Raw genomic sequence first — 57,671 nt, 5'->3', positions numbered from 1 at the left:
CGAGAACTGGCAGGTCGGCCAGCGCTGGCATCCGAAGATGACAACGAAGGAAAGAACCCGCCTGTTCAATTCGTGGGAAAAGGCTGTCCAACGGTCCCTTAACTGGATTGATTAAGGCGCTGTTTCGGCCTGAATAAACAGTCCAGAACTTGAAAATACACAATCAATACAAACGGCCGATGAGCGCATCTGCGCATCGGATGGTTTCTTTTAACCTAAATTATTTTCTCGGAGCAGATAATGACTAGCGGTTTTATCGGGGAATTTCTTGGCACGATGATGCTCGTTCTGTTGGGTGATGGTGTGGTAGCCAACGTGCTTCTGGCCAATTCCAAAGGTCAGAATTCCGGTTGGATCGTCATCACCGCAGGCTGGGGCTTTGCCGTCTTGTGTGGTGTGATGGTTGCGGTTGCAGCAGGCAGTGCAGGCCATCTCAATCCGGCTGTGACCCTTGCTTTTTACGCAGCAGGCACATTTCCGGCTGCCGATGTTGCCCCATACATTGCAGCGCAAATGCTCGGCGCCTTTACCGGTGCCGTTCTCGTTTATCTTGCCTATCTGGCTCACTGGCGCCCAACAACCGATCAGGGATTAAAGCTCGGTGTTTTCTGCACAGGCCCGGCGATCCGCAACATTCCGGCCAACTTCATAACAGAAGTGATTGGCACATTTGTTCTGGTCTTTGTGGTCATTGCAATTGGCGCAAAGGCCGTTGGTGCAACGGGCGTTCTTGGACCTCTGATGGTCGGGCTGCTTGTCTGGGCGCTTGGTGTTTCACTGGGTGGACCTACCGGCTATGCAATCAATCCGGCACGCGATCTCGGACCACGTATCGCCCATGCATTGCTGCCTATTCCCGGCAAAGGCGGTTCAGACTGGGCTTATGCCTGGGTGCCGGTGGTAGCGCCAATTGTTGGCGGCTTGATTGCGATTGCCTGCGCCAAAGCAGCAGGCATGATGTAGAAAAAAGACTGGCGCAGCAAGAGCACTGCGCCAGTCACCTATATAGCTTCCGCCGGATAAGGCGTTGCCTTCGCAAGCAAAAGACCCGCGGCAAACAAAACAACAAGCACCGACATGCCAAGCGCTGCCGACCCGCTGAGTGCCGTAACAGTCGCAACCAGAAACGGACCGATAAAGCTTGTTGCCCGACCAGCCAAAGCATAAATGCCAAAATAACGGCCTGATTCCTCCGGCTTAATGCTACGCGCGAACCATGATCGCGAAGACGCCTGAACGGGGCCAAAGGCTGCTCCGATCATCAGCCCGTAAATCAGATAAGCGTGTTCGGCAGGCGTGGCGAATAACCCTTTTGCATCCGTTGGTGCAAACATCAGGAAGCCAAACAAAGTGGATTGATGATCTGTCGATACGATTCCAAGCGAAGCAATCAGCAACAGCACAATAGATCCCAGCACCACGACCTTTGAGCCGAATCGCGTATCAAATTTACTGGCCAGCAGACAGCTGAAAATTGCCATCACATTGAGAATCATGCCGAACAAACCGATTTCAGTGATCGACCAGCCAAACAATACGGCCGCATAACCGGCGCCCAGTGCGAGCAAAGCATTGACGCCATCCTGGTAAATCATCCGTGCAATCAGGAAGCGGACAATTCCCGGACGCTTACGAACCTCCCTCAACGTCGCTTTAAGCTCGGACAGGCCTGAACGCAAAGCACGCCCGAGCGGCTCTCCTTTGGCAACGTCCGGTGTGAAGAAGAACATCGGGAGAATGAAAACCAGATACCAAAGCGCCGCAATCGGCCCGGCGATTCGCCCATCCTCCCCTTTAGCCGGATCAAGCCCGAACAGAGGATCAATACCGATGATCGTTTTTCCGGTCTCAGGCGATGCTGCAAGGCAAAACACAATGAAAATCAAAACAATCATGCCGCCCATATAGCCCAGCCCCCAGGCAATATTGGACACCCGGCCAATATCGTTGCGTGGAACCAGTCGAGGCATCATCGAATCATTGAAAACAATGGAAAACTCGGCCGCAATCATGGCCAGCGCAAAGGCCAGCAAAACCCAGTAGATATTGGCGCCTGGCACTGCAAACCAGAGCAGCGACAGACAAACAATCTGAATGATGGCAAAGAAGGCGATCCACGGCTTGCGTGCACCGGTCCTGTCGGAAACAGCGCCAAGAAAGGGAGACAGGATTGCAACGGCAAGCCCCGCTGCCGCAAAACCATAGCCCCATGCAATCTGACCAGCCTCCGGACTTTCGGCCATTCGCGAGATGAAATAAGGCCCAAAAATGAAAGTGGTAACGACTGTGAAAAATGGCTGAGCCGCCCAGTCGAAAAATATCCAGCCCCACACACCGCGGCGTGAAGAATAGCCGTCTGCTACCATTGCCTGTTCCGTCATATGTTACGCCTGCCCCCCGTAAAGCATTGCGAAGGTACACTGCTAATAGACTCACCACAACAAAGCAAAAAAGGCGACCGAAGCCGCCCTTTTTAATTCTATTCGTAGTTTCACAATTATTGCGTCAGATCCGACATAAGCCCCGCAGCAACAGCCAGACGTGACACGGTCAGATCACCGCCTTCTGTCAGCGCAACCATGCGGCTTCTGATCTGGTCGATGCGTGCTGCATCTTCCGCAAACCATACTGCCGCCGGATCTTTTTCCTTGCCGTGCTTTTTCAGTGCAGCAATCGTAATGCCACGCGCTGCCTGGGTGATCGTATCGCTTGCACGCGACAGTGCCAGACCGTCATAATAATCCGTAACCGGAATTGTCCGCGCGGCTTCTTCGATACGGCCAATGCGGAAGGCTTCCGATACGCCGAAATAGGTCTTGGCGGTTGCAACCAGATCGGCAGAAGCCAGATGTGCGATCAACGCGATGTCCGGCATGATGCCTGCAAGTTGCAGATTGGCCAGACGCTGAGCAAGCTTTTCAGGCGCACCCTTTTCAACAAAGGCTGCCTTGTCTGCCTGCACCGCATCGATCAGGTAATCCGGCATCAGACCATCAAAGCGTGGCTCAAGCGCCGCACGTGCTGTGGTGATGGTGTTCACCAGCTCTGTCAGGTTTGCACGCGTGGTGTCGTTGCGCAGAACCCAGGCGGTCGTTGCAAGCAACATCTCGCCAACCAGGTGATAGAACTGGTTCTGCACATCACCCGTCACCTTGTTATCGAGCGCATCGATCGCGTCATAGATCGCATTGATCTCAAAGCCATCGCGCACCGCCACATAAGCGCGGACAATATCGGCAGGCGACTTGCCCGTCGTATCGGCCAGACGGCTGATGAATGTGATGCCGCCACGATTAATGACATCATTCGCCAGCAAAGTAGCGACGATTTCGCGCTTCAGACGGTGATTGGAAATTTCCTCGGCATAGGTTTTCACCATACGCTTCGGGAAATAGCTAAACAGCAACTCTTCGAAGTACGGCTCATCAGGCAGTTTGCTTGCGACCAGATCATCCGACAGTGACAGCTTGGCATAAGCAAGCAGAACTGCAAGTTCCGGACGCGTCAGCGGCTGTCCTGACTTCTGGCGGTCATTCAGCACTGCATCCGAAGGCAGATACTCGACCTTGCGATCCAGCAGTTTGCGCGCTTCAAGCTCGGCCATGAAGCGAGCCTGATAAGGAAGCTCTGTGAGGCCCTGACGTTCACTCAGCGAAAGCGCGAGTGGCTGCAGATAGTTGTTGCGCAGCACCAGTTCAGACACATCATCGGTCATGCTCACCAGCAGCTTGTTGCGTGCCAGACGCTTAAGCTTGCCCGAACGCATGGCAGCAGCCAGCGCAATCTTGATATTGACCTCAACGTCGGAGCAGTTGACGCCTGCCGAGTTGTCGATGGCATCGGTATTGCCGCGACCGCCGTTGAGCGCATATTCAATGCGTCCGCGTTGCGTGACACCAAGATTGGCACCCTCGCCGATCACCTTCGCCCGAACATCCGAACCCGTGATACGAATGGCATCATTGGCTCGATCACCAACCTGCGCATCCGTTTCGTTGCCTGCTCGAATATAGGTGCCGATACCACCGAACCACAGAAGATCGACCTCCGCTTTCAGGATCGCCGTCATGATTTCCTGCGGCGAAGCGGTAGTTTTGCCAAGGCCAATGGCCTTTGCAGCTTCAGCTGACAGCGTGATCGTCTTCTGGCTGCGGCTATAGACACCGCCACCTGACGAAATCTTCGGGCGATCATAATCCTGCCAGCTTGAACGCGGCAGTTCGAACAGACGCTTGCGCTCTGCATAGCCGTCAGCCGGAACCGGGGTCGGATCGATGAAGATGTCACGATGATCAAAGGCTGCAACCAACCTGATCTGCTCCGACAAAAGCATACCGTTGCCGAATACATCGCCCGACATGTCGCCCACACCGGCAACCGTGAACGGTTCGGTCTGGATATCCTTGTTGAACTCACGGAAATGCCGCTTCACGGCTTCCCATGCACCGCGCGCGGTGATGCCCATGCCCTTGTGGTCGTAACCGGCAGAGCCACCCGATGCGAAAGCATCATCGAGCCAGAAGTCATGTGCCTGGCTGATCGCATTGGCCGTATCGGAAAAAGTTGCCGTGCCCTTGTCGGCAGCGACAACGAAATAAGGATCGTCATTGTCGTGACGCACCACGTCCGCAGGTGGCACAACATCATTGTCATGAATATTGTCAGTGACCGACAGAAGCGTGGAGATGAAAACCTTGTAGGCATCACGACCGGCTTCAAACACAGCATTGCGATCGCCACCGACAGGCAAACGCTTCGGATAGAAGCCGCCTTTGGCACCAACCGGCACAATCACCGCATTCTTGACCTGCTGTGCCTTGACGAGGCCCAAAACTTCCGTGCGGTAATCCTGTGCGCGGTCCGACCAGCGCAGACCACCACGCGCAACAGCGCCAAAGCGCAAATGCACACCTTCCACTTCGGGGCCATAGACGAAAATTTCGCGATATGGGCGCGGATCGGGCAGACCTTCGACAAGCCGTGGATTGAGCTTGAACGCAAAGGTCACACGCGGCTTGCCTTCATCATTTGGCTGGTAAGCATTGGTGCGCAAGGTTGCTTCGATCAGATTGCGGAAGCGGCGCAAAATCTGATCATCATCCGCACTCGGCACACCGAGAAGCGCCGTTTCGATAGCATCAACCAGCTTCTTTTCAGCGGCGTCACGACGCTTGGCCGACGGGTTGAAGCGCAGATCGAACAGCGAATAAAGATCGCTGGCAATTTCCGGATAGCGGTTGAGTGCGGCTGCAATGAAACCTTGCGAATAGGCAATACCTGCCTGCTGCAGATAACGGCCATAAGAGCGCAGGATCATGATCTGACGTGCCGTGAGACGTGCAGTCTGCACCAGCGCGTTATAGCCATCATTGTCGGCAAGACCGTCCCAGACCGTGCGGAACACATCTTCCAGCATCTCGCCATCGTCAGACAGATCAACCGGCGCGCCATAGGCGTTTACGAGCTGCATGTCATGCACGTAAACTGCGGCACCGTCCTCACCCGCTTGCGGAAGGTCAAGGGTCTGTTCGCTGACCACGCGGAAACCCATATTTTCGAGAAGCGGCACACGCTGCGACAGCGCAACCGGCGCGCCATGATGATAAAGCTTGAGCGAAACCGCATCCGGACCATCGGTACGATAGCGATAGAAGTCCACAAAGAGCGGAGCTTCTGCATTAAGGCCTGCGATGCGCTCTGCATCGACAAGCGCTTCAGGAGCGGTGAAGATTTCGCGATAGGATTGCGGGAAGCTCGAAGCCAGAGCAATAGTCTTTGCATCCACGCTGTCCGCGCTTTCACGCACCGCGTCTTCCCAAGTACGAACGATCGAACGCACTTCTTCTTCCAGCGCATCACGATCCACATGCGGCGTGGAACGTTCATGACGGCGGATGACGAACTGAACGCGCGTCAGACCATTTTGCAAAAAGACCGGATGGAACTCAAAACTGTCGCCGCCATAAATCTCGACAAGATAATGGCCGATCTTCTCACGCACGACAGAATCGTAACGGTCACGCGGAATATAGACCAGCACGGTGGCAAAACGGCCAAAACGGTCCAGACGCGGGATCGCACGAACGCGTGGGCGCTCACCAAGTGCCAGAATCAGTTCGGCATTGGCCGTCAGGCTTTCCACATCGATCTGGAACAGCTCATCACGCGGATATTCTTCCAGCACATTGACAAGCGCCTTGCCGGAATGGTCTTCGCGGTTAAAGCCCAGATGCCGGATAACTGCATCTGCCTTTGATCGAATAAATGGAATGCTGGCAACGGAGCTTACATAAGCAACAGAGGTGAACAAACCAACGAGACGAAGCTCACCAATAGCCTCGCCCTTGTCACCAAAGATCTTTACACCGACATAATCAAGATACGATCTGCGATGCACCAGCGACAGCGAATTTGCTTTCGTGACGATCAATGGTTCACTGCTATCAAGGAAGTCGGTGATCTCGCGCGGCGTGGCCTTGTCGTCGTCGTCCTTACGCAGAACGCGGACTTCACTGTCATTGAGAATGCCAAGCGTCTCCTTGACCGGCACGAGCTCACGCTTGTCGCCCTTGCCCTTGAAGGTCAGTTCGCGCATTCCAAGGAAAATAAAACGATCATCACGCAGCCATTCAAGAAACGCGATTGCCTCCGGCATAGCCGGATCAAGGGTCAGTTCCTGAACGCGCTTATAATCGGCGATAGCGTCATCAAGACGCTTGAGCATTGGCTTCCAATCGCTGACAGCAGAACGAACCTGTCCGAGCACACGCTTGATAGCAGCGGTGAGATCAGTCTTGGCCTGCTTGTCGAGGGCTGGAAGATGAATCTGCACAAGGCTGACGCGCTCAACACCCTTGGCAGGTGCAAGCTGCGAAGCTTCGCCTAAAATTGTAAGGCTGTCCTTTTCCCGCTCAATGTCGAGAACCGGGTGAACAACCATGAAAATCTGGCTGACATGATCGTTCAGCTCACCCATAATCGAGTCGAGCAGGAACGGCATATTGTCGTTGACGATGGTAATAACGCTGACGGCGCGACCTTGGCGTTCGATGCTGTTATCGACGCTGATGATGCTTTTACCCTTGCGATAGGATTCGAGCGCTTCGTAGCCATACTGGGCAGACTTATCGAGCGCGGCGGCATCATAGGCCGCAAGATCTTCGGGCGGCGCCCATTCAAAGAGAAGCTGCGAAAAGGCATCAAGCGCCTTCGACTTTCCTCCCTTCTTCTCCTCCTTGCCTGCCTTGGAACCCTTAATTTTGCTCGACCGATCCTGCTTTGCAGTCACGTCGGATACTCCTGTCATGATGGCAATGCGCGCCAAACTAGCAGATTGAACATGCGTTTCGATGACAAATCGCTGAAAACAACCAAAAAAAACAGTGAACGCCAGAAAATTCGTATCTAATCCATTTAATTTGGAACAAAGCTTCGAAAACGCTTTAAGAAATTTCGAAATATGCCGCCCAGCTTTTCCATGGATGGACATGCCAGGTTTACGTAAACGTCATAAAAGCGCAATTCTGCCACAAATGAGCGGCGAATCCGAATCTGTCAGACAGACTTAAAGTTCGATCAAGTGATCATCCAACTCGTTGATCGTGTGCTCGCCCGCAGGAAAATGTTTTTCCAGCAACACCCCCGCCTGCCCAATCGCCAGTACAAAACCGTCTGCAACTTCCAAACGCGAAGCATGATGTATCAGTGTTGCAACGATGCCATTCCACTCTTCCTGCTCAACACGCGCATCAATACCGGCATCAGCAATCACTTCTGCATAATGTTCGGCCATGGAAACGAACAGCAAAATGCCGGTTCGGTGTTCCGTGATATGGACATTGCGCGCCAGAAATTGCTGTAACGCGTTCAAATGTGCGCGCTTATAGCGAATACGGCGCGGCACCAGTAAAATACGGATTGAGGGCACCAGCCAAAGCAAAAACATAGCCGTTGCAAAGGCCGCAAGCACCGCGAGGCCGAACATGGGAAGGCTGATGTCAAACCAGTACCAATGCGCAAGGAACGCCGCGACCACCGAAGCGATCAGAATGCCACAGGTCGCAACAAAACCGGCCGCGAAGAAATAATCATCACTGGCGCGGGCAAGAACTGCGTAGATTTCACCACTTGTATTGGTTTCAGCAGCACGGATCGCCTCGGCAATACGTTTGTGATTCTGATCACTGATAAGGTTTTTAGCGCGCACAAAATTCTCCCTTACCAGCTACCCGAAGCGCCACCGCCCCCGGACGATCCGCCACCGCCGGAAAACCCGCCGCCACCACTGCCACCCGATGACCAGCCGCCACCGCCGCCAGAAAAGCCACCGCCGCCGGAACCGCCACGGGAATTAAAATCCACCACCATACCAAGCCAGCGATATTTTCCGGGGCCAATCTTGCGTCCAAAAATCGGTGTCAAGATCGCCATGCCGAAGCCGCCAAAGAAGATCAATACCCAGAATGTGATGAAAATAACGAACACCCAATCGACATCACCGGAGCCCGAACTCGTCTGAGCATTCCGTTTGGCGCGCGCTTCAAGCTCGGCAGCATCGCCAGACAAAACCGACAGAATGCCATCCACCCCCTGCACGATGCCTTCTGAGTAATTACCGCTGCGGAATTCTGGGATGATTGTACCATTGATGATAACGCTCGAAAGCGCATCCGTCATCGTGCCTTCAAGCCCGTAACCAACCTCAATACGCACCTTGCGATCATTGGGGGCAACCACCAGCAGAATACCGTTATTTTCCTGTTTCTGCCCCAGCGCCCAGGCGCGGAACAAGCGATTGGAATAGCTCTCAATATCCTCGCCATTCAGGCTCGGGACAGTCACCACAACCACCTGATCGGAGGACTTTGCTTCAAAGTCTGCAAGCTTCTGCGTGAGTTGCTGCAACTGAGCGGGATCGATAATCCCCGCTGCATCCACCACGCGCCCCGTCAATGCCTGTGCCGGCTTTGTCGCATCCTGCGCATTCGCGCCAACGGCCACAAAACTCGCAAACAGGAAAAGCAGAACAGCCGCAAGCAATCGCGGCCCATTCAGGCCACGTAAGGCCGCCGCGCGAAAGGGAAGCAAAGCTGCCACGGGTTTCCCGATCAGTTGTTGAAGTTAACCTGAGGTGCGCTCTGGCTTGCAGCATCCGCGCTGAATGTCTGCATTGGCTTAGCATCACGATACCATATCCATGTCCAGATCATCGTCGGCATGGTGCGGATCGACGTATTATAAACGCGCACAGCCTCGATATAATCGCGGCGTGCCACAGCAATACGGTTTTCCGTACCCTCAAGCTGGGATTGAAGCGCCAGGAAGTTCTGGTTGGCCTTAAGGTCCGGATAGCGCTCCACGACGACCATCAGACGCGAAAGCGCACTGGTAAGGTTGGCCTGATTGTCCTGAAACTGCTTGAAGAGTTCAGGATTGTTGAGCGTTTCCGGCGTTATCTGCACCTGTGTCGCCTTGGCGCGCGCATCGATTACCGCCTGAAGAGTTTCTTTTTCATGGGCAGCGTAGCCCTTCACAGTCTCGACCAGATTAGGCACAAGATCGGCACGGCGCTGATACTGGTTCTGCACTTCACTCCACGCAGCTTTGGCCTTTTCATCATTGGTTGGAATGGTGTTGAAACCACAGGCCGACAACAGCGGCACAAGAGCGGCTAGCCCAAGGACAATAAACAAACGACGGAAAGACAAAGAACGGATAGCCATCACAGCCGACATGGTGTTCTCCTGAACAGGGCGCACAAACAGTGCCTGAAGACTTATTTTATATCGCATATGCAGCAGGTCGCAAATACAAACACTATATCAACAGGATAGAGAAAAATCGCTTTTCGTCCAGTTGTTTAATCCAATGTAAGAAGACAAACAAAAAAGCGACGGATTGCTCCGCCGCTTTTTATGTTCGCAAATAGCGAAAAATTATTCGCTTGCAGCTTCTTCAGCAGGAGCGGCAGCGGCGGCTGCAGCTTCAGCAGCTTTTGCAGCAGCTTCTTCTTCAGCCTGCTTGGCAAGAGCGAGACGTTCCTGAGCCTTCTTGCCTGGCAGACCCTTGGTCAGGTTGCTGCGTGCTTCACGCTTTGCAAGACCGGCCTGGTCGAGGAAGCGAAGAACGCGATCGGTTGGCTGTGCGCCCTGTGCAATCCAATGCTGGATACGGTCAGCGTCGAGCTTTACGCGTTCAGCGTCTTTTGCAAGCATTGGGTTCCATGCACCAACGGCTTCGATGAAGCGGCCATCACGCGGGCTGCGAGCATCCGCAACAACAACGTGGTAGTAAGGACGCTTCTTGGAGCCAGCGCGGGCGAGACGGATCTTAAGAGCCATTTTTTCTTTCCTTTAGACAATAATTCTGCCCTTGATGGGCGATAGGTTAAACCGTTTTAGGGTATTTAGTTTCCGCTGTGATTGGCAGCGGCATGCTCATGGTGCCGAATGACTTCCTTCACGATGAAGTTCAGGAATTTTTCGGCAAAATCTGGATCGAGATGGGCATCAACTGCGAGGCCGCGAAGGCGCTCGACCTGACGCTTCTCACGGGCCGGGTCAGCAGCAGCGAGGCCGCGCTCGGCTTTCAGGACACCCACAGCCTTGGTGCAGCGAAAGCGCTCCGCAAGCATGTGGATGAGCGCCGCATCGATATTATCGATGGATGCGCGTAATGCGAGAAGTTCAGCAGGTACAGTGTTCTGTTCGTCAGCCATCTTACTCACTTCTTCTTCGGCAAACCGGGCAGACCACCGCCAAGACCCGGAAGCTTAGGCCCACCTAAACCCGGCAGACCACCACCGGGAAGCCCCGGCAAACCGCCACCCTTGGTAAGACCGGCTGCTTCTGCCTGCTTGGCAAGCGCTTCAAGCTGCTTTGGGTCCATCTTGGAGAGATCAGGCATGCCGCCCATGCCGCCGCCCAGACCACCAAGGCCCATCTTGTTGGCAAGGCCACCCATCATCTGCTTCATCATTCCGCCCTTGCCCTTACCCATGACTTTCATCATGTCGGCCATCTGGCGGTGCATCTTGAGAAGCTTGTTGATGTCGGCAGCACTGGTTCCGGAACCTTTGGCAATGCGCTGCTTGCGGCTGTGCTTGAGAAGGTCGGGATTGGCGCGCTCAGCCTTGGTCATCGAGCCGATAATGGCGAGCTGACGATCAAAGACCTTGTCGTCAAGACCGGCTGCCGCAGCCTTGTCCTTCATTCCGCCCATGCCGGGCATCATGCCCATAATGCTGCCCATACCACCGAGCTTTTTCATCTGGCCCAGCTGATCGGCAAGATCGTTGAGATCGAACTTGCCCGACTGCATCTTCTTGGCCATCGCAGCGGCTTTTTCCGCGTCGATGTTTTCAGCAGCTTTTTCAACGAGCGAAACGATGTCGCCCATGCCAAGAATACGGTCGGCAATACGCTTGGGATAGAACTCCTCAAGCGCATCCATCTTTTCACCGGTGGCGATCAGCTTGATCGGCTTGCCGGTAATGGCGCGCATCGAAAGGGCTGCACCGCCACGGCCATCGCCATCCATACGAGTGAGAACGATACCAGTAATACCCACGCGTTCATCAAAATTGCGCGCGAGATTAACGGCGTCCTGACCGGTGAGGCTGTCTGCCACAAGCAGAATTTCATGTGGATTGGCGGCCTTGCGGATATCCGCCATTTCCACCATCAGCGGCTCATCGATATGCGTGCGACCAGCGGTATCGAGGATAACCACATCATGACCACCGAGCTTTGCAGCCTGCACGGCGCGCTTGGCGATTTCAACCGGCGACTGGCCAGCGATGATTGGCAATGTATCGACAGAGGTCTGGATACCAAGCTGACGAAGCTGTTCCTGTGCTGCCGGACGACGCGTATCAAGCGACGCCATCAACACCTTTTTGCGTTGACGCTCTGTCAGACGCTTGGAGAGCTTACCCGTGGTGGTCGTCTTACCCGACCCCTGAAGACCCACCATCATAATGACGACAGGTGCCGGTGCATTCAGATCAACCGTGACACCTTCTGTGCCCAGCATTTCGATAAGCTCGTCATGAACGATCTTAACGACCATCTGGCCGGGCTTGATGCTTTTGAGAATTTCAGCACCAACCGCCTTCTCACGAACACGGTCGGTGAATGAACGAACCACTTCCAGCGAAACGTCGGCTTCAATCAGCGCACGCCGCACTTCGCGCAGCGCAGCCGTCACGTCGCTTTCAGAAAGAGCGCCGCGTCCAGTCAGGCCGTTCAAAATGGAGCCAAGACGCTCCTGAAGTGATTCAAACATTGTGTTTCCTTGTCCTTTGATCCAGGCAGTTCAAGAACCGACCAAAGCGATACAGCACCCGAGGGCGCATCGCGCTGTCGGATGTGGACCTCCGGGATCTCTTTATACCAAATGGGTCCCGGTCGGTGGCTCGCGTTCTGAAGATCGCGGATAGATTGGGCGAGGCTTTAGGGGCTTCAGCCCGTAATGTCAAGCAAAAGGAGGAAAAAGGCAATGTGTAACCAACAAATTGCACCTTAAAGCAAGTGATTTGGTTCCAATTTACCAAAATTTGAAGAATACGTGAAAAAAGGACTGTAAGCGCGCCGCCGTGCCATAAGCCTTACGCGTCATTGCGGCATGACATTCGGTGTAAAGAATGGCAAATTCGCGCCGAGGTAGAATCAACTCCAAAGGAGAAACGAATGGCATTGTTTGCCAAGGGCCGGATTTGGACGGCAGCAGCAGTTTTTGCAGTGGGTATGATGGCTGGAACCAGCATCGTTGAAGCAGCCCAGTGCGGCAACAATGGTGCCGGCTACAATGCCTGGCTTCAGCAGACGATCAAGGAAGCGCAGTCACGCGGCCTTGGCAAGCGTTCGCTTGATGCTCTGGCCAAGACGAAATATGCGCAGGCAACCATCAATGCCGATCGCAATCAGAAGAGCTTCAAGCTTTCTTTTGATCAGTTTATGCAGAAGCGCGGTGCAAACACCATCATCCAGCGCGGCAGATCGATCAAAAAGCAGAATGCAGCTCTCTTCGCAGCCATTGAAAAGCGTTATGGCGTTCCTGCTGGCCCGTTGATCGCGATCTGGGGCATGGAAACCGGGTTCGGCGCCTATCTCGGCAAGCAGCACACGCTTTCCGCAGTTGCAACGCTTGCTTATGATTGCCGTCGCAGCGACTACTTCACCAACCAGCTTTATGCAGCGCTCAAGCTCATCGACAATCAGGATCTTGATCCGAATGCGGTCGGTGCCATGCATGGCGAAATCGGCCAGACCCAGTTCCTGCCGGTCAACGTGCTGAAATACGGCGTAGACGGTGATGGCAGCGGTCATATCGACATGGCGCGCTCGAAAGCTGACGCCCTTTATTCGACCGCCAACTTCCTCGTCGGTCATGGCTGGAAGCGCGGCGCCGGTTATCAGCCGGGCGAACCAAACTATGGTGCAATTCAAGGCTGGAATGCTGCACAGGTCTACCAGCGTGCCATTGCTGAAATGGGTAAGGCAATCGATAAATAATCATATCTATGGTGAAACAACGCGCTGTTTCGCCATAGTCTGAATAGAGAAAAGCCCCGATTTTCGGGGCTTTTTTTATGCTGCCGTTTCCGGTGCCTTTTCGAGCGAAACTTCTGGTCTTTTGAAGTCACCGGACTGCTGATCCATTACCCACAGCTCGCCGGTCGAAATATCGAACCATACGCCATAAAGGGTGAGCTTGCCCTTCTTCTCAAGAATATCGACACATGGAAATGTGCGCAGATTATTGAGCGAATAGCGGATCGAAATACGCTCAAGCGCTGTCTGACGCTCGCTCTGCGTCATCAGATCATTGCCATTGACCGTTTCCGCCGCAGGCGCAATCAGGCTCATCCATTTACCGATAAAATCACTCGGTGAAAGTGGTGCGCTTTGCGTATCAAGGGCCGCCTTGATGCCGCCGCATCGGCCATGCCCCATGACAACGATGTTCTTCACCTTAAGGCTCTGGACTGCAAATTCGAGTGCAGCAGACGCCGCATGAAATTCACCATCCGGCTCGTAAGGCGGAATAAGATTGGCAACATTCCGAAGAACGAAAATTTCGCCCGGTGCCGTATTGAAAATTGTTTCTGGAGCGGCACGGGAATCGCAGCAGGCAATGACAAGGGTCTGTGGTGCCTGACCTTTTTCAGCGAGTTCTTTATAACGTGCCGTTTCAGACGCGAAATGCTCGCTCATAAAGGTCTGGTAACCGGCGAGGAGTGAATCTGGAATATCAGCCATGGCTTTCCATTATCCCTATCGAAAACACAGAGCAATCAAAATTTGAACCGTTCTATGCACGCAATCCCTTGGTCGGATGGACGAGCCGCCTCATCTGTACCATTGCCATAGGCGTTGCGAGACTGGAGGCATCCGCTTCAAGCATCAATTCATCAGCGCCGCGTTTTGCTGAACGGGCCATGATCTCAAACACCGCCGCCGTTGTGCTTTGCAGAGTTTTTTCTTCTGAAAAGCCCGCAAGCCTGCGCGCGAGAAACACCGCTGATGTCAGATCGCCCAGACCATTGGTCGGCCCATCGACGCATCGATGCTCCGCCATCAGCGCAAGGGTTGGCGTGAGCAGAATATTGCCGATACTGCCACTCATCAATGGAAAAGCCGATGTCACCAGCATGGTTGCTGGCCCCGTATCAAGGGCCGCTTCCATCAATGCTTTGTTGTCTTCAAGTTCAACACCAGTCAGCCATGACAACTCGAAGCGATTGGGCGTTGCAATATCGGCAAGGGGTATCAAGTGATCGCGAATACCGACGGCTGTCGCTTCCGGAACATAAAGCCCCTTCTGATCGCCAATGACCGGATCGCAAAGATAAAGCGCGTTGGGATTGCGCTCCTTCACTTTTTTTACCAGTCCCGCCACAGCTTTCGCCTGTTCGGAATGGCCAAGATAACCGGTGAGGATAGCCCCAACTTCACCAAGCCACGGCGCGCGTTCAAGATCCTGCATCAGTGTTGCAAACTCTTGGGCAGGCGGCACGATACGCCCGGCAGGACCATGGCCGGGATGCCACGGCAACACGACTGTGGGCACGGCCCAGACGGGAAATCCGAGCGTTTCCAAAGCGAAAACGGCAGCGCGGTTTCCAACAGAACCGCGCACGACATGGCTTGAGATGACAAGAACGGTTGTCGCGTCCGAAGGCGCAGAAAGCGTCATGTTAAACCTGGCTTTGCATGAGGTAAGAAATGAGCCAGACGATAATCGCCAGCGTGATGATAAGGCCCAGCCCGCGCCCGACGCGGGTAGCCCAGAGTTCGATTTTGTCATCCTCCGGGGCATCATTGGCAGCAAGATGGCTTGCGGTACGGGCAAACCCGCGCCGAACAATACCTCCAGCGCCGGTTTGCTCGCGCTCCAGACGTTCAAGAATGCGCTGCGCCTCGTCCTGACGCTCGCGTCCCGGACTGCCACCCTCACCTATGCCCGCCTGCTGGCGCTCACCCATAATCTGCCTGCCCTCAAGAAAAGACTCGTATCGTGGACACACTATGCAACATCACGTCCTGATTGCTGTTCTGCAAGCAGAATATTGTCTGATCAATTCAGTTTTACGATCAGCTTACCAAAATTGCCGCCTTCCAGCATGGAAATGAAAGCTTTGGGCGCATTTTCAAGCCCGACCACGATGTCCTCACGGTAGCGCACCTGACCATCTGCAACCCACTTTGCCATGTCGCGCTGGAATGCTGGCCCTTGGTCGGCAAAATCCCGCACGATAAAGCCGCGAATTGTCATGCTTTTGGTGAGAATGTCACGCATGAGCAATGGCAGCCGGTCCGGCCCGTCAAAAGCGCCGTTCTGATTATATTGTGCAATCAGTCCACACACCGGAACACGTGCAAAGGGATTAAGTAGCGGCAGCACAGCATCAAAAACCTTACCGCCGACATTCTCGAAGTAAACATCAATGCCTTTCGGGCAAGCCAACGCCAGCTCCTGCGCAAAATTATCGGAACGATGATCAAGCGCTGCATCAAAGCCGAAATCATCAATCAGTGCTTTGCACTTGTCCGGCCCACCGGCGATACCGACTGCGCGCGCACCTTTAAGCCTGGCAATCTGCCCGACAGCCGACCCCACAGGTCCGGTCGCAGCTGCAACCACAACTGTTTCACCCTCTTTCGGCTGCCCGATCGTCAACAGGCCGGAATAAGCGGTGAAGCCTGGCATGCCCATAACACCGAGCGCCGTCGTGACAGGCACTTGCTTTGGATCGAGTTTACGCAATGTGGATGCCTCGGCAACCGCATAGCTCTGCCAACCGGAATACGAGAGAACGAAATCGCCCGGAACAAAGCCTGCGCTTTTACTTTCTACCACTTCGCCAACGGTTCCACCTTCCATGACAGCACCGATCTCAACGGGCGCTGCATAGGATTTTGCCGCACTCATGCGCCCACGCATATACGGATCAAGCGAGAGATAGCGGATTTTGAGCAACACCTGACCTTCGCCCAACGCAGGAATCTCTGCCGTTTCAAGTCGAAAGTGTTCCGCAGTCGGTCGTCCTTCGGGACGCGATGCAAGGACAATACGATGGTTGGTTTTTGCACTCATAAATCTCACTCCTGATAATCGCTACAACTCTATGCCTTTAATTAGCGCGTAAAAGCGAAAAGTGGATGTCATGACACAAAGATTGCGCAACAAAAGAAAACCCCGCCCATGAAGAAGTCATGGGCGGGGCTTTCTCACTTGAAAACAGAATGAGTTATTTCATCGTCGGGATGACAAACTCTGCACCATCCTTCACGCCGGAAGGCCAACGCGAGGTAACTGTCTTGGTCTTGGTGTAGAAGCGGAATGCATCCGGGCCGTGCTGGTTGAGATCGCCGAAGCCCGAAGCCTTCCAGCCACCAAAGGTGTAGTAGGCAATCGGAACCGGAATCGGCACGTTGATGCCGACCATGCCGACCTGAACACGGCTGGCAAAATCACGCGCTGCATCACCGTCGCGGGTGAAGATGGCAACGCCATTGCCATATTCATGTTCATTTGGCAGAGCGAGCGCTTCTTCGTAGTTCTTGGCGCGAACAACCGAAAGAACCGGGCCGAAGATTTCTTCCTTATAGATGCGCATATCCGGCGTTACATGATCAAACAGACAGCCGCCCATATAGAAGCCGTTCTCATAACCCTGCATCTTGAAGCCACGGCCATCAACGACGAGCTTTGCGCCTTCCTCAACGCCGAGATCGACATAACCACGAATCCGCTCAAGTGCTGCCTTGGTGACCACCGGACCAAAGTCGGCGGAATTGTCCGTTGATGGGCCAATTTTCAGCGCTTCAACGCGTGGAATCAGCTTTTCCATAAGACGGTTTGCAGTGTCTTCACCAACCGGAACCGCAACAGAGATCGCCATGCAGCGTTCGCCTGCTGAACCGTAACCGGCGCCAATCAGCGCATCGACCGTCTGATCGATATCGGCATCCGGCATGATCAGCATGTGGTTCTTGGCACCGCCAAAGCACTGAACGCGCTTGCCGTTTGAGCAGCCACGACCATAGATATATTGCGCAATCGGCGTCGAACCAACGAAACCGATGGCCTGAACATCCTTATCGTCGAGCAGCGCATCGACCGCATCCTTGTCGCCATTGACGACGTTGAAAATACCAGCCGGAAGGCCAGCTTCCATGAACAGTTCAGCAAGACGCATCGGCACACCCGGATCACGTTCCGATGGCTTGAGCACGAAAGCATTGCCGCAGGCAATCGCCGGGCCAGCTTTCCACAGTGGGATCATGGCCGGGAAGTTGAACGGCGTGATACCGGCTACAACACCGAGCGGCTGTCGCATCGAATAGGTGTCGATGCCCGTGCCTGCATTGTCAGTGAATTCGCCTTTGAGCATGTGCGCGGAACCGAGGCAGACTTCCACCACTTCGAGACCGCGCTGAATGTCGCCCTTCGCGTCAGCAATCGTCTTGCCATGTTCGCGTGCCAGCAATTCAGCAAGGCTGTCATATTCTGCTTCAACGAGTTCGAGGAACTTGCGCAGAATGCGCACGCGACGCTGCGGGTTGGTTGCAGCCCATGCTGGTTGCGCTGCCTTGGCATTTTCGACCGCCGCACGCACTTCATCTTTGGTGGCCAGCGCCACAGTACCCTGAACCGTGCCATCCAGCGGCTGATAAATATCAGCCGTGCGACCGCTTTTGCCAGCAACATGCTTGCCGCCGATGAAATGTCCTACAGTGCGCATGAAAACGCCTCCCTTGTGTTTATCCCTTGAGGCGGCAAAAGACCGCCTTCTTAAGGCCTATCCTGACTCTGCAAATTCATGATTGCAAGGCGCTGAAAAGCGTATCCGTTGTGCATTTTTTATAGTACAAAATCATAGGGAGGCAAAATGCCATGAACTGGGATGATATTCGTATTTTTCTCGCCGTTGCACGCTCGGGGCAGATTCTGGGTGCGGCCAAAAGATTGGGCCTTAACCACACCACGGTTGCACGCCGTCTGACCGCTCTTGAAACCGCACTTTCAACGACCCTTCTGACACGCCGCACCAACGGCTCCACACTCACACAGGCAGGCGAAGAATTTCTCTTAGCAGCCGAACGCATGGAAGCAGAGATGCTTTCCGCCCGCGCGCAGGTTGGCAATGCCGATGTTGCCGTGTCCGGCACGGTGCGGATCGGCGCGCCGGATGGCTTTGGGGTCAATTTTCTTGCGCCCCGGCTTGCGCGCCTGACGCAGCAATATCCCGATCTCACCATTCAGCTGGTTCCAGTGCCGCGTTCGTTCTCGCTGTCGCGGCGTGAAGCCGATATCGCGATTACCGTTGAACGACCTGAGCAAGGCAGGCTGATTGCCCGCAGGCTGGTGGATTATACGCTTGGTCTTTATGCCCATCGCAGCTATCTCGAAGAGCATGGGACACCGCAAAGCACGGATGAATTGAGCGGTCACAGACTGATCGGTTATGTTGAAGACCTTGTGGTTAATCCATCACTTGCCTATGCATCGGAGATTTGCCGCGACTGGAAACCAGATTTTGAAGTGTCGAGCGCACTGGGTCAGGTGGAAGCCGTGCGGGCCGGTGCAGGTATCGGCATTCTTCATGCGTTTATCGCACGTGCTGATTCCGATCTCGTGCCGCTGTTTCCTGATCGCACCATCCGCCGCGCCTATTGGCTGACCTATCACGAATCCGCACGCACGCTTCGCCGCGTGACGGCAGTTTCCGCGCTGATTTCAGAACTGGTCGAAAACGAAAAATCGCTTTTTAGCTAACCTTCATATAGACAACCATGGCCCCGACGATCATCGCGGCGGGTACGAACAAGGCATCAAGACCAATAAAATAATGGCCGAGGCCACCGCCAACAGCACCAAGCATCAAGGCCAGCCAAACCGCGACATGCTGCAACCACCGCCACTTCGGTGTTTCACCGCGCAGCGAACAGGCAAGATCGGCAGCAGCATTAAAAAGCGTGCCCGTCACGTAAGTTACACCCAGACGGGCGGCGCCAATCGGTTGCACGGCCGCGTTTTGCGCGCCCATTGCGGCGGCAAGCAGCAGGACCGGCTGGATAAACATTGCGCCTTCGCGCCGCAAGACGCCAACCAACAATAAAATCGCTACCACACTGGCCATCACATAAAGACTACCCGCACGACCGTAAGCGCGAACGACAAGTGTTCCGAAGAAAGCGCCCAGGAAAAACAGGACAATCAGGATAGCGGGAAACCAGATCAAGACCTCGCCCTGCACGCCCGGCTGCCCGGCAATCGCAGTCCCAAGTTGCGTGGTGTTGCCACTCATGAACGATGCAAAGAAACCGCCCAGTTGCAGAAAGGCAATTGCATCAACGAAACCAGCGGATGCAGTCAGAGCCAAGCCAAGCGATAGCTTCGAATTCGGTGTCATTCTTCTTAAGCTTTGAAAGATGCTGGCCGGTCCTTAAAACCGGGCCATTATGATGATTGGTAGAGAGCGCAATCCGACCGCAGTAATCCGAGGTCGTCAGACGCGTTTGACGATCCGCAGGATTATCAGAAGGATGGCAGCGCCGATAAAGGCATTGACGATTGAGGCAACCACGCCGCCGCCAACCGAAAAGCCAAGACGCGGCAGCAGCCAACCCGCAAAAAAGGCGCCGATCACACCCACAATAATATTGCCGATAACACCAAAACCACCACCCTGCACGACCTTGCCTGCCAGCCAGCCGGCAATAAGACCAACGAACAGGAATACAAGAAGACTCATACCATCCATAAGAATTTCTCCCTCTGAGAACGCATCCACGACGCATTTGCGGTGAGTTGACTATGAGTCGGGCTTACTGGCAAGAGGCTTGCATTCTAAGGCGCGAGATGCTGGAAAGCGCTGACGACTTCTTCGTAAACCTTGCGCTTGAACGGCACGATCAATTCCGGCAGTTCCCGCATTGGCTTCCACGCCCATTCCTCAAACTCAGCCGTATGGCCACCGGGCGGCGGATTGATCGCGATTTCGCTCTCATCACCCTCAAAACGATAGGCAAACCATTTCTGGGTCTGTCCGCGATATTTGCCTTTCAGCGCATGCCCAACGAGACGCGCTGGCAGGTCGTAATTGATCCAGTTCGGCGCTTCTTCAAGCAGTGACACAGACTTCATGCCGGTTTCTTCATAAAGCTCACGCAGCGATGCCACAGCTGGGTCTTCGCCCTTGTCAATGCCGCCCTGCGGCATTTGCCAGAGCTGCGTTGCACCATCCATTTCGTCACCCGGAATGACAATGCGTCGCCCGGCCCAGACAAGACCCGCTTTATTGAGCACCATCAACCCAACACAGGGACGATATGGCAGGCTTTCAGGATCGACAGGGCCTTTGTGCTTCGACATGGTATCTCCGTATGCATGCGTTTAAATCAAGTGTTATGCGGCAATTCATAGCGTTTCAATGGCATTGAACTGCGACAAAAAGAAAACGCGGAAGCCTGAACTCCCGCGCTTTATTTCTCCTTCAAGCGTGACTGCTGATTAGTTCAGAACGCTCTTTTTCGGGTCTGGCGGGAAGGCTGCATTGGCAACTTCACCACGCAAAAGCTTCAGCGCGTCATTGAGCTGAACATCGTCCTTAGGCTCAAGCGGCACATAAGCAGCAGATCCCGAACCGGCATCATCTTCTTCATTGCCTTTGATATGGCCTTTCAGTTCGGATTCGCCGCGCACAACATCTTCGCCACGCATTTCAGGCGGCAGCGGCTGTTCAACCTTGATGTCCGGGGTAATACCCTTGCCCTGAATCGACTTGCCGGATGGTGTGTAATAGAGCGCGGTCGTCAAACGCAACGAGCCATTCTCACCAAGCGGAATGATGGTCTGCACAGAACCCTTACCAAAGGACTGCGTACCCAGCACGGTCGCACGGCGATGATCCTGCAACGCACCGGCAACGATTTCGGACGCACTGGCCGAGCCGCCATTGATCAAAACAATCAGTGGCTTGCCGTTTGTAAGATCACCTTTATGGGCATCAAAGCGCGTCACATCCTGCGGATCACGCCCACGGGTCGAAACGATCTCACCCTTGTCAAGGAAGGTGTCAGAAACAGCTACCGCCTGATCAAGCAGACCACCCGGATTAAGCCGCAAGTCAAGCACATAGCCCTTGAGCTTGTCAGCAGGCACTTTTTCCTGAATATCCTTGATCGCTTTCTTGAGATCATCCGACGTCTGTTCGGTAAAGGAAATCACACGCAGATAGCCGACATCGTTTTCGATACGCGAACGAACAGCCTTCACCTTGATCACCGCGCGATCAATCTTAAGCGTGATTGGCTTGTCCGCACCCTGACGGATCAGCGTGAGTTCAATCGGGGAACCGACCTCACCGCGCATCTTTTCAACAGCATCAGCGAGGCTGAGACCACGGACTTCCTGTCCATCGATCTTGCTGATCAGATCACCCGCAAGAACGCCGGCTTTGGAAGCAGGCGTATCATCAATGGGCGCGATGACCTTCACGAGGTCATTATCCATGGTGACTTCGATGCCAAGCCCGCCGAACTCGCCCTTGGTCTGCACGCGCATGTCCTGTGCGGCTTCCGGGTTAAGATAGGAAGAATGCGGATCAAGCGACGTCAACATGCCATTGATCGCGCTTTCCGTCAGCTTCTTGTCATCGGGGGGCGTCACATATTGCTGACGCACGCGCTCGAAAATATCACCGAAGAGAGCCAGGTCCTTATAGACATCGCTGTCTTTCCCCGCTGCCGCAAAGGCCGTGGAAGCAGGCGCGCCCTGAACCATCACCATGGCTGACGCCCCCAGAAGGGCTCCGGCGAACAGCAGCGACAGTTTACGTATCATTTTGTGTCCTTCCAGAAAGCCGCTCGGACCACCACGGGGCCGGATCAACGGGTTTTCCATCTTTTCGAAACTCAATGTAAAGCAATGGCGCGCCATTGCCCACTTCAATGGGTGCAACACTTGCGAGAAGTTTTTCACCCATCGCGCCGACCGGCTCCCCGGCAAGAACAAACTGACCTTGCGCCACGTCGATTCGGCCCATGCCTGCCATCACGATATGATAGCCATTGCCAGCATCAAGGATCAAGAGTTGCCCATAAGATCTGAATGTACCCGCATATAATACTACGCCATCGGAAGGTGACGTAATCGTGGCAGCAGGCAAAGTTTCGACAATCTGCCCCATCATGTTGCCGCCGACACCATCCTTGTCACCAAAATGGCGGATCAACTTGCCAGAAGCAGGCAAAATCAACCTTCCACGCAAGGATGCAAAGTCAAGCTGCGCCTCCAGACGGCCAACATCAGGCGTTGTTTCTCCGGCCTTTTCACGGGCCTTCGCCAGACGCTCGGCCTCGGCCTTGCGGGCTGCATCAGCTGCATCACGCACGCCAGCCATCTGCTTATCCAGTCCGTCGATCAACTCCTTGAGGCTGCCCGCTTTTGCGGCAAGTTCTTCCGAACGCTTGCGCTGCGCATCCATTTCCTGCTCGGATTGGGCCTGCAATTTCTTTTTTTCTTCAAGAAGAAGTGATTGCCGCTTCTGCTCTTCGGCCTGCGCAGTACGCGTGGTTTTCAATTTTTCCTGCTCCTGCTGGATAGAAGCAGTCACGCGCTGCATGTCTTTGAGATCACCCGCAAGTTCCTCCACCTGCCCACGCATTTCCGGCACCACCGCGCCAAGCAAAACAGCACTGCGCACCGATGCCAAAGCATCATCGGGCCGCACGAGGATAGCAGGCGGCGGATTCAGGCCCATGCGCTGCAATGCGGCCAAAACCTCAGACAGAACGTTACGCCGCGCCCGCAAAGAAATGCGAATTCCATCTTCCTGCTCCCGCAGCGCAACCAGTTTATCAGCACTATCAGCAATATCCTGCTGCAATTTCTTGTCCGTCTTGGCAGACTGGATCAATGCCGCCGTTATCGTTACCTGATCTTTTTTGAGGTTTGCAACTTCGCCTTCAAGCTGCTTGAGCTTATCGCCCGTAACCGACAATTCGGTGGTAAGCTGCTCATATTCACTCGCCGCCTTCTCACGCTGCTCTTGCAGCGCTTCCTGTGCGAAAACCTGCGGCATGCCTGCCATAAGAGCAGTCGCAACAAAGCCCACCCGCATGAGTGCAGGCAGCAAAGGCATTTTTGAAAGGCGACAAGAACTCATGATCTGCTATATCAGGAAAAAAGAAGGCCAAAACTAGCCGCAGAGCATTAAGGAATTGTTAGCTATAAGCAATCCGTAAAAATTTCGCCTCGGCCATTGGTCCTATTCGTCATTTCTGGTGAAACTGCGCGCAATTACGGCGCAAGATCAGGGTAACTCTGCACATATTGTTGCATTTCACGCCGATAGCGCCAGACGGCGCGGGCGCGGTGTTTCCAAAGATCGCGGCGTGGCCGCTTCCATGGCTTTTCCGGACCATGGAAATGAACAATGATATCCGGCACAGATTTACTTTCCTCGACATCGCCACCAAGTCGGGCAATGTGGCGCCGCTGCCTGGCAGCCCGGCTCCATGAAGAATTATAAGCCGGGTTGAGCAGATGTACGCGATCCCGAAAAACATTGTTGAGATGGTCCTGATCGCCCAATGGACACGCGGACGCACGAACAAGATCTTGCATTGCCTGATGTAGTTCCGGCTCTGCCCGAATGGCATCCGTATCAAGCAGCAGAACGCCGGAATTGAAATAGCGCGATATATCGCTTTGCTGCATCAATTCCTGTAACTCACGCACACGCGGCAAACATTTTTCGCGCACCTTGAGGCTACGTGAAGACCATTTCGCCACAACACAATCGCGCACCGCGCCAATCGGGCAGCCTTTGAGATCAAGGCCGAAAAGTGGGGCGACATCACCCACCACCTGCGTGTCGCCATCAATATAAAGAACGCGCCCTGAAATTCGGGCCGGAATATGCAAACGCCCCATGGATGCCGCCGAAATATAAGCCGTTGGGCCCTTTGCGCCCTCAAGATCAGCGCTCGTCAGAGAAAGGCTATTCAACGTAACTGACGGATTGGTGGAAGCGACCCGATGCACAGCTTCCCAATCCTGCTCACTTAGTCCATCACCCCAGAAATGGATGATGCTGGGGACAGACAAGTGACGCAGAACGCCCCACATCGCCACAAGTGTTGGTTTGAGAAACCCGTGATCGGTTACGAAGACGATCTGCGGCAGCGTTTTATTCGTCGATGAAAGCGACATGTAATTCTTCAGATGATGCACGAGGCAGTTACGAAACCCGACCCGTCGCATTAGTTATTAGAAGAACGTGAAATAATTAGGACCGATGATAGGGATGACCCGCAAGAATCGTCGCCGCGCGATATAATTGTTCAGCAACCAGAATGCGGGCTATCTGATGCGGCCATGTCAGCTCACCGAGTGCCAGAACCAGATCGGCACGTGAGCGCAAAGCGGGATCGTGTCCATCCGGGCCACCAATGGCGACAATCAGCTGACGCTTACCAGCATCACGCATACGGCCAATGCGTTCAGCAAAAGCTTCCGAGCCAAGCGCCTTGCCGCGCTCATCAAGCAGGATAAGGGCAGCACCATTATCCAATGCTTCATGGATGCGCTGCGCTTCTTCGGTCTTGCGCAGTTCAGCAGTCTGTCCACGGCTTTCGGGAATTTCGCTCACACCGGCGAATTCGAGCCCAAGCGGTGGGCCCGCCTTGGAAAAACGGTCAAAATAACGCTCGACCAACTCCCGCTCGGGGCCGGCTTTCATCCGGCCCACGGCCATCACACTCACACGCATCGCGTCCTCTTACGACTTAGAGCGCATCTGGATCTCATAAAAACAGAGAGCGGCGCCCTAACTCTTTCTTTTAACGCGCATCTTTATCCGAAAACCGTTTCACACTTTTCAGGATGCGCTCCAATCAGTGCACCGTTCCCGATGCGCGCTGATCTTCGAAATCGTCGTTGATCCAGATTTTTTCCAGATTGTAGAAATCACGGATTTCCGGGCGGAAAATATGGACGACAATATCACCAGTATCGATGAGAACCCAATCCCCACCTTCGAGTCCTTCGACCCGCATATCTTTGCAGCCCATTTCGCGAAGCGCCTGCAAAAGATGGTCAGCGACAGCCGTCACATGACGATGCGAACGACCAGACGCGACGATCATAAAATCGCCGATCGAAGATCTTCCGCGAATGTCGATGGGAATAATAGATTCTGCTTTGGAGTTTTCGAGACTGGCCAAAGCCGCGTCGAAGGTCTGGGACACGAAAGCTGTTTCGTTCATCCCGACCGCTGAAGGCGCGTGGTGAGCCTTCTTCTCAATTGCTGTTCTCAGTGTAGTTCCTTTCTGTCAAGAACAACGCAGTACGGCAGTTATAAGCACCGCACATGCCTAAGATAGGCAGAGTCCTTGCATTCTTTCAAGCTTTTTGGGGTGATAAGCCCATTCACTTTTTCAGTTTTTGTTTGCGGAGCGCCGTCGACGAAAGCGATGATCGCGGTCCGTGAATAAAGGTCCATGCCGGTGGCGAGCGCCGCGCCAGAATTGGCGCGTAATGTTCATCCAACCGGCTGCGGGAAAAGGTCTGCGCCATCCGCGATGACAGATAGGCCAAGGTCGAACCCGGTCGGTCAATAACTGCGATCGGAAACGTCTGCGCAATCTCACGCCAGCGCTGCCAGCGATGAAACGATGCGAGATTGTCTGCGCCCATAACCCAGACGAAATGCACGCCGGGATTGGCCTTGGCAATCAGCGCCAGAGTGTCGGCTGTGTAGCGCACGTTAAACGCTGCTTCCAGTGCAGTCACCTTGATGCGCGGATCGCTGGCCACATGCTCGCTCAGCTCCAACCGTTCAGAAAGCGGTGCAAGTTCGCGCTTATCCTTCAGCGGATTGCCGGGCGTCACCATCCACCAAAGCTGATCAAGCTTTAGCCGTCGAATAGCGATTTCAGCGACTAGCGCATGGCCACCATGTGGTGGGTTGAACGAGCCGCCAAACAGGCCGACCGTCATGCCCTTTTCGACATGTGGCATACGCAAATAACGCACATCGACGCCCGGATAACGCGTTTTTAATGCGGTAAGCCCGAAGCCAAAACGCATCAGCCTCTGACCTGTCCGTTTCCACGAACACGATATTTGAAGGAAGTCAGCTGTTCGACCCCAACCGGACCACGCGCGTGCATCTTGCCCGTTGCGATACCAATTTCAGCGCCCATGCCGAACTCACCACCATCTGCAAACTGCGTCGAGGCATTGTGCAGAAGAATGGCCGAGTCGATCTCGTTGAAGAAGCGCATAACGACATCCGCATCCTCAGCCACAACCGCTTCGGTGTGGTGCGAGGAGTAACGGTTGATATGCTCAATCGCACCCGAAACACCATCGACCAGCGCCACCGAAATAATCGCATCGAGATATTCGGTCGACCAGTCTTCTTCGCTGGCAGGCTTGGCACTTGTATACAGTGCTCGCACTTCGTCGCTGCCGCGAATTTCACAACCCTTGGCAGCCAGATCTTCAAGAACCGGCACCAGATGCGTTTGAGCCACTCCGCGATCCACAAGCAAGGTTTCGGTTGCACCGCAAATGCCGGTGCGGCGCATCTTGGCATTCACCGCAATCGCACGCGCCATGTCGAGATCAGCCGACTTGTCGATATAGAGATGACAGATGCCTTCAAGATGCGCGAAAACCGGCACGCGCGCTTCCGATTGCACCCGCGCCACGAGGCTTTTGCCGCCGCGAGGGACAATCACGTCAATCGCGCCATTCAGACCTTTGAGCATTTCGCCAACCGCCGCACGGTCTGTAACCGGCACGATCTGGATAGCATCGGCAGGCAATTGCGCTGCCTCCAGTCCCGCAACCAGCGCCTTGTGGATGGCTGCCGACGAATACGCGGAATCTGATCCGCCGCGCAAAATGACCGCATTGCCAGCCTTAAGGCATAGCGCGCCAGCATCTGCCGTCACATTGGGACGGCTTTCATAAATCACACCGATGACGCCCAATGGTGTACGAACGCGCTCGATATGCAGACCATTCGGACGATCCCATTCGGCAATCACTTCACCGACTGGGTCATTCAATTCAGCAATAGCGCGAATGCCCTCGGCAATCGCCTGAATACGACCGTCATCCAGTGTCAGCCGATCAACAAACGAAGCCGCCATGCCGCTTTCGGCGGCACTGGCAAGATCAAGCTTGTTGGCTCTCAGAATGGCATCTTTGCTTGCAAGAATGCTATCTGCGGCAGCTAGCAGAGCTTTGTTTTTCTGTTGAGGCGAAGCGATGGATAGCGGAGCCGCTGCCTGTCTGGCTTTACGACCAACCTCTGCCATGATGGCTGCGATGTCAGTTCCGGCATCCACTTTGTTCAACATCCTCTTCCCCTTATGCTTCTTCAGTCTCGGTGGTGGTCATACCCCGTACCACCAGATCATTCCGATGGATCATCGCGCTGCGTGCATCATAGCCAAGAATGGCACTGATCTCATCGCTTTTGTGCCCGGCAATTTTTCGCGCATCTTCCGCATCATAAGCAATCAGGCCGCGCGCAATTTCCCGGCCTTCTTCATTGAAAACCGCAACCGTATCGCCCCGTTCAAACTGGCCTTCAATCTCTCTCACGCCGGCAGGCAAAAGCGACTTGCCGGATTTCAGCGCTTTGGCTGCACCAGCATCAACTTTCAAACGACCAGCTGGCTCAAGATTGCCGGAAATCCAGGTCTTCCAAGCATTCACCGGCGCACGCGCTGGCTCAAACAATGTCGCCCGCTCACCACGATCAATAGCCGAAAGCGGCCCCATCCGTGTACCGGAGGTGATAATCATCGCGGTGCCTGCCGCATTGGCAATCTTGCCGGCGTCAAGCTTGGTCTTCATGCCACCGCGCGAAAGCTCGGAAGCAGCAGCACCTGCCATCGCCTCAATCTGGGGTGTGATTGTTGTAACGAGCGGAAGAAACTGCGCATTCGGGTCCTTATGCGGCGGTGCCGTATAAAGCCCATCAATATCCGAGAGCAGGATCAGAAGATCAGCCCCCATCATGGTGGCAACACGGGCTGCAAGGCGATCATTATCGCCATAACGAATTTCGGTTGTCGCAACCGTATCATTCTCATTGATGATTGGCACAGCGCCAAGCTTCAGAAGCGTTTCAATCGTTGCGCGCGCATTGAGATAACGGCGACGCTCTTCTGTATCCGAAAGCGTCACCAGAATCTGCCCCGACTTGATGTCATGGCCACCAAGCACATCGGCATAGGCTTTTGCGAGCGCAATTTGCCCAGCGGCGGCGGCGGCCTGACTTTCTTCCAGCTTGAGCGATTTTTTCGGCAAACCAAGAACAGTACGTCCAAGTGCTATAGCACCGGACGAAACCACCAGAACTTCGACGCCCACATGATGAAGCGCCGCAATGTCCTGACCCAGGCTCTCAAGCCAGTTTTGCTTGAGCCCGGTCGCGCGGTCCACCAGAAGGGCGGAACCGATTTTGATAACGATGCGGCGGTAGTTTTTGAGTTGTTTGAGCATGTCTTCAGTTCCTGCGCCGCATCTTCAACTGTTATTCTTCTTCAGCCGCACCGGCTTCAACTGCACGACTTTTATCGATGACGGCAGCCAGCTGGCGAAGCGCATCGTTCAAGCCTTCATGGCTAACGGCCGAAAGCAACAGCGGATCGCGGCCACACGCCTTCTTGAGCGCCTTCACCTTTTGCTTGCGTGCATCCGGATCAAGCGTATCGATCTGCGACAGCGCCACGATTTCAGGTTTCTCGGTAAGGCCATGCTCATAGGCCTCCAGCTCACCGCGAATAACCTGATAAGCCTTCGCCACATCGTCTTCCTGCGCAGACACCAAATGCAGAAGCACGCGGGTACGCTCGACGTGACCGAGGAAGCGGTCGCCAAGGCCGATGCCTTCGCTTGCACCTTCAATCAGACCCGGAATATCCGCAATCACAAACTCACGTGCATCGACGCGCGCAACACCGAGATTGGGGTGCAACGTGGTAAAAGGATAATCGGCAATCTTAGGTTTTGCAGCCGTCACACTTGCGAGGAATGTCGATTTACCCGCATTCGGCAGGCCGACCAGACCCGCATCAGCAATCAGCTTGAGCCGCAACCGAATAGTACGCTCGATACCTTCCTGCCCCGGATTGGCACGACGTGGCGCGCGATTGGTCGAAGTCGTGAAATGCAGATTGCCAAAGCCGCCATTGCCGCCCTTGGCCAAACGATAACGCTGACCAATTTCGGTGATGTCGCAGATCAGCGTTTCATCATCTTCTTCAAAAATCTGCGTGCCGACCGGCACTTTGAGGACGACATCATCGCCTTTGCCGCCGGTCATATTGCGGCCCATGCCATGCATGCCAGTCTTGGCCCGGAAATGCTGCTGATAACGGTAGTCAATCAGCGTATTGAGGCCATTGACGGCTTCCACCCAGACGTCGCCACCGCGTCCGCCATCGCCGCCATCAGGACCGCCGAATTCAAGAAACTTCTCGCGGCGGAACGACACGGCCCCCGCCCCACCATTGCCGGAGCGGATATAGATCTTGGCCTGATCGAGAAATTTCATTGAACCCTACCTCTTGCGACGCAATAGAAACTTGATTGGATGCGTCTTAAACCTTGGGACTGCGCACAATCTCGCGCAATCCGATTTGCAATTACAGCAAAACCTGTGCCCTGCAAACAGCAGAAGCATAAGGTTTTCAGCCTAAATTCAGTTTCCATGCGGAATCACTGAAATCGATATAGAGCAATTCCTGATCCAGATATTGCCCTTTGACATAAAGCGACTTTGGCTCAACACCATAGGATTTGAAACCGAGGCCATAATAGATACGCTTTGCAGGCTCATTGGTCGCCACGACTTTCGCATCCAATATCACAACATGCCGGGCCGCGTGTTCGATAATCTGCCCAACAAGTGCTCTGCCAAGTCGCAAGCCCCGCGCTTCCGGCGCGACATAGACGCTGACCAGCGTACCACGGTGACGCTCGGATCGACGTTCATGGCGATGTAAACCAGCGATACCCATCAGGTTTTCACCATCAAAGGCACCGAAAATGACATTGCCGTTCACCTGCTCCAACCGGCGCGCAAACACGCTGTCGGAATAGGCATTTTCTTCTTCAAAGGTCGACCCGAAAGCCTGCGGCGCCAGCTGCAATGCAGACAGGCGTATCGCGCGGAACCGGTGCAGGTCTCCCTTATCCAGTGCGCGAACAACAACCCTTTCACGGGTTACAGCATAAATATCGTTCATTATATTCCCCGATGTTTATCGGCCCTGCTCTTTTCAGCAGGGCCGTCTCTTTTGATTATACCTGCCAGCTTCTCAGGCCGATCCAGGTCCGCCGATCAAGAACATAGCGCTCGACAGGGACATTTCCCGAAGCGAGCGAATCCGCCATGCCCATGCTGCTGAACTGAAAGCCACACTTATGAATCACGCGACGCGAACCGACATTGCTTGCGTGGCATGAGACATGCAGACGCTCAATTGGCGTGGCCCGAAAGGCAAGATCGATCAATGCGTGGGCAGCTTCCGTGGCAAAACCATGCCCCCAATAAGGCTCGCCCAGCCAATAGCCAATCTCCAGACCTTCGCCATGGCTATGCGGATGGATGCCACAACACCCCATAAAGATTCCGGTTTCAGCTTGGGTAATCGCGTAAATGCAATTGCCCATCTCGCCTTTTCGGACGCGCTCTACAAAATCGATGGCATTTTCGCGGCTGTATGGATGAGGCATACGGGCGAGCATAGCAGAGACGCGGGCGTTATTGGCAAGATAGGAAATTGCATCCACGTCTTCGGTATGTGGCGGGCGGAGAACCAGCCTGTCCGTGACGAGGACGGGGCAATCTAAACCGGGCGAGAGATCAGCATAACTGGCCTCCCGCTCGCTACAGCTCTCGTAATATTCTTCTTCTAAAACGTCGACGACCATTTGTCTGTCCTCCAGATGCAAAAAGGGAAGATGGTGGTCCCATCTTCCCTTCGATCTTTTGGCTGGTCGCCATATATACCGGGTCCAATGGGACGCCGGTATTTATGAGTGCCCGGCTTACTCTGCTGCTTCTGCGATCGGGTTAACCGATACGTAGGTGCGGCCGTTGGCTTTCGTGCGGAAAGCAACGGAACCATTGGTGGTAGCAAAAATAGTGTGGTCTTTACCGAGGCCAACATTGGCGCCAGGATGCCACTTCGTGCCGCGCTGGCGCACGATGATGTTGCCAGAAACGACAGCTTCGCCGCCGAACTTCTTCACGCCAAGGCGCTTCGACTCTGAATCGCGACCGTTACGCGACGAACCACCAGCTTTTTTGTGTGCCATTGGATTTCTCCTTTAATCTCTTCTACTTACTCAGCCGACTCGGCCTTGGCTGCAGCCTTCTTAGGCGCTGCCTTCTTTGGCTTTGCGGCTTCGCCTTCAGCGGCATCTGCCTTAGGAGCCTTCTTCTCAGCGGCCTTCTTCGATGGCTTTGCACCGTCGGTAAGGATCTCCGAGATACGGATCGTCGTCTGTTCCTGACGATGACCGCGGGTGCGCTTCGAATTCTGACGGCGACGCTTCTTGAACGCGATAACCTTGCGTGCACGGCCCTGTTCAACGACTTCGGCCGTTACCAGAGCGCCTGCAACAACTGGCGCACCAACGGTCGAACCGACCATCAAAACTTCTGCGAATTCTACGATGTCGCCAGCTTCGCCAGCAACTTTTTCAATCTTGATAACGTCATTTGCGGCAACGCGATACTGCTTGCCACCGGTCTTAATGACTGCGAACATTTGTTGTCCTTTCGGTTGTTCGGTCCGGCTCTCATTTCCACGACATTTGCGCCGAAGTGATGGGCCGTCTTTTTATCAGTCGGTTGGTGAGTGGGCATTGTGCCCTTGATAACGACTCCGGAAACCCGAAATTTCGCAATCAAAACAATAGGCGCGGATTACCCCACGCCTAAGGTCAGGTGCTTATAGGTTGGAAGCTGCAGGAAAGTCAAGATTTTTCACAACAGAATGCAAATTAGGTCTTGTCTAATTGCATTTGGCTCGTTATTGAGCCGCTACACACTTAGCATTCGCTTTAGATGCTTACCAACGGCGCGGTTTTAGAGATCGCTTTATCGTGGTGCACCATGCGGAGAGGTGGCTGAGTGGTCGAAAGTACCGCACTCGAAATGCGGCGTGGGGGTAACTCCACCGTGGGTTCGAATCCCACCCTCTCCGCCATTTTATCTAGTAAATCAATTAGTTGAATATGAGAGTATCATCTCTAAGTTGCATTGACTGCATCACTCATTGTCGCCCTTCTGATAATGAGCCACGCTTGCGGCAGTGAGCGTGGTCGCCTCGACCTCGTGGTGTAGAACTACGTTAAATGTCGCTCAGATTCGTGCTAGGAAGAAGACCGAATGCTTAACTCCCCAATAGACCTGTCCGGAGGACTGGTCGAACAGCTTGATCTCGCCCCCGTGCGTAAAGGCTCACTGGATGGGCTTCGCTTTACCGTGAAAGATAACATTGACCTCGCGGGATATAAGACTTCCTACGGAAGCCCAGCTTGGCGGGACGCGCATCCGGTACCTGTTCACAACGCCCTTTGTGTCGATCAACTGCTCGCCACGGGCGCACGGTGTGTCGGCAAGGTCATTGCGGACGAGTTCACGTATAGCCTTGACGGAGAGAGCTTCTATTTTGGCACCCCCCGCAACGCGAAAGCACCAGATCGTGTTCCCGGCGGCTCGTCCAGCGGTTCAGCGGCCTCCGTCGCCAATGGTTTTGCGGATTTTTCGCTTTGCACCGACGCAGGAGGTTCGATCCGTGTTCCGGCAAGCCTTTGCGGCCTGTGGGGGATGCGCCCATCCCTTCATCGGATTTCCGAGGCCGGCGTTTTGCCGTTTCAGCCAAGCGTCAGCACTGTAGGCGTGCTGGCGAACCGATTAGACGTGCTCGATGCCACGATGCGCGTCTTGCTCAACGGTACGGCCTCACCGATGCCATTGCCGAGGCGCATCTTCGTCTTACAAGATGCGTTGGAAATCTCAGATTCCTCCGTGCGAGATCAAGTCAGCATCGTATTGGATCGAATAGCAGAGAACACCGACCTTGCTGTCGAACGGATAAGATTTTCCGAGATCGTCGGAGAGCCGTGGGAACTGAAGGTGTGCAATCTGAACGGACTGCGCGACCTGCAAACTGCCGAATTCCAGAGCACGGTCGGCAATTGGATCGAAGCCTGCAAGCCCGAACTCGGCTTCACTTTCTCGATGGCTTACGGAAATGTCCAGAAGTTTGACCGCATCGCTGCGCTTGACAACATGGCGAGGTGCGAAAGCCTCTTTAGGAAAATCAACACCTTCTTCACCCCGGAAACGATGATCTGTTTCCCTACGACGCCGAAGATTGCCCCTCGGAAAGGGTCCCTGAACACGCTTGAAGCGGTGATGGACTTCTATGATCCGACGATGACCATCACCGCATTTTCCGGCGTAGCACGCTTGCCGGAGGTCTCTACCCCGCTGATGATGGTAGATGATTGTCCTGTTGGCCTGTCCTTCGTCGCAGGTCACTATCAGGACGAGTTCCTGTTGAGCGCGGTGCGAGGAATGGTCGGCTAGCGGACGCTGGCCAGGCCGTCACAATAGGACATCGCATCATTCAGGGACTGCGTCTGAAAACTGTAAAGCCTGCCACCGCCGTCCGTGAGCTTGCCATACTCAGCCACGTTCTTGATGTCGCCATGCATGATTGGGGCTACCCTCTCACCCAACCACGCAGTTGCGAGACCCTGTTTGTTTGCAATATCTTCCGGCAAACGTTAGCCGCATTGTCAGCCAATCCAATCCCTCAGTTCAATTTCGGCGCGCTCCAATGCGCTGTAATTCAAAAGCTTCCGAAGCAGAGCGACTGTTACCGCACGCGAACGCAGGTTAAAACGCCCCTCCTCCGGCTCGCCCTTTTCCTGATACACGCCCAGTTTTTCGTAGAGTTGCTGTAATCTATTCTGCACGCTTCTGAGCGACAGGTTCCGTCGGCGCGCAATAACGCGGTCGGTCAGACCAAGCGCGATGTCGATCAGAATTTCATATTCGCTTTCACTGAACCCGCTGGTGTGGCCGAGGCTTTTTTGTTGCAAACCACGCACTTCACGGTCGATCACACATTGCGCTTCAACGAAAATACTGCGCAGCGCCAAGCGCAACTTATCGTCGGACGCTGATTTCAGCACATAGCCATAGGCCGCCCCTTCCGGCACGATGCGCGAGACACCGCGCACATAGGCTTCATCGGCGTAATTCGACCAGAACAAGATGCGGGTTTCCGGGTTTTCCTTCCAGATGGTGCGCGCGGCTTCAATGCCATTGCGCCCGCTCATTTGTAAATCCATCACGATATGGGCCGAACGATGCATCCGTGCGAGCTTTTCGCCGGTTGAACCGTTATCCGCTTCCAGCACATCACTACATTCGGGTAATGCTGCGCGGATCGCCTCACCCAGATAGGTGCGATGCAGCGGATCATCCTCCACGATCAGAACCTGCATCTTATTCTCCATTTGTATCATCCATTTCCAGCGGCAGATGAATCGTCACGCATGTGCCGCTGCCTTCGATATTCTTCCTGATCGTAAAACTTGCTGAAATCAGTCGCGCCCGCGTGCGCATATTATCGATACCATGGCCAGTGCGCTGCGTCTGACGATCCATACCAATGCCGTCATCCATGACTTCAACAAGAAGCCGACCGCCCTTATCGCGAAAGCGAACACGGATTTCACCGGCAAGAGCATGCCGGATCGCATTGTTGATGGCTTCCTGCACGATGCGGAAAAGCGAAGTCGCGACTGTCTCCTCAAGCCTGTCGGTCATGCCATCGCTCTGGTCGTCCAGAACCCATTCGATTGCAGCGCCGCTTTCGCGAATTGAGCGGTCAAGATGATTTTCCGTTGCCTGCGCAAAGCCGAAAAGCTGGAGCACCGAGGGTTTTGCTTCTTCGATAATTTGTCGCAAATCCTGCATACAATGCTGCAAGCCACGAAACAGCGGTTCAAGCTGCTCGCCGGAAAGGTCTGGTGCATGCGTCAGCCGCTCAACATGGCGGGCAAGGCGCGTCAGATCGGCCAGTGTCTGATCATGCAAATCCATGCCGATCCGATGACGCTCGGCCTCCAGCGCCTCTGTGAGCTTGAGTGCGCCAAACCGCAAGCCCTCTTCACGCGCCCGCGCTTCCGTCTCGACAATCGCCGAGCGTTTGGCCTGTTCGGCGGCACGGATTGCAAAAAAATATGGCGTCAGAAGATCTGCAATTGATTGTGCATTTTCCACGTCACGCATCGCATAACTGCCCGTTTGCAAACTTGAACAGCTCAGTGCACCGATAATATCGCCCTGTGCTTTGAGAGGAACATGCAGGCGTGCTTTGAGATCATGCTCAAAGATCGGTGTTGAAAACGCGCCTTCGAAATGAAAGCGCGGATCAGTGCGGGCATCATCCGTCAACAGATATTCGACCTCACCGGACAAGACGGTGCGAATAGGGCTTCCGGAAAGAAGAGCGGGCGGATTGCGGCTCCAGGCTGTCGCAATACCACTCTCATAAGCGATGTGAAACTTGCCGTCGATCATCTTGATGCAGACATCAAGATGATCGTAGGGCAGGATATGATTGATCTCGGTGGCAACGGCCTGAATGATGGAATCGAAATCGAGTTGCCCCGCTAACAATCTGGAAATATTCAGGTAGCGGTCCAGCAGGCGCGCAGGCGCGAGTTCCAGCAAGCGACTCTCCTCCCAAAGACAGGTTGCTTTGTACGTATAATACGCCGCTTTTCTACCGGCACGTCTTGCGGGTTCCCGCAATTTTGCTGCGCGAACCCGCAGCATGGTTGCTTCGATCAGCCTTCACAGCGCAGCGCATTTATTTCATCCTCGCTTCACCAGAAAATTGCCCGCAAGACAATAGGAAATGTCACGGGAGAGTTGGTGTCGTTGAGGAGCGGCGGTGCGGGAGGTTTCGCACCACATTCAAATTCGAACGATCCGAAGCGCTCATAAGCGTTGCGGAGCGTATATTTGCAACTGGGAGGAATGAAATGAAGCTTGGGAAAACCCTTTTGGCATCCGCCGCACTCGCCCTATTGATGACGAGCGGTAGCGCATTCGCTGACACATCATCGAAAAAGATCGCTTTCTCCAACAATTATGCTGGCAACTCATGGCGTCAGGCGATGCTACAGAGCTGGGACAAGGTGACGAAGGAAGCCGTCAGCGCTGGCACAGTTTCGGCAGCCGATGCTTTCACCACCGCTGAAAATCAAGCGACGGAACAGGCCGCGCAGATTCAAAACATGATCCTGCAAGGCTATGATGCGATCGTTATCAACGCCGCGTCGCCAACCGCTCTGAATGGTGCTGTCAAGGAAGCCTGCGACGCTGGCATCACCGTCGTTTCGTTCGATGGTATCGTGACGGAGCCTTGTGCATGGCGCATCGCGGTCGATTTCAAGAAGATGGGCGAAGGCCAGGTCGACTATCTGGCAAAACGCCTGCCGGAAGGTGGCAATCTGCTTGAAATTCGTGGCCTTGCTGGCGTCTCCGTTGATGATGAGCTGCATGCCGGCATTCAGGAAGGTGTGAAGAAGCATCCGAATTTCAAGATTGTCGGTTCGGTCCATGGCGACTGGGCGGCTGATGTTGCGCAGCGTGCGGTCGCAGGCGTTCTGCCAAGCCTGCCAAAGATCGACGCCGTGGTCACGCAGGGCGGTGACGGCTATGGCGCAGCACAAGCCTTTGCCGCGGCAAAGCGCGAAACGCCGATCATCATCATGGGCAACCGCGAAGACGAACTGCAGTGGTGGAAGCAGCAGAAAGACGCAAACGGCTATGAAACCATGTCGGTTTCGATTGCGCCGGGCGTTTCAACGCTTGCTTTCTGGGTTGCACAGCAGATTCTTGACGGCAAGGAAGTCAAGAAAGACCTCGTTGTTCCGTTCCTGAGCGTCAGCCAGGAAACTCTCGATAAGGAGCTTGCCAACACCCAAAAGGGTGGCGTTGCGAATGTCGAATATTCGCTTGAAGACGCGCAGAAGGTCATCGCGGAAGCGAAATAACCTCATCACCTTATCTCCCAGGGGGTGGGCGTGTCTCACGCCTGCCCCTCCCTCATCTCCAATACAGTTCGAGTGCATGGCAAATTCAATCGACAAAAGCGAGGTCGTCGTCGCACGCAATATCCGCGTGCAGTTCGGTGCGGTAAAGGCACTCGATGGCGCCGAACTTGTGATCCATAAAGGCGAATGTATCGGACTTGTCGGCCATAATGGTGCTGGCAAATCCACGATCGTCAATGTCATCAATGGTGGCCTTAGCCCACATGAAGGCAGCCTCACCTATCACGGCGAAGCGGGTCATGGTGTGGCGACTGCACGTAAGCATGGCGTGCGCTGCGTCTTTCAAGAGCTGTCGCTCTTCCCCAATCTGACAATTGCCGAAAATGTCCGCATCATGCAGCGCGACCTTGCGGGTGCCAACTGGCGCGGCAAGGCTGTTGATCTCATAGCAAACAAGCTCAGCGAGATTTTTCCCGGCCACAAGATCGATTGCTCCGCGACCGTTGATGAGTTGTCCATTGCCGAACGCCAGATGGTTGAAATCGCCATCAACTTCACTGCACCCGGCACAGCGCCAAAACTCGTCATTCTTGATGAACCAACCTCTTCACTTGATGCAGGCATTGCCGCGCAGCTGATGGCCTATGTCCGTCGCTTTGTCGGCACGGGTGGATCGGTGATCCTCATTTCGCATATGCTTGGAGAAATCCTCTCAACCTCCGACCGCATCGTTGTGATGAAGGACGGCAAGGTTGTCGCCAATCGCGCAGCAAGCGATTTCACCAATCGCAGCCTTGTCGAAGCGATGGGTAGCGTCGAACGCGAAAAGGCGGCGCGTCGCACAGCAAAAGCGCACACGCCAGGCACCGTCGTTCTCTCTGCAAAAAAGCGCGCCAATGACAGCAAGCCGTTTCAGGCTTTCAAAGGTGAGGTGATCGGCCTTGCCGGGCTTGCCGGTCATGGCCAGACAAAAATGCTGCTTGATCTTTATTATGCCCGCCGACCAAACTGGTTGCCTGCGCGCAATTGCGAAATCGCTTTCGTGGCGGGTGATCGCAGCCTTAACGGCACGTTTCCGCTCTGGAGCATCCTGCACAACCTCACCATCGGTTCGCTTGATCGTCTCTCATCGCTGAAGCTTGTCGATCAGAGCCGCGAAGATCAGCTCGGCGCACAATGGAAAGACAAAATCCAGATCCGCACACCGGATGTGGGCAATCGCATCCTGTCGCTTTCCGGCGGCAATCAGCAAAAAGTGCTGTTTGCCCGTGCGCTTGCTACCACTGCCGATGCCATCCTGATGGACGACCCTATGCGTGGCGTCGATGTCGGCACCAAGCAGGAAGTCTATGAAATCCTGCGCCATGAAGCTGAAAATGGCCGCACCTTTGTCTGGTATTCCACCGAAATGGACGAGATCGAATTGTGCGATCGTGTCTATGTCTTCCGCGACGGTGCAATCGTGACAGAACTTGTCGGCGACGAAATCACGGAAAAGAACGTGCTTGCTGCATCTTTTGAGGGAGGACACGAATAATGCGCCTCTCGGCCTCATCCCTTCGCCTGTTAACGCCGGTTTTCTCGCTCGCTTTGCTGCTGGCTGCTGTTTTCTACATGCAGCCGCGTGCCATGAGCTATACCGGCCTCAACCTGCTGTTTAATCTCGCGGTGCCGATTGCGCTGGCAACAATTGCGCAGATGCTCATCATGGCGGTCAATGATCTTGACCTCTCGATGGGAACCTTCGTGAGCTTTGTGGTCTGCGTGGCTGCGACCTATCTCAACACGGATCCCATCATCGGCGTTCTGATCCTTGCCGCAGCGATTGCAGCCTATGCGGCACTCGGTGCCATCATCCATCTGCGCAATCTGCCATCTATCGTCGTCACACTCGGAATGTCGTTCGTCTGGGGTGGTCTTGCAGTTCTGCTGCTGCCCTCACCCGGCGGCCAGGCGCCGGACTGGGCACGCTGGATCATGACCACAAAACCGCCATTTATACCCATGGCGATTGTCGCAAGCATTCTGATTGCCGTTGTCACGCATTTCATCGTTATGCGCACGACCTTTGGCGTGCTGATGCGTGGTGCTGGCGGCAATGGACGTTCCATTGAGCGCGCTGGCTGGTCGATCACCGCAATCCGCGCCGGAACCTATGCGCTTGCAGCCTTTTTTGCGGTGCTTGCCGGTATCGCGCTTGTAGGGCTGACCACCTCGGCAGATGCCAATATTGCGCTGCGCTATACGCTGCTTTCCATCGCCGGTGTCATTCTGGGCGGCGGCGAATTTGTCGGTGGCCGCATTTCACCGATTGGCGCTGTCATTGGTGCGCTGACGCTCACGCTCGCAGGTTCATTCCTCTCTTTCATGCGCATTTCGCCCGACTGGCAGATTGGTGCGCAAGGCGGAATCCTCATCCTCGTGCTTGCACTTCGCCTCTTCCTCAACCGCCTCGATCGTAAGGGGAATAAGCAATGAGCGCTGTCTCCGTTCTTACAAGCCGCCCATGGATCTGGTCATTCATCGCAACCATCGCGGTCTGGATCATCACCGTCTTGTTTACCGGTGGTGCGGGTGCCGGAGGATTGTCACATGCAGCCTTCACCTTCGCATCCTTTTCGGTGATTGTCGGCCTCGGGCAGATGTTCGTGATCACGCTCGGACCCGGCAATATCGATCTCTCGGTTCCTGCCACCATGACCCTTGCTGCAACATTGGCATTGAAACTGATGGATTCGCAGGACAGCATGATCCTGGCGGGACTTGCAGTCGCGTTGCTGATCGGTCTTGGCATTGGCATCTGCAATTATGCGCTGATCAAGCTGCTGCGTATTCCGCCGATTATCGCAACGCTGTCGATGAGTTTCCTCATCCAGTCGACCGCTATCTGGAGCAATCGCGGCTTGCGCGTAAAGCCACCGGAAGTTCTGGCTCAGTTCACCACCTCTTCCGTTTTTGGCATTCCCAATGTTGCAATCGTGGCGCTAATTCTGTCGGTCCTTGGCTGGGTACTTCTCAAGAAAAGCATTTATGGTCGCTGGATTTCGGCCATCGGGCAAAACCCGTTTGCCGCACGTATGGCAGGCGTTCCGGTCGATGGAACACGCTTCGTCACCTATTTACTTTGCGCGGTTCTGGCTTCGCTTTGCGGCTTCCTGCTTGCCTGTTTTTCTGGCGGTGCCGCACTCAATATGGGTGCTGAATATCTCCTGATGTCGATTGCAGTGGTCATCATCGGCGGCACAGCCGTCGCCGGTGGCGATTCCAACATCCCTGGCATTTGGGGTGCCGCTCTCTTCATGTTCCTCATCGTCTCGATGCTCAACACCTATGGCTTCGGTGCCGGTGTTCGTCTGGTCCTTACGGGATTGACCATTATTGCGGTGATTTTCCTTGCCAGCAGCCGCAGACCAGAGCGTTAAACAACATTCCCCGGAGTTATTTCCTTGTCTCAGCATCCTTCGATTTACGAAATTCACGACGAACGCTTTAAGAATCTGATCGTATCAAGCGCGGATCTTGATGAACTTTACAGCGATTGTCGCTGGGCCGAAGGTCCGGTCTGGTTTGGCGATCTGAATTGCCTGCTCTGGAGCGATATTCCTAACCAGCGTATTCTGCACTGGGTGCCTGACGGCGGCGTTTCTGTTTTCCGCCAACCTTCAAATTTTGCCAATGGCAATACGCGCGACCGCGAGGGACGGCTGGTTTCATGCGAACATGGCGGACGCCGTGTCACCCGCACAGAACTGGACGGCAGTATCACCGTGCTTGCGGACAGCTATCAGGGTAAGAAGCTCAACGCGCCCAATGACGTGATCGTGCGTTCTGACGGCACGGTGTGGTTTACCGATCCGACCTACGGCATTATGGCGGATTATGAAGGCTATAAAGCTGATCCCGAACAGCCAACTCGCAATGTCTATCGGCTTGATCCGAAAAGCGGTGCGTTAACGGCGGTTATCACGGATTTCGTGCAGCCAAACGGCCTCGCCTTTTCGCCCGATGAAATGAAACTCTTTGTCGCCGACAGCGCCTATAGCCACGACGAAAAGGCGCCGCGTCATATCCGGGTTTTCGATGTCGTGGACAATGGCAAGCGCGTAACCGGTGGCAAGGTTTTCTGCACGATTGATAATGGTCTGCCAGATGGTTTCCGCTTCGACACGGACGGCAACCTGTGGACCAGTGCAGGCGACGGTGTGCATTGCTTCTCAGCGGAAGGCAAACTTCTCGGCAAGATCAAGACGCCGCAGACAGTTGCCAATCTCACCTTTGGTGGCCCTCGCCGTAATCGGCTTTTTATTACCGCGACGAAGTCACTCTATGCGGTCTATCTGACCGTCACGGGCGCACAGCATCCATAAAGATCAAAGTTTATGGCCTTCTTGCCTATGCTTTTAAACATATATCGCGCTTTTGGCTTTTCGAGTGCATTTTAATCTCTTTGAAGCATAATTTCATCGCTCCTTGATCGCATTCACAAGCCGAAAGCAACGGACCGGCCAGCGTTTTGAATAAACGTTGGCCCTTTCATCTGCGCCTGCCAGCCCCTTTTTAATCTGGGCCAACGTTGCGGGCAGACGCTCGCGACATCACAACACAGATGAATGCAATGCCCTCTCGACAAGGGCAAACAAGGCATTATACTATTGTATAAACGTTTTGATTTAGATTTTTACGTAAGTGCCGCGAACAAACAATGGCCATATGCAAATCAACAACAAGAATATAGAAGGTGAGACACGTATCGAGCGCGTCTGATCGTCTAACCTTCGACAACCCTGCAGCGCACGCGCATGACGCGGGTTGTTTCCAATTTCAGACGCTCCAGTCTGCAATGTCGCATTGGCTTGCAGATGTAGTCGGGAAAATAAAAAAGGAAAATCCATTGAGTTCATCAGACGATCAATCGCTTGTGAAGCGTTTCAAACGACTTTCTGACATTTTGCAGGCCGAGCAACGAAAGCTTCTCACAGAAGCTGCGGAGTGTGACGACCTGCCGAATAAAAACATCCTTCGACAGATCGCCGAGCTTGAACTGAATATCGCCGCCGTCGAGAACAATCTGGCAGACCTGCAAGTGAAATGAGTGCCAAGTTGTTAAATAGATTGGCACATCAAGGATAACGTCTGTTGTCTCTTCATCTGTCCGCTTCAGTGGCTTTCCGATCATGGCACAGTGGTTTTCAGCGCGTTCTGATACCGCACTCATGAATTCCACTGGCGCGCATCCAGCTAATCGCATCTAGCATTTTGGGCGAATTGCGTCTTGCCCGAAGCCTCTATATGCGTGTCGTGAAATTCTCGACATAATCGAAAGTGAGCAGGACGGCGATGTCAACTATATCTGAATAGAGCTCCAACGTGTAAATCCAGATTAATACCTTGAGAAGTAAGAAAAAAATTAACCTCCGCTGTTCAAGAAGGGGCGACCAGGTCAAATCAATCGTATTTTACACGAAACAGTTGAACAAACATCCAATCGGCGCAAGCAACGCTATTCATTTGCCAACAACGTTGCGCCGATTTGCATCACTTGGTCCCCGGTCATAACGGTCTAACTCTTTTGTTGAGTCGCATAAAATTACGTTTCTATATTGATTCTTAAGAAAATTTGTTTTGAAAAGATGATTTTATCTTTTCGAAACAATTAGATAAGCCAAAATGCAATTGATCAAAAAGACTGCACTATATTTAAAAATCTGCTAATATTTGATGCGCTTAGAAAATTGGATTTCAACTTAATGCACATGAATGTTCCAACTAGTTCTTTGCTCTCCAGCGTTACGGATTTGGCTGAAGGGAAATCTCTTGCAACCTGGAATGTTCAAGGAGCAGTGAACCTCGAAAATACATTTCTTCCTGTTCCCCGAGCTCAGACAACCACGGTAACGCGCATGTTTTTAACCACTCTTAAAACGTGGATTGTCGGTTTTCGGCGCGGTCAAACCTTTGCATCCTATCCCCAGAGGCCAATGATTCAGTTTGTCGGGAATATTGTTGCAGTTATAGGCCCGTGCCGTGTGCTTGCGCGATGCGCTGTTGAGCGGGCCGGAACGGCTGATCGCAAACGTTCACGAGAAACTGGACCCTTGGCGATGTTCTAGAAGAGCTTTGGCAAACATTGGCAATTGGGCAGAGCTGTATCGTAGACTCGGAAAGCTCGAGCCTGAATAATCTGGAATTGCGCCGTCGCAACCGCTTTAAATGTATGAACTTCAGGAACAGACAATGTCTGCAATAATGGAATTAAATCAGCAGACACTCTTCACAATCAATGCACTTTGGCTTGTGGTTTTTGCGATTGCCTTCGCATTTGCGGGACTTGAAAGGAGGGACCGTTATTACTGGCTATACATGGTGACATCGAATATTATTTTCGCTGTTGCATTTTTCATCTTCTCAAAGGAAATTGGCGGAAGTACCGCTGATGTTTTTTTTCCTAATTTACTGCTGTTTGTTGGTCTTTGTTTTCGGTGGATTGCCATCCGCGAGTTTTTTCATCATTCGACTTCATTGGTGAAGATGACACTGCTGCCTTTGGCTGCAATTTTCACCTTCATATCCTGGCCGCTGCTGGGCAACAGCACAGTTTTTGGCATCATAAATCTGCTCATATCGATACAGATCCTCGCAATTATATGGTCAATCGCCACCGAACGGGAAGTTTTGAAATCGAAATGGGGGTTGATCGCCAGCTATGCTGTTCTCATAATTTCTTCCTTCTTGCGCGCACTCCAGGGCTGGTTCTTCGAACCATCCATGGAATCGTTGTTGCCTGCCGATATTTTTTTGCAACTCAATCTCATTGCTGCCGCAATCCATATTGGCGCGAGTGGCGCTTTTTCCCTGTTGATCGCTTATGAGCGCAGCATGAACAATCTGCGTGAGATAGCGCTGCGTGATCCCCTGACTGGGCTTCTTAATAGATGGAGCATTGAGACGGTCGCCAATCCGGGCGCAGGAAAAACTTATTCCGGTCTGGTTTCCGTTATCATGATCGATATCGATTACTTCAAGCGGATAAACGACACTTATGGCCATGCCGTCGGTGACGCTGCTTTAAAACATTGTGCAGAGCTTATAAAAGATACATTTTCGAACGATAATTTGCTGGCGAGGGTCGGCGGTGAAGAATTCATGATTTTAGCTCCCGGGCAGTCATCGATTTCCAGTGAGCAGCAATGCAAGGAGTTGCGCAAAAAACTTGCCGAAGACCCATTTAGACATCGTGGGCGGGCAGTACCGTTTACCATAAGTATTGGTATTTGCAGTGGGCATGTAAATACACGTGCAGAATTTGATGTCATATGGAATAGCGCCGATAAGGCTCTTTACGATGCAAAATCTTCAGGCCGTGACGTAACCAGGATCGCAGAGCCTTTATGATAATAAACGTAACAATACGATGCTCTTTGGATCCGCATATGCGTAAGCAGATCGTTGCGAGCTATCTCCAGCTTCAACAGGTGCGGTGACTTTCAAGACATTGGGGCGCCGTATCAGTCCTGAATGCCCGAAGAATGAAGAGCAAGCCCTCCATAAAGCCCTGACGTTACGCCACAAGATCAATCCCGGCTTTATTCGTACTTCAATGGCGACTGTGCGCAGCAAATCGATAAGTTGCACGCGCTCGCCATGATACGGCTCCTACGAGGCGAAACTTAACGAAACCTCACGACGCGCAAAGACATTAGAATATTATTCTATTTTTGGTGTGCAATTATTTTATTTATTGCTTGTTGAGGATTGTCTCCAATGGGATTAACAAGACTTATAAACCCCTATTGAAGACCTCTAGCGTCAAAGTGCAAAGCATGTCTCACCAGAAGAGCCCGATCATTTCTCTACAGCCTTCGCGGCGCCAGTTTCTCAGCATGTCGGCCAGTGCAGCTATCGCAACCGGTATGGGAATGACCGCTACGGGTTTGCTGTTGCCCTCACAGGCGCGCGCGCAGGACATGCAGCCGCGCAAGGGCGGCAATCTGGTAATCGCCATGCATTCGGCATCAAGTTCCGATCATCTTGATCCCGCATCCTACACAATGGCCTATATGTATACTGTCGGCTTCCAGCTCTTCAACACATTGCTGGAACTTGGCCCCGACGGAAAACTTACGGCCGCTTTGGTGGAAAGCTGGGAACCAGCAAATGCAGATGCCAGCAAGTGGATATTCCGCCTTCGCAAAGGTGTGACATTCCATAACGGCAAAGAACTCACTGCAAAGGACGTGGTTTATTCGCTCAATCATCACCGGGGAGACGACACCAAATCAGGTGGCAAGGGTGTGTTGCTCGCCGTAACCGATATTGTTGCTTCGGACACGCATGAAGTGACCGTCACGCTGAATGCAGGCAATGTCGATTTTCCGGCTGCTTTCGTCGATTATCACCTTGGCATCGGACCGGATGGCGAAGACTTCGATAAAGGCATTGGCACTGGCGCATTTATTCTGGAAGATTTCCAGCCCGGTATCCGCGCGTTGACGCGCCGCAATCCGAATTACTGGCACCCGGACCGTGCAAATGTCGATTCCGTTGAAACCATCGCAATGGACGATACGACTGCACGTATGGCGGCGCTGATGAGTGGTCAGGCACATATTATCAATGCGGTCGAACCACGCATGGTCAGTCATCTGAGCGCGCGTCCGGACATTCAGATTTTACGCACGCCCGAAAATTCGATGTATTGCTTTCCGATGCGCACGGATTCCGAGCTTCTGAAAAACAATGATCTGCGGCTTGCGCTCAAATATGCGATTGACCGCGAAGAACTGCAGAAAAGCCTGCTCGTCGGAACGGGTGCGGTCGGCAACGATCATCCGATCCCATCATGGAACGCCTTGTATGCAAAGGATATTCCGCAACGCGCTTATGATCCTGAAAAAGCAGCGTTCCATCTGAAAAAATCAGGTTTCTCTGGTTCTATCCCACTTAGCGTTTCAGACAACGGCTTTACCGGTTCGGCAGATGCAGCCCAGCTTTATCAGGCATCTGCGGCTAAAGCCGGCATTACCATTGATGTCGAGCGCGTACCATCGGATGGCTATTGGGATGAAGTCTGGCTGAAAAAGCCGTTTGTGGCATCCAACTGGTCGGTGCGCCCAACCGCCGATGCAATGCTTTCAATGCTGCTGCAAAGCGGTGCTCCGTGGAATGAAACAGGCTGGAGCAATGAGACATTCGACAAACTGCTTGCTGCATCCCGTATTGAACTTGACGAAGCCAAGCGCAAACAAATTTATCACGACATGCAAGTGCTGATCGTGGACGATGGTGGCGAGCTGATCCCTGTGTTCACCGACAATCTTGCAGCAGCCAGCGGCAAAGTGAAGGGCTATGTATCCGTTCCCGGTGGTGGTGACATGAGCGGCTATCGACTGGCCGAAAAAATTTGGCTTGAAGAATAAGGTAACGGGTTAGCGACCGTCTTTTTAGTAATCCGAATAAGAGTCTTGGCAGAGAGGCGTCGAAGGGCTAACACCATCGGCGCCTTATAATGCAGCAAGATTGCATGGCGGACTTTCAACCACTCGCCTTCACTGATCGCCTATGACCTGGACCGCCAATGACAGACGTGCCAACACACCAATCACAAACGGTAATCACGACAGCAGCGGATAAACGCCAGCGATATTCGATTGGATTTATGCGTAAAAACACGCTTTTTGGTTTGGTTGTCCGACGCATCCTTCTTGGCATTGCGCTTTTGTGGGCAATTTCCGTCGTTATCTTTGCCGGAACGCAGATTTTGCCGGGCGACGTTGCAACAGCAATGCTGGGGCAGCAGGCAACCCCACAGGCCGTTGAAAATATCCGCAAGGAACTGGGGCTGGAAAGACCCGCTGTCCAACGCTATGCTGAATGGCTTGGCGATGCGGTTCAAGGGGATCTTGGACGCAGCTATTCCAACAGGCAGAATATTGCGAAAAGCATAGGACCGCGTCTGTCCAATACGCTTTATCTGGCAGCGATGGCAGCCCTGTTCGCTATTCCACTCGCCTTGGTGCTGGGGGTGGTTTCAGTTCTCTATGCGGGGACTGCAATTGATCGCGGCATTGCTGTGGCAACGCTTGGCACCATATCGCTGCCCGAATTTTTCGTAGCCTATATATTAATCGCCTATTTTGCGATTTCGCTCGGGCTTCTGCCATCAAGCGCCCTTGTCAACTCATCAATGAGCGGTTGGCAGCGGCTGACCGCAATTGCTCTACCCTGTATGACGCTGGTGATTGCTGTAACCGGGCATATGGTCCGTATGACACGTGCATCGCTGCTTGCCGTGATGTCATCACCCTATATCGAAACCGCCCAGCTCAAAGGCTTGCCACGCTGGCGCATTCTTCTCAAACACGCCCTGCCCAATGCGCTTTCACCTGTCATCAATGTGATCGCACTCAACCTGGCTTATCTCGTTGTTGGTGTGGTGGTAGTCGAAGTGATCTTTGTTTATCCGGGCATGGGCCAATATATGGTCGATCATGTCGCCAAGCGTGATGTACCGGTGGTGCAGGCCTGTGGTCTTATTTTCGCGGCTGTCTATATCGGCCTCAATATCATTGCGGATGTCATTGTCATTCTGACCAATCCACGGTTGAGGCATCCACGATGAAAAAACACAGACAAGGTTCGCGGTTGCTTGCTGCTATCGGCTTTGGTGGCATCGCCTTCTTCCTATGCGTCGCCATCTTCGCCAACTGGCTCGCACCCCATCCTATCTCGGAAGTGGTCGGTACCGTCTGGCAAGGACCATCGCGTGAGGCGCTGCTTGGAACGGACAATATCGGCCGCGATCTTCTGTCCCGTCTCATCTGGGGCACCCGATTGACATTATCGATTGCAGCAGCCGCGACAATGCTTGCCTTTCTGATCGGTGTGCCGCTCGGCTTTCTTGCGGCCTTGGCGCGCGGATGGCCGGACCAATTGCTGTCGCGCGGCAACGACCTGCTCATGGCGATACCCACGCTTATTTTTGCGCTGGTTGTATTGGCCGTTCTACCCAAAAGCGTCTTCATTCTGATAGCCGTGATGGCGGTGCTGGAAGCGACCCGCGTTTTCCGCGTCAGCCGCGCTATCGCTCTTGATATTGTGGTTTTGGATTTCGTCGAAATTGCACGCCTGCGCGGGGAGAGCAAACGCTGGATTATCTTCAATGAAGTTCTGCCCAATGCATTGTCACCCTTGTTGGCAGAGTTTGGGCTGCGCTTCGTTTTTTCGATCCTGTTTCTTTCCACTTTGTCTTTTCTGGGGCTTGGCGTGCAGCCGCCGATTGCCGACTGGGGCAGTCTGGTCAAGGAAAACAAGGATGGGCTGATGTTCGGCGTATTTGCGGCCCTTATTCCCGGTGCAACCATTGCTCTGCTTGCGATCAGCGTCAATTTTGTTGTCGACTGGATTTTGCAGCGCACGTCCAGCCTGAAGAAAGGCGTGCAAAACAATGGCTGATCAGGACACAAGCCCACTGCTGAAAATTGATGGCCTGAAAATCAGCGCGGGTGAAACACTTGTCGTTGATGGCGTTGATCTGACGCTGGAAAAAGGCCGGGTGCTTGGGCTTATCGGGGAATCGGGTGCCGGCAAATCGACCATCGGTCTTGCAGCTCTTGGCTTTGCGCGCGGTGGTCTTGAGATTACGGGCGGAACCATCACGCTGGATGGGCAGAACATTCTTTCCCTGTCCCGTAAAGATACGCAGAAACTGCGTGGCTGCCGCATTGCCTATGTCGCACAATCCGCTGCTGCCGCTTTCAATCCAGCGCACAAGCTGATTGATCAGGTTACCGAGGCCGCGGTCTGGCATGGTTTGATGAAGCGCACGGAAGCCAAAGCCCGCGCAATCGAACTTTTCACCTTGCTTGGTCTGCCCGACCCGAAGCATTTTGGCGAACGCTATCCGCATCAGGTATCAGGCGGACAGCTTCAACGTGCGATGACGGCAATGGCGCTCTGTGCCAGGCCTGATCTTGTAATCTTTGATGAACCAACGACTGCGCTTGATGTCACAACACAGATTGAAGTTCTGATTGCCATTAAGAGAGCGATTGAAACAACCCACACTGCAGCGCTTTATATCTCCCATGATCTGGCCGTCGTCGCCCAGATTGCCGACGACATTATGGTATTGCGTCATGGACGCATGGTTGAAACAGGCTCTGTTCGCGCAATTTTCGATGCGCCGCGCGAAGACTACACGCGTCAGCTAGTTGCTGTTCGCCAGAAGGAAATAGAAGGGAAGCCCCAAACATCCGCCCCCCTTCTCTCTATTGCCAATATTTCTGCCGCCTACGACCCGGCAACACCGGTGCTCAAGGCGGTTACGATAGATCTCGCGGAAGGTCAGACCTTGGCTATCGTGGGTGAATCCGGCTCCGGCAAATCGACGCTGGCACGCGTGGTCAGCGGCCTTCTTCAGCCCTCCGGCGGAGACATCCGTTTCGACGGGGCGCAGCTACCGCCAAGCGTGGATCAGCGGTCGAAAGAAACGCTGCGGAATATCCAGATGATCAGCCAGTTGCCCGATCTCGCACTCAACCCGCGTCGTACCATCGCCGATATTATCGGCAGGCCGTTGCAGTTTTACTTCCGCATGGGACGTGAGGAACGTCGAAACGCCGTTCATGAGTTGCTTGAGTTGAATGAGCTGCCACGAACTATTCTGGATCGCTATCCGGCAGAATTGTCGGGCGGTCAGAAGCAGCGGGTTTGTATCGCGCGTGCCCTTGCCGCGCGCCCCAAGTTGCTTTTGTGCGACGAACCAACCTCTGCACTTGATCCACTGGTGGCGGAAGGCATTCTCGACTTGCTGCGTCGGATACAAAGCGAGACGGGCACGTCTTATCTTTTTGTCACACATGACCTCGCAATCGTTCGTGCCATTGCCGACAAAATTGCCGTCATGCATCAGGGATCCGTGGTGCGCTATGGCTTGAAGGCAGACGTCTTAAGCCCACCCTATGACGATTACACCGCAAAGCTTCTGGCCTCCGTTCCGCAAATGAAGCCCGGCTGGCTGGATAGTATCATTGCCCAGCGAACAGATGTTGCCGCGATGAATAACAACAAGGACATAAAATGATGAGCAAGAAGACAATCATTCTCGACGGGGGCATGGGCCGCGAATTGGAGCGCGTTGGTGCGCCTTTCCGCCAGCCGGAATGGTCGGCGCTCGCTCTCATGGAAGCGCCGCAGTTTGTTCGTCAGGTGCATGATGACTATATCGCCGCTGGTGCAGATGTCATCACCACCAACAGTTATGCAGTCGTGCCTTTTCACATTGGTGAAGACCGTTTCGCAGCACAAGGCCACGCACTCGCTGCCCTCTCCGGCACAATCGCACGCGACGCGGCCAATGCAGCCAGCCGCGATGTGAAAGTAGCCGGTTCATTGCCGCCGGTTTTTGGATCTTATCAGCCAGAGCTTTTCGATCCTGCGCGTGCGGGAGAACTGCTCAATGTGCTGGTGGATGGGCTGTCCCCATCCGTTGACCTCTGGCTTGCAGAAACCCAAAGCAGCCTCATCGAAGTGAAAGCCGCCCATGAAGCGATCCGCGCGACAGGAAAGCCATTCTGGATTTCCTATACATTGCGGGATGATATCGCGCCCGATGCCATGACAGAAGCGCAGCTTCGTTCTGGTGAATCGGTTGCCGATGGAGCAAGGCTTGCAGCCGAACTGGGTGCAGAAGCCCTTCTTTTCAACTGTGCGATGCCTGAAGTGATGGATGCAGCAATCATCGCGGCAAAACAGGTCTTTGATGCGTTGGGCAAGGATATTCCAGTGGGTGTTTATGCCAACGCATTTCCGTCCCAGCAGGGCGATGAAGAAGCCAACGCAAAAGTGACCGAAATTCGCGCAGACCTTGATCCCGATGCCTATGGGGCATGGGCAACGCGCTGGGTCAAGAACGGTGCAGGCATTATTGGCGGATGCTGTGGCATTGGCACCAATCATATCCATGCATTATCGAACCGATATCTCTGCGCATAAAATAAAAGGGCGGCCTGGGAGCGCCAATCTGATAAAATCAGATTGAAAAGCACTCTACGCCGCCCACTTCATTTCAGGACAAAATGCGCGCAGCAGCAAGCGACAGCGCAACAACGCCATTGGCAATGCAGCGTTCGTCAGGCTGATAATCGGAATTATGCAGCTTGTCGTCGCGACCTTGCTGTGCTGCACCAATGCCAAGCTGGAACGAAGGCACTCTTTCACCAACCAATGCGAAATCTTCTGCGCCAAGGCTCCCCCCGCGCTTGAAAAACACATCACCATAATGCTCGCGAATGACCGCTCCGGTGGTCTCGATCAAATAGGAATCCGACACCATCGATGGCACTCCGCGTACATAGTTGATGGCACAGCGCACACGTAATGACGCTTCAAGCCCCCCACAAATGCGGCGAACGGCTGCTTCGATAATATCGCGTGCGCCACGGTCCTGACAGCGCACGGTCCCCATGATGGCGACAGAATCCGGGATGATATTATGCGTGTGACCACCATGGATTGAGCCGATCGTTAAAACAGCGGCCAGCATCGGATCGACTTCACGCGAGACAATCGTCTGAAGCTGCGTGATGAGCTGTGCGGTTGCAACAATGGGATCCACTGCCTGATGCGGTCGTGCTGCATGGCCGGATGCGGCATGAACCGTAATATCGAACTCGTCGGAAGATCCGTTAGCGACACCTTCAACGAAGGTGAAAGTGCCTGTTGGCTCATCCGGGTGGTTATGGAAACCCAGAGCATAATCGACACCATCGAGAATACCATCGGCAATCATGGCGCGCGCACCACTTTCCTGCGTTTCCTCGGCTGGCTGAAACATGAGTTTCACATTTCCGCTCAGACGTGGCGCAATGTCTTTTAAAACCTTGCCAATACCGATGAGTGTTGCTGTGTGCAGATCATGTCCGCAGGCATGCATTTTTCCGGGATACTGGCTTGCGAAAGGAAGATCTGTCTGCTCCTCAATCGGCAGTGCATCCATATCGGCGCGGATCAGCAATGTGGGGCCCGGACGCCCGCCTTTTATCCAACCAACCACACCGGTGCGACCAACACCGGTTTGATGCTCAATTCCCAGACTTTCCAATTCGCGTGCAACAACGCCTGCAGTGCGCTCAACGTCGAACCCTGTTTCAGGATGCGCATGAATGTCGCGACGAATTTCAATCAGATGAGGATCAATCTCATCGGCAAGCTTTTGCACCAATGATGAAAGATCGTTCAACAGATTTGGATCGGATTGGGTAGTCATTTATGCATCCAGTTTTTCAAGATAAATCTGATTAAACCGCAACCCGGCTGATGACCAGTTCAAATCAATTCGATCGCCATTTTTTAATCCGCAGTGACTTTAATCATATCATTGCGTGCCTGAAATTTTCGCCAGATCCGTTCTGACTTGATTGTTTTGCATACGGTTTCCGCCATCAAGTTATCGCAACAGTTTCCTTTGCCGCGCATGAATGCAAGCGGCGGCGGTATGCTTTGAAAACAAAACACCCGTCTGAAGAAATTTGTTGCAGGACGTCATACGCCGAAAACTGTAAGGCCTGCTCGGAAACGTGATCTGGTGGGAAGAATGCTTGTCGACTGGAGAATATCAATCCGACGTGCGTGCTTGTCGTTCGGGTTCGGCAGATCACCACAAAGAGCCTTTGACATATCTGCCGACCTCCATCGACAGATAATTTGAATCAAAAACAAGCTGATTTGCAAAGCCGTCCGGTTCATTGAGATAAGGAAACGCTCCAAACAAACTCGCTGTTCTTTACCGCCGTGGCAAGCATTTTCTGAGGAAATATCATCCAACCGGACCTTATCATAAGAAAACGTGCCCCCAACACACTGGCGATCCGGTGGAATTGCAGTTAATGGCCTTTCGATAAACATCTTACGAGGGGTCCATGTCCTATTTTCCAAAGTGGCATCTAACCAGGAACAGCACGGTGCTGCCCGACGAACGGCTTCCAACGACAGCGGCCGTTCCGATGGGCATTCAGCATCTGCTGGCCATGTCCGGCTCTACGATCGTTGCACCATTGCTGATGGGCTTTGATCCAAATGTCGCCGTCTTTTTCTCCGGCATCGGAACACTCATCTTCTTCCTAATGACCGGTGGTCGCGTGCCAAGTTATCTTGGTTCGTCCTTCTCTTTCATCGCGGTGGTGATTGCCGTCACCGCCTATTCCGGTAGCGGTCCCAATCCGAACATCGCACTCGCTCTTGGCGGCATCATCGCCTGCGGTGCACTTTATGCCGCAATAGGGCTGGTGGTCATGGCCATAGGCTCCGGCTGGGTCGAGCGTCTGATGCCGCCCGTCGTCACAGGCGCCATCGGCGTCGCCATCGGGCTCAATCTCGCACCCGTAGCAATCGGCCAGCTTAAAGGCTCTGGCGCGCATATGGCAATCGCACTGCTGACCGTGCTTTGCATGGCAATGATTTCTGCCTATGGCTCGCTTGCAACCAAGCGCGTTGCCGTGCTGCTGGCGCTGTTGTTCGGATATTGCCTTGTGCTGATTTTCGGCAATGGCCTCGGCTTTGTTCCGGGCATCGATTTTGCCGCTGTGGGTGCCGCTCCATGGTTTGGCCTGCCCGCCTTCACGGCACCTGTTTTCACATGGCCTGCGATCACGTTGATCGCGCCGGTGGCGATCGTTCTGGTTGCTGAAAATCTCGGCCATATCAAAGCGCTTGGCGCTATCACCGGACAGAGCATGGACCGTTATATCGGGCGCGGCTTTTTTGGTGACGGCATTGCCACAATGATTTCAGGTTTCGGTGGCGGCACAGGTGTCACGACCTATGCTGAAAACATTGGCGTGATGGCCATGACCAAGGTCTATTCGACACTGATTTTCGTCATTGCTGCCGTTGTAGCGATTGCACTTGGCATGTCACCCAAATTCGGTGCAATGCTGCATACCATCCCCGCGCCGGTTCTGGCTGGTCTTGCGGTCTCGGTCTTTGGCCTGATTGCCTCGGCAATGGCGCGCATCTGGGTCGTTAACAAGGTTGACTTCTCCGATCCGCGCAATCTCTTCACTGTTGGCGTAGCACTCATTTTCGGTGCGGGTGACTTCACCCTCAATATTGGAAATTTTGCGCTCGGCGGAATTGGTACATCAACCTTTGCGGCTCTGGTGCTGTACCAACTTCTGAGCATTGGTCGCAAAAGCGACAAACCTGCTTAAAATCAAGCTGCGCAAAGCTATCAAAGCTTTGCGCAGCCTCCGAATTGGCACAGAAACAGCGATACCCTTTGATCTTACGTCAAATCGAGATGAGCTTTCAGCGGCATATCATCGTGAACAGAGACTGTTTGTCGCTCAATCATGCGATGCACGAGAGGCGGCGTTGCGCCCTTGTGAAGAGCAAGCAGTCTTTCTGACACTTCCGCATCCGATTGTGTGCGCCGTTGATTATGACGCACATATTCGACCCATGTCGGAACATGATAGCTCTCGGTCCATATTTCCGGATTTTCCAAATCACGCAGCAGCGCCCATTGCCGCGCACCATCGCGAATGCGGATACGGCGCCGCAACGCCATTGCCTCAAGAAATGCCCGGACATCTTCCTGTGCGATCTTATAATCAACCATGATCATGATCGGACCGCTGCGCGAACGCAAATCCAGGCGCAATTTCGGCTCACTGAAACGATTGAGCGGGTCGAGATTAAGCGATTCAAAATCCGGCTGCGGCAGAAGAATGCCGATCAACGCGCCAAACAGCAACACACCTGCCGCAACCATCAGCGCAAATGGCACCCCAAAACCGTCCGCCACGGAACCCCAGAGCCAGCTCCCTGCCGCCATGCCGCCAAAAGTGGCTGTTTGATAAAATGCCAATGCACGTCCCACCACCCATCGTGGCGTGGAAAGCTGCACAGTCACATTGAAAAGCGAAAGCGCGAGCACCCAGGACAGGCCAGCAGGGAACAGGAAAATACAACTCAGCCAAATGCTGCGGCTGAGCGACAGCAAGACACAGCTGATTGCAAAAGTGGTAAAGGCAGCGCGTACGAGCCACTCATTGCCAAGATATTCGCGCAACCGGGCGCTTGAAAGCGCGCCGCCAATGGCACCGATGCCAAAAAAGCCAAGCATAATACCATATGTGAGCGCTGTACCGTCAACAAGATCCCGCGCCACAAGTGGCAAAAGGGCCAGAATAACAATCGCCGACAGGCCAAACAAAAAGCCACGAAACATAACCTTTAGAAGGCTTGGCGACATAGCCACATAGCGCAGACCGGCAACCATTGCAGGCCCCAGTGTTTCGCGCGGCAAAGTCGATTTGGTTATCTGCGGTTGCCAGCGCCAGAGCGCCAGAATAAGCGCGCAATAACTAAAGGCATTGAAAATGAAGGCAAAGGCTGCGCCAGCGATTGCGACAATCGCACCACCAATTGCCGGTCCAATGCTGCGCATCAGGTTAAAGCTCATGGAATTGAGAGCCACAGCCGCTGGCAAATCCGCTCTCGGAACAATATCGCCCATCGACGCCTGCCATGATGGGTTATGCAACGCTCCACCACATCCAATGAGAAAGGTGAAGCCAAGCAACATCCACGGTGTCAGCATGCCAAGATAGGCAAACGCCGCAAGTGCTACAGAAATGAACAACAGCAGGGTTTGCGCAGTGAGCATAATACGGCGGCGATCAAAATTGTCAGCCAGCGCACCCGCCGCTACAGAAAATATCATCACAGGCAACGTGGTGGAAGCCTGAACCAGCGCAACCATATCGTCAGAGTTCGCGATGGTTGCCATCATCCAACCCGCGCCAACGGTTTGCACGAGGCCGCCAAGATTTGAAAACAACGTTGCAGACCACAAAGCGCGAAAAGTTCCATATTGAAACGGCGCCAGGGGGGAGTTTTTTTGCGGCATTCGGACGAACCTCCATCCTCAACCAATACTTTAGATGATATCTAAATAGCCACCAAACAATAATTAAATTCAGGGGGGCGCTTTTCTATATGGATAAACCGGATCAGCGCTCTTCACCCAAGTATCGGTCCGCATGGTTCGTAGACGCTTGGTTCAACCCTTGTGGCGCTTAAAGATTTTAAGGCCTGCTGCGCCAGTCTCTGAGCGCTTGGGAAGTCTTGAGCGCGGCAAGGTGTCAGGCAACCTGCCCCGCGCACCAGCCGGACGACCACGCCCACTGAAAATTGTAACCACCGAGCCAGCCCGTAACATCGACCACCTCACCAATGAAATAGAGGCCGGAAACACCCTTGGCCTCCATGGTTTTGGATTCAAGATCGCGCGTGTCCACACCACCCAAAGTCACTTCCGCGGTGCGATAGCCTTCAGAACCGGCTGGCTTTACATGCCAGTCATTCACCGCAGCAGCAACACGCCGCAGCACGGTGTCTGAAAAATCCGCGAGGTTGTTTGCAGGAAAATCTGCCGCAATAAGCTGCGCCAGCTTTTTGGGGATGAAAAATGAAAGTGCCGTTTGCAGCGCCTGCTTGCCATTTTTTGAACGCTGATCGCGCAGGGCGTCAAACAGATCCGTCTTTGGCAGCATAGAGATAGCGATTTCGTCTCCCTCGCGCCAGTAAGACGAAATCTGCAAAATAGACGGTCCGCTGATACCGCGATGCGTAAACAGCATGGCTTCAGCGAATTTCGTCTTCTTGCAGGAAACAACTGCATCAACAGCAATACCGGCCAAGGGCTTCAGGCGTTCAAGCAAATGCGGCTCAAAAGTCAGCGGCACCAGCCCCGGACGCGTCTCAACAAGACGCAGACCAAACTGCCTGGCAATGTCATAGCCGAAGCCCGTCGCTCCCATTTTGGGAATGGATTTTCCACCGGTGGCAATAACCAGAGACTGCGCAGCAACGCTTCCGCCTGAATGCCTGACCACAAAACCGCGCTCAGTCTTTTCAACTTTTTCGATGGAGGTTTCGAGCTGCAAACGAGCGCCATACTGCTTCATTTCATCAAGCAGCATAGCGATAATCTGCGCTGCTGACCCATCGCAGAAGAGCTGTCCAAGCGT

At 53.8% G+C, this 57,671-nt stretch carries 53 protein-coding genes and 1 tRNA gene (2 of these 54 only partly in view); 18 read left to right on the top strand and 36 right to left on the bottom strand.

Annotation, left to right across the window (positions count from 1 at the left end; translation table 11 throughout):
* Together glpK and OPR82_RS12830 are read left to right on the top strand one after the other, a co-directional pair.
* Nucleotides 1–115, top strand: partial view of a glycerol kinase GlpK gene (glpK, locus tag OPR82_RS12835; protein ID WP_265985198.1) — the 3' end only. It extends 1,385 nt beyond the left edge of the window; 115 of the gene's 1,500 nt are visible here — the last part of the coding sequence; the start codon falls outside the window, past its left edge; its stop codon occupies nt 113–115.
* Nucleotides 116–240: 125 nt separating this feature from the next.
* The gene (locus tag OPR82_RS12830; protein WP_265985197.1) at nt 241–963 is read left to right on the top strand and encodes an MIP/aquaporin family protein; all 723 of its coding nucleotides are present in this window, start codon (nt 241–243) and stop codon (nt 961–963) included.
* 38 nt (nt 964–1,001) lie between these two features.
* Here OPR82_RS12830 and OPR82_RS12825 read toward each other — a convergent pair whose 3' ends face one another.
* The 8 genes from OPR82_RS12825 to ffh all read right to left on the bottom strand — a co-directional run bounded on the left by OPR82_RS12825 (nt 1,002) and on the right by ffh (nt 12,285).
* Nucleotides 1,002–2,381 carry an MFS transporter gene (locus OPR82_RS12825; RefSeq protein WP_265985196.1) on the bottom strand — a complete coding sequence of 460 codons (1,380 nt, stop codon included), beginning with the start codon at nt 2,379–2,381 and terminating at the stop codon, nt 1,002–1,004.
* A gap of 116 nt (nt 2,382–2,497) precedes the next feature.
* Nucleotides 2,498–7,288 carry an NAD-glutamate dehydrogenase gene (locus OPR82_RS12820; protein ID WP_265985228.1) on the bottom strand — a complete coding sequence of 1,597 codons (4,791 nt, stop codon included), beginning with the start codon at nt 7,286–7,288 and terminating at the stop codon, nt 2,498–2,500.
* Between the two features lie 276 nt (nt 7,289–7,564).
* A complete protein-coding gene (locus OPR82_RS12815; protein WP_265985195.1) occupies nt 7,565–8,206 on the bottom strand; it encodes a TPM domain-containing protein in 642 nt (213 codons plus the stop codon).
* An 11-nt stretch (nt 8,207–8,217) separates the two neighbouring features.
* Entirely contained in the window at nt 8,218–9,024 is an 807-nt protein-coding gene (locus OPR82_RS12810; RefSeq protein WP_265985226.1) for a TPM domain-containing protein, read from the bottom strand.
* Nucleotides 9,025–9,107: 83 nt separating this feature from the next.
* Nucleotides 9,108–9,734 carry a LemA family protein gene (locus OPR82_RS12805; RefSeq protein ID WP_265985194.1) on the bottom strand — a complete coding sequence of 209 codons (627 nt, stop codon included), beginning with the start codon at nt 9,732–9,734 and terminating at the stop codon, nt 9,108–9,110.
* A 201-nt stretch (nt 9,735–9,935) separates the two neighbouring features.
* Complete coding sequence (gene rpsP / locus OPR82_RS12800) at nt 9,936–10,340, bottom strand: 30S ribosomal protein S16 (protein WP_265985193.1); 405 nt, start codon at nt 10,338–10,340, stop codon at nt 9,936–9,938.
* A 65-nt stretch (nt 10,341–10,405) separates the two neighbouring features.
* A complete protein-coding gene (locus OPR82_RS12795; protein WP_007876888.1) occupies nt 10,406–10,717 on the bottom strand; it encodes a chorismate mutase in 312 nt (103 codons plus the stop codon).
* Between the two features lie 5 nt (nt 10,718–10,722).
* A complete protein-coding gene (gene ffh, locus OPR82_RS12790) occupies nt 10,723–12,285 on the bottom strand; it encodes a signal recognition particle protein (protein WP_265985192.1) in 1,563 nt (520 codons plus the stop codon).
* 404 nt (nt 12,286–12,689) lie between these two features.
* On the opposite strand from ffh, the gene OPR82_RS12785 reads away from it, so the two are divergent.
* Nucleotides 12,690–13,514, top strand: a complete 825-nt coding sequence (locus tag OPR82_RS12785) for a lytic murein transglycosylase (protein WP_265985191.1) — start codon at nt 12,690–12,692, stop codon at nt 13,512–13,514.
* Between the two features lie 75 nt (nt 13,515–13,589).
* On the opposite strand, the gene OPR82_RS12780 is transcribed toward OPR82_RS12785, so the two are convergent.
* The 5 genes from OPR82_RS12780 to OPR82_RS12760 form a co-directional block, all read right to left on the bottom strand.
* Nucleotides 13,590–14,261: a carbonic anhydrase gene (locus OPR82_RS12780; RefSeq protein ID WP_265985190.1), complete on the bottom strand. Its 672-nt coding sequence runs from the start codon at nt 14,259–14,261 to the stop codon at nt 13,590–13,592.
* Nucleotides 14,262–14,313: 52 nt separating this feature from the next.
* The gene (gene pdxY, locus OPR82_RS12775; RefSeq protein ID WP_265985189.1) at nt 14,314–15,198 is read right to left on the bottom strand and encodes a pyridoxal kinase PdxY; all 885 of its coding nucleotides are present in this window, start codon (nt 15,196–15,198) and stop codon (nt 14,314–14,316) included.
* A gap of 1 nt (nt 15,199) precedes the next feature.
* Entirely contained in the window at nt 15,200–15,487 is a 288-nt protein-coding gene (locus OPR82_RS12770; protein WP_265985188.1) for a hypothetical protein, read from the bottom strand.
* 92 nt (nt 15,488–15,579) lie between these two features.
* Nucleotides 15,580–16,599, bottom strand: coding sequence for an NADP-dependent oxidoreductase (locus OPR82_RS12765; RefSeq protein WP_265985186.1), 1,020 nt, complete (start codon nt 16,597–16,599; stop codon nt 15,580–15,582).
* 154 nt (nt 16,600–16,753) lie between these two features.
* Complete coding sequence (locus OPR82_RS12760; protein WP_265985185.1) at nt 16,754–18,250, bottom strand: CoA-acylating methylmalonate-semialdehyde dehydrogenase; 1,497 nt, start codon at nt 18,248–18,250, stop codon at nt 16,754–16,756.
* 152 nt (nt 18,251–18,402) lie between these two features.
* Between OPR82_RS12760 and OPR82_RS12755 the strand changes: the two genes are divergently transcribed.
* On the top strand, nt 18,403–19,284 hold the full coding sequence (locus OPR82_RS12755) for a LysR family transcriptional regulator (protein ID WP_265985184.1): 882 nt from the start codon (nt 18,403–18,405) through the stop codon (nt 19,282–19,284).
* Here the strand turns inward: OPR82_RS12755 and OPR82_RS12750 are convergent.
* The 16 genes from OPR82_RS12750 to rplU form a co-directional block, all read right to left on the bottom strand.
* Entirely contained in the window at nt 19,277–19,921 is a 645-nt protein-coding gene (locus tag OPR82_RS12750; protein ID WP_265985183.1) for a YoaK family protein, read from the bottom strand. The two genes, OPR82_RS12755 and OPR82_RS12750, sit on opposite strands and share 8 nt — an antisense overlap.
* A 96-nt stretch (nt 19,922–20,017) precedes the next feature.
* Entirely contained in the window at nt 20,018–20,272 is a 255-nt protein-coding gene (locus OPR82_RS12745) for a GlsB/YeaQ/YmgE family stress response membrane protein (RefSeq protein WP_265985182.1), read from the bottom strand.
* Nucleotides 20,273–20,358: 86 nt separating this feature from the next.
* The gene (locus OPR82_RS12740) at nt 20,359–20,883 is read right to left on the bottom strand and encodes an RNA pyrophosphohydrolase (protein ID WP_265985181.1); all 525 of its coding nucleotides are present in this window, start codon (nt 20,881–20,883) and stop codon (nt 20,359–20,361) included.
* A gap of 138 nt (nt 20,884–21,021) precedes the next feature.
* Nucleotides 21,022–22,353: a S41 family peptidase gene (locus tag OPR82_RS12735; RefSeq protein WP_265985180.1), complete on the bottom strand. Its 1,332-nt coding sequence runs from the start codon at nt 22,351–22,353 to the stop codon at nt 21,022–21,024.
* Entirely contained in the window at nt 22,343–23,632 is a 1,290-nt protein-coding gene (locus OPR82_RS12730) for a murein hydrolase activator EnvC family protein (protein WP_265985224.1), read from the bottom strand. The genes OPR82_RS12735 and OPR82_RS12730 overlap by 11 nt, the downstream gene beginning before the upstream one ends.
* A gap of 179 nt (nt 23,633–23,811) precedes the next feature.
* Nucleotides 23,812–24,726 carry a glycosyltransferase family 8 protein gene (locus OPR82_RS12725; protein ID WP_265985179.1) on the bottom strand — a complete coding sequence of 305 codons (915 nt, stop codon included), beginning with the start codon at nt 24,724–24,726 and terminating at the stop codon, nt 23,812–23,814.
* Between the two features lie 76 nt (nt 24,727–24,802).
* The gene (gene rlmH, locus OPR82_RS12720; RefSeq protein ID WP_265985177.1) at nt 24,803–25,285 is read right to left on the bottom strand and encodes a 23S rRNA (pseudouridine(1915)-N(3))-methyltransferase RlmH; all 483 of its coding nucleotides are present in this window, start codon (nt 25,283–25,285) and stop codon (nt 24,803–24,805) included.
* Between the two features lie 124 nt (nt 25,286–25,409).
* On the bottom strand, nt 25,410–25,781 hold the full coding sequence (gene rsfS / locus OPR82_RS12715; protein WP_265985176.1) for a ribosome silencing factor: 372 nt from the start codon (nt 25,779–25,781) through the stop codon (nt 25,410–25,412).
* Nucleotides 25,782–25,944: 163 nt separating this feature from the next.
* A complete protein-coding gene (locus OPR82_RS12710; protein ID WP_265985174.1) occupies nt 25,945–26,604 on the bottom strand; it encodes a nicotinate-nucleotide adenylyltransferase in 660 nt (219 codons plus the stop codon).
* On the bottom strand, nt 26,604–27,887 hold the full coding sequence (locus OPR82_RS12705; protein ID WP_265985173.1) for a glutamate-5-semialdehyde dehydrogenase: 1,284 nt from the start codon (nt 27,885–27,887) through the stop codon (nt 26,604–26,606). Before OPR82_RS12705 ends, OPR82_RS12710 begins: the two co-directional genes overlap by 1 nt.
* A gap of 10 nt (nt 27,888–27,897) precedes the next feature.
* Nucleotides 27,898–29,040 carry a glutamate 5-kinase gene (gene proB, locus OPR82_RS12700; RefSeq protein ID WP_265985171.1) on the bottom strand — a complete coding sequence of 381 codons (1,143 nt, stop codon included), beginning with the start codon at nt 29,038–29,040 and terminating at the stop codon, nt 27,898–27,900.
* Nucleotides 29,041–29,071: 31 nt separating this feature from the next.
* Complete coding sequence (obgE, locus tag OPR82_RS12695) at nt 29,072–30,094, bottom strand: GTPase ObgE (RefSeq protein WP_265985170.1); 1,023 nt, start codon at nt 30,092–30,094, stop codon at nt 29,072–29,074.
* A 136-nt stretch (nt 30,095–30,230) separates the two neighbouring features.
* Nucleotides 30,231–30,788, bottom strand: a complete 558-nt coding sequence (locus tag OPR82_RS12690) for a GNAT family N-acetyltransferase (protein ID WP_265985169.1) — start codon at nt 30,786–30,788, stop codon at nt 30,231–30,233.
* A 55-nt stretch (nt 30,789–30,843) separates the two neighbouring features.
* Entirely contained in the window at nt 30,844–31,476 is a 633-nt protein-coding gene (locus OPR82_RS12685) for a GNAT family N-acetyltransferase (protein WP_265985168.1), read from the bottom strand.
* A gap of 117 nt (nt 31,477–31,593) precedes the next feature.
* On the bottom strand, nt 31,594–31,863 hold the full coding sequence (rpmA, locus tag OPR82_RS12680; RefSeq protein WP_007876947.1) for a 50S ribosomal protein L27: 270 nt from the start codon (nt 31,861–31,863) through the stop codon (nt 31,594–31,596).
* Between the two features lie 26 nt (nt 31,864–31,889).
* Nucleotides 31,890–32,318, bottom strand: coding sequence for a 50S ribosomal protein L21 (rplU, locus tag OPR82_RS12675; RefSeq protein WP_265985166.1), 429 nt, complete (start codon nt 32,316–32,318; stop codon nt 31,890–31,892).
* Between the two features lie 351 nt (nt 32,319–32,669).
* Between rplU and OPR82_RS12670 the strand changes: the two genes are divergently transcribed.
* A tRNA-Ser gene (locus tag OPR82_RS12670) sits at nt 32,670–32,759 on the top strand.
* 182 nt (nt 32,760–32,941) lie between these two features.
* A complete protein-coding gene (locus OPR82_RS12665) occupies nt 32,942–34,147 on the top strand; it encodes an amidase family protein (protein WP_265985165.1) in 1,206 nt (401 codons plus the stop codon).
* A 212-nt stretch (nt 34,148–34,359) separates the two neighbouring features.
* Here the strand turns inward: OPR82_RS12665 and OPR82_RS12655 are convergent, their stop codons facing one another.
* Complete coding sequence (locus tag OPR82_RS12655) at nt 34,360–35,073, bottom strand: response regulator transcription factor (RefSeq protein WP_265985164.1); 714 nt, start codon at nt 35,071–35,073, stop codon at nt 34,360–34,362.
* Between the two features lies 1 nt (nt 35,074).
* Nucleotides 35,075–36,307, bottom strand: a complete 1,233-nt coding sequence (locus OPR82_RS12650) for a GAF domain-containing sensor histidine kinase (protein WP_265985163.1) — start codon at nt 36,305–36,307, stop codon at nt 35,075–35,077.
* Between the two features lie 314 nt (nt 36,308–36,621).
* On the opposite strand from OPR82_RS12650, the gene OPR82_RS12645 reads away from it, so the two are divergent.
* The 5 genes from OPR82_RS12645 (at nt 36,622) to OPR82_RS12625 (ending at nt 42,005) form a co-directional block, all read left to right on the top strand.
* On the top strand, nt 36,622–37,638 hold the full coding sequence (locus OPR82_RS12645; RefSeq protein WP_265985162.1) for an ABC transporter substrate-binding protein: 1,017 nt from the start codon (nt 36,622–36,624) through the stop codon (nt 37,636–37,638).
* A 76-nt stretch (nt 37,639–37,714) separates the two neighbouring features.
* Nucleotides 37,715–39,175 carry a sugar ABC transporter ATP-binding protein gene (locus OPR82_RS12640; protein ID WP_265985161.1) on the top strand — a complete coding sequence of 487 codons (1,461 nt, stop codon included), beginning with the start codon at nt 37,715–37,717 and terminating at the stop codon, nt 39,173–39,175.
* A complete protein-coding gene (locus OPR82_RS12635; RefSeq protein ID WP_265985159.1) occupies nt 39,175–40,116 on the top strand; it encodes an ABC transporter permease in 942 nt (313 codons plus the stop codon). Before OPR82_RS12640 ends, OPR82_RS12635 begins: the two co-directional genes overlap by 1 nt.
* On the top strand, nt 40,113–41,060 hold the full coding sequence (locus OPR82_RS12630) for an ABC transporter permease (RefSeq protein ID WP_265985157.1): 948 nt from the start codon (nt 40,113–40,115) through the stop codon (nt 41,058–41,060). The genes OPR82_RS12635 and OPR82_RS12630 overlap by 4 nt, the downstream gene beginning before the upstream one ends.
* 24 nt (nt 41,061–41,084) lie before the next feature.
* Nucleotides 41,085–42,005 (top strand): SMP-30/gluconolactonase/LRE family protein, encoded by a 921-nt coding sequence (locus OPR82_RS12625; protein ID WP_265985156.1) that lies wholly within the window; start codon nt 41,085–41,087, stop codon nt 42,003–42,005.
* A gap of 533 nt (nt 42,006–42,538) precedes the next feature.
* Here OPR82_RS12625 and OPR82_RS12620 read toward each other — a convergent pair.
* The gene (locus tag OPR82_RS12620) at nt 42,539–42,853 is read right to left on the bottom strand and encodes a hypothetical protein (RefSeq protein ID WP_265985155.1); all 315 of its coding nucleotides are present in this window, start codon (nt 42,851–42,853) and stop codon (nt 42,539–42,541) included.
* 1,019 nt (nt 42,854–43,872) lie between these two features.
* On the opposite strand from OPR82_RS12620, the gene OPR82_RS12615 reads away from it, so the two are divergent.
* From OPR82_RS12615 to OPR82_RS12590, 6 genes are all read left to right on the top strand, one after another.
* Nucleotides 43,873–45,030 (top strand): GGDEF domain-containing protein, encoded by a 1,158-nt coding sequence (locus OPR82_RS12615; RefSeq protein ID WP_265985154.1) that lies wholly within the window; start codon nt 43,873–43,875, stop codon nt 45,028–45,030.
* 428 nt (nt 45,031–45,458) lie between these two features.
* On the top strand, nt 45,459–47,054 hold the full coding sequence (locus tag OPR82_RS12610; RefSeq protein WP_265985152.1) for an ABC transporter substrate-binding protein: 1,596 nt from the start codon (nt 45,459–45,461) through the stop codon (nt 47,052–47,054).
* Nucleotides 47,055–47,293: 239 nt separating this feature from the next.
* The gene (locus tag OPR82_RS12605; RefSeq protein WP_265985151.1) at nt 47,294–48,256 is read left to right on the top strand and encodes an ABC transporter permease; all 963 of its coding nucleotides are present in this window, start codon (nt 47,294–47,296) and stop codon (nt 48,254–48,256) included.
* On the top strand, nt 48,253–49,089 hold the full coding sequence (locus tag OPR82_RS12600) for an ABC transporter permease (RefSeq protein WP_265985150.1): 837 nt from the start codon (nt 48,253–48,255) through the stop codon (nt 49,087–49,089). The genes OPR82_RS12605 and OPR82_RS12600 overlap by 4 nt, the downstream gene beginning before the upstream one ends.
* Nucleotides 49,082–50,719, top strand: a complete 1,638-nt coding sequence (locus OPR82_RS12595; protein ID WP_265985149.1) for an ABC transporter ATP-binding protein — start codon at nt 49,082–49,084, stop codon at nt 50,717–50,719. Before OPR82_RS12600 ends, OPR82_RS12595 begins: the two co-directional genes overlap by 8 nt.
* Nucleotides 50,719–51,630: a homocysteine S-methyltransferase family protein gene (locus tag OPR82_RS12590; protein WP_265985222.1), complete on the top strand. Its 912-nt coding sequence runs from the start codon at nt 50,719–50,721 to the stop codon at nt 51,628–51,630. The genes OPR82_RS12595 and OPR82_RS12590 overlap by 1 nt, the downstream gene beginning before the upstream one ends.
* Before the next feature lie 73 nt (nt 51,631–51,703).
* Here OPR82_RS12590 and OPR82_RS12585 read toward each other — a convergent pair whose 3' ends face one another.
* Nucleotides 51,704–52,903, bottom strand: a complete 1,200-nt coding sequence (locus OPR82_RS12585) for a M20 metallopeptidase family protein (RefSeq protein ID WP_265985148.1) — start codon at nt 52,901–52,903, stop codon at nt 51,704–51,706.
* Between the two features lie 275 nt (nt 52,904–53,178).
* Complete coding sequence (locus OPR82_RS12580; protein WP_265985147.1) at nt 53,179–53,313, bottom strand: hypothetical protein; 135 nt, start codon at nt 53,311–53,313, stop codon at nt 53,179–53,181.
* 242 nt (nt 53,314–53,555) lie between these two features.
* On the opposite strand from OPR82_RS12580, the gene OPR82_RS12575 reads away from it, so the two are divergent.
* Entirely contained in the window at nt 53,556–54,845 is a 1,290-nt protein-coding gene (locus OPR82_RS12575) for a solute carrier family 23 protein (protein WP_265985145.1), read from the top strand.
* Between the two features lie 74 nt (nt 54,846–54,919).
* On the opposite strand, the gene OPR82_RS12570 is transcribed toward OPR82_RS12575, so the two are convergent.
* Both OPR82_RS12570 and OPR82_RS12565 read right to left on the bottom strand, forming a co-directional pair.
* The gene (locus tag OPR82_RS12570) at nt 54,920–56,548 is read right to left on the bottom strand and encodes an MFS transporter (RefSeq protein WP_265985144.1); all 1,629 of its coding nucleotides are present in this window, start codon (nt 56,546–56,548) and stop codon (nt 54,920–54,922) included.
* 235 nt (nt 56,549–56,783) lie between these two features.
* Nucleotides 56,784–57,671: the 3' portion of a BaiN/RdsA family NAD(P)/FAD-dependent oxidoreductase gene (locus OPR82_RS12565; RefSeq protein ID WP_265985143.1), read on the bottom strand. 288 nt of this gene lie beyond the right edge of the window; only the last 888 of its 1,176 coding nucleotides appear in the window; the start codon falls outside the window, past its right edge; the stop codon is at nt 56,784–56,786.

This window comes from Ochrobactrum chromiisoli (genome assembly GCF_026241335.1).
GTDB lineage: Bacteria > Pseudomonadota > Alphaproteobacteria > Rhizobiales > Rhizobiaceae > Brucella > Brucella chromiisoli.
This window is presented reverse-complemented; position numbering and strand designations above follow the sequence as displayed.

What these genes read in the sequence shown, in the direction of transcription:
- OPR82_RS12830 (WP_265985197.1), top strand. Translation starts at nt 241, where the DNA reads ATGACTAGCGGTTTTATCGGGGAATTTCTTGGCACGATGATGCTCGTT.
- OPR82_RS12825 (WP_265985196.1), bottom strand. Translation starts at nt 2,381, where the DNA reads ATGACGGAACAGGCAATGGTAGCAGACGGCTATTCTTCACGCCGCGGT.
- OPR82_RS12805 (WP_265985194.1), bottom strand. Translation starts at nt 9,734, where the DNA reads ATGTCGGCTGTGATGGCTATCCGTTCTTTGTCTTTCCGTCGTTTGTTT.
- rpsP (WP_265985193.1), bottom strand. Translation starts at nt 10,340, where the DNA reads ATGGCTCTTAAGATCCGTCTCGCCCGCGCTGGCTCCAAGAAGCGTCCT.
- OPR82_RS12795 (WP_007876888.1), bottom strand. Translation starts at nt 10,717, where the DNA reads ATGGCTGACGAACAGAACACTGTACCTGCTGAACTTCTCGCATTACGC.
- ffh (WP_265985192.1), bottom strand. Translation starts at nt 12,285, where the DNA reads ATGTTTGAATCACTTCAGGAGCGTCTTGGCTCCATTTTGAACGGCCTG.
- OPR82_RS12785 (WP_265985191.1), top strand. Translation starts at nt 12,690, where the DNA reads ATGGCATTGTTTGCCAAGGGCCGGATTTGGACGGCAGCAGCAGTTTTT.
- OPR82_RS12780 (WP_265985190.1), bottom strand. Translation starts at nt 14,261, where the DNA reads ATGGCTGATATTCCAGATTCACTCCTCGCCGGTTACCAGACCTTTATG.
- pdxY (WP_265985189.1), bottom strand. Translation starts at nt 15,198, where the DNA reads ATGACGCTTTCTGCGCCTTCGGACGCGACAACCGTTCTTGTCATCTCA.
- OPR82_RS12770 (WP_265985188.1), bottom strand. Translation starts at nt 15,487, where the DNA reads ATGGGTGAGCGCCAGCAGGCGGGCATAGGTGAGGGTGGCAGTCCGGGA.
- OPR82_RS12765 (WP_265985186.1), bottom strand. Translation starts at nt 16,599, where the DNA reads ATGAGTGCAAAAACCAACCATCGTATTGTCCTTGCATCGCGTCCCGAA.
- OPR82_RS12760 (WP_265985185.1), bottom strand. Translation starts at nt 18,250, where the DNA reads ATGCGCACTGTAGGACATTTCATCGGCGGCAAGCATGTTGCTGGCAAA.
- OPR82_RS12755 (WP_265985184.1), top strand. Translation starts at nt 18,403, where the DNA reads ATGAACTGGGATGATATTCGTATTTTTCTCGCCGTTGCACGCTCGGGG.
- OPR82_RS12750 (WP_265985183.1), bottom strand. Translation starts at nt 19,921, where the DNA reads ATGACACCGAATTCGAAGCTATCGCTTGGCTTGGCTCTGACTGCATCC.
- OPR82_RS12745 (WP_265985182.1), bottom strand. Translation starts at nt 20,272, where the DNA reads ATGGATGGTATGAGTCTTCTTGTATTCCTGTTCGTTGGTCTTATTGCC.
- OPR82_RS12740 (WP_265985181.1), bottom strand. Translation starts at nt 20,883, where the DNA reads ATGTCGAAGCACAAAGGCCCTGTCGATCCTGAAAGCCTGCCATATCGT.
- OPR82_RS12735 (WP_265985180.1), bottom strand. Translation starts at nt 22,353, where the DNA reads ATGATACGTAAACTGTCGCTGCTGTTCGCCGGAGCCCTTCTGGGGGCG.
- OPR82_RS12730 (WP_265985224.1), bottom strand. Translation starts at nt 23,632, where the DNA reads ATGCGGGTGGGCTTTGTTGCGACTGCTCTTATGGCAGGCATGCCGCAG.
- OPR82_RS12725 (WP_265985179.1), bottom strand. Translation starts at nt 24,726, where the DNA reads ATGTCGCTTTCATCGACGAATAAAACGCTGCCGCAGATCGTCTTCGTA.
- rlmH (WP_265985177.1), bottom strand. Translation starts at nt 25,285, where the DNA reads ATGCGTGTGAGTGTGATGGCCGTGGGCCGGATGAAAGCCGGCCCCGAG.
- rsfS (WP_265985176.1), bottom strand. Translation starts at nt 25,781, where the DNA reads ATGAACGAAACAGCTTTCGTGTCCCAGACCTTCGACGCGGCTTTGGCC.
- OPR82_RS12710 (WP_265985174.1), bottom strand. Translation starts at nt 26,604, where the DNA reads ATGCGTTTTGGCTTCGGGCTTACCGCATTAAAAACGCGTTATCCGGGC.
- OPR82_RS12705 (WP_265985173.1), bottom strand. Translation starts at nt 27,887, where the DNA reads ATGTTGAACAAAGTGGATGCCGGAACTGACATCGCAGCCATCATGGCA.
- proB (WP_265985171.1), bottom strand. Translation starts at nt 29,040, where the DNA reads ATGCTCAAACAACTCAAAAACTACCGCCGCATCGTTATCAAAATCGGT.
- obgE (WP_265985170.1), bottom strand. Translation starts at nt 30,094, where the DNA reads ATGAAATTTCTCGATCAGGCCAAGATCTATATCCGCTCCGGCAATGGT.
- OPR82_RS12690 (WP_265985169.1), bottom strand. Translation starts at nt 30,788, where the DNA reads ATGAACGATATTTATGCTGTAACCCGTGAAAGGGTTGTTGTTCGCGCA.
- OPR82_RS12685 (WP_265985168.1), bottom strand. Translation starts at nt 31,476, where the DNA reads ATGGTCGTCGACGTTTTAGAAGAAGAATATTACGAGAGCTGTAGCGAG.
- rpmA (WP_007876947.1), bottom strand. Translation starts at nt 31,863, where the DNA reads ATGGCACACAAAAAAGCTGGTGGTTCGTCGCGTAACGGTCGCGATTCA.
- rplU (WP_265985166.1), bottom strand. Translation starts at nt 32,318, where the DNA reads ATGTTCGCAGTCATTAAGACCGGTGGCAAGCAGTATCGCGTTGCCGCA.
- OPR82_RS12665 (WP_265985165.1), top strand. Translation starts at nt 32,942, where the DNA reads ATGCTTAACTCCCCAATAGACCTGTCCGGAGGACTGGTCGAACAGCTT.
- OPR82_RS12655 (WP_265985164.1), bottom strand. Translation starts at nt 35,073, where the DNA reads ATGCAGGTTCTGATCGTGGAGGATGATCCGCTGCATCGCACCTATCTG.
- OPR82_RS12645 (WP_265985162.1), top strand. Translation starts at nt 36,622, where the DNA reads ATGAAGCTTGGGAAAACCCTTTTGGCATCCGCCGCACTCGCCCTATTG.
- OPR82_RS12640 (WP_265985161.1), top strand. Translation starts at nt 37,715, where the DNA reads ATGGCAAATTCAATCGACAAAAGCGAGGTCGTCGTCGCACGCAATATC.
- OPR82_RS12635 (WP_265985159.1), top strand. Translation starts at nt 39,175, where the DNA reads ATGCGCCTCTCGGCCTCATCCCTTCGCCTGTTAACGCCGGTTTTCTCG.
- OPR82_RS12630 (WP_265985157.1), top strand. Translation starts at nt 40,113, where the DNA reads ATGAGCGCTGTCTCCGTTCTTACAAGCCGCCCATGGATCTGGTCATTC.
- OPR82_RS12620 (WP_265985155.1), bottom strand. Translation starts at nt 42,853, where the DNA reads ATGAGTGCGGTATCAGAACGCGCTGAAAACCACTGTGCCATGATCGGA.
- OPR82_RS12615 (WP_265985154.1), top strand. Translation starts at nt 43,873, where the DNA reads ATGTCTGCAATAATGGAATTAAATCAGCAGACACTCTTCACAATCAAT.
- OPR82_RS12610 (WP_265985152.1), top strand. Translation starts at nt 45,459, where the DNA reads ATGTCTCACCAGAAGAGCCCGATCATTTCTCTACAGCCTTCGCGGCGC.
- OPR82_RS12605 (WP_265985151.1), top strand. Translation starts at nt 47,294, where the DNA reads ATGCGTAAAAACACGCTTTTTGGTTTGGTTGTCCGACGCATCCTTCTT.
- OPR82_RS12600 (WP_265985150.1), top strand. Translation starts at nt 48,253, where the DNA reads ATGAAAAAACACAGACAAGGTTCGCGGTTGCTTGCTGCTATCGGCTTT.
- OPR82_RS12595 (WP_265985149.1), top strand. Translation starts at nt 49,082, where the DNA reads ATGGCTGATCAGGACACAAGCCCACTGCTGAAAATTGATGGCCTGAAA.
- OPR82_RS12590 (WP_265985222.1), top strand. Translation starts at nt 50,719, where the DNA reads ATGAGCAAGAAGACAATCATTCTCGACGGGGGCATGGGCCGCGAATTG.
- OPR82_RS12585 (WP_265985148.1), bottom strand. Translation starts at nt 52,903, where the DNA reads ATGACTACCCAATCCGATCCAAATCTGTTGAACGATCTTTCATCATTG.
- OPR82_RS12580 (WP_265985147.1), bottom strand. Translation starts at nt 53,313, where the DNA reads ATGTCAAAGGCTCTTTGTGGTGATCTGCCGAACCCGAACGACAAGCAC.
- OPR82_RS12575 (WP_265985145.1), top strand. Translation starts at nt 53,556, where the DNA reads ATGTCCTATTTTCCAAAGTGGCATCTAACCAGGAACAGCACGGTGCTG.
- OPR82_RS12570 (WP_265985144.1), bottom strand. Translation starts at nt 56,548, where the DNA reads ATGCCGCAAAAAAACTCCCCCCTGGCGCCGTTTCAATATGGAACTTTT.